The organism is Pseudomonas sediminis (assembly GCF_002741105.1).
Lineage (GTDB): Bacteria > Pseudomonadota > Gammaproteobacteria > Pseudomonadales > Pseudomonadaceae > Aquipseudomonas > Aquipseudomonas sediminis.
This window is the reverse complement of sequence record NZ_NIQU01000011.1, coordinates 1-56,871: the sequence shown is the minus strand read 5'-3', so window position 1 is coordinate 56,871 and position 56,871 is coordinate 1. Positions and strand designations below refer to the sequence as shown.

Sequence of the window (56,871 nt, the reverse complement as noted above, 5' to 3'; positions counted from 1 at the left end):
AGCCCCTGGCTGACGATGATGGCAAGGTCATCCTGCCGTCTGCCGTGCGTTACCACGCTGGAAGCATCGAGGTTGGCGAGTCAGCCAAACTGGCGGCCGCCAGCGATCCGCTCAATACCGTGCTGTCGGTCAAGCGTCTGATGGGGCGGGGTATCGCCGACGTGCATCAGCTCGGCGAGCAAATGCCTTATCGCTTCGCTGCGGGCGAGTCGCACATGCCCTTCATCGAGACGGTGCAGGGGGCGAAAAGCCCGGTCGAAGTCTCTGCAGAAATTCTAAAGACCCTGCGCTTGCGCGCTGAGCAGACCTTGGGTGGTGAGTTGGTCGGTGCGGTGATTACCGTTCCGGCTTATTTCGATGACGCTCAGCGTCAGGCCACCAAGGATGCTGCGCGCCTGGCTGGCCTGACCGTTCTGCGTCTGCTCAATGAGCCTACTGCCGCTGCAGTCGCCTATGGTCTGGATCAGAAAGCCGAGGGTGTGGTTGCTATTTATGACCTCGGCGGTGGCACTTTCGATATTTCCATCCTGCGCCTGACTGGCGGTGTGTTCGAGGTCTTGGCTACCGGCGGCGACAGTGCGCTGGGCGGTGACGACTTCGATCATGCCGTAGCCGACTGGATCATCCAGCAGGCCAGTATTTCCAGTGATCTCGATCCGTCTACCCAGCGTAGCCTGCTGCAGGCCGCCTGTGCGGCCAAAGAGGGACTGACGGATGCCGATAGCGTCGAGCTGAGCCATGGTGAGTGGCGAGGTTCGTTGTCGCGCACGCAGTTCGAGGCGCTGATCGAGCCGATGGTGGCGCGCAGTCTCAAGGCTTGTCGTCGTGCTGTGCGTGATTCCGGCGTCGAGCTGGAAGAGGTTGGTGCGGTCGTCATGGTCGGTGGCTCTACCCGCGTGCCGCGTGTACGTGAGGCCGTCGGCGAACTGTTCGGTCGGGCGCCGCTGACCAATATCGATCCGGATCAGGTGGTGGCCATTGGTGCTGCGATCCAGGCCGACGCCCTGGCGGGCAATCAGCGTGATGACGGCGAGGAGTTGCTCCTGCTGGACGTGATACCTCTGTCGCTCGGCCTGGAAACCATGGGCGGGCTGATGGAGAAGGTGATCCCGCGCAACACCACTATCCCGGTAGCGCGTGCGCAGGAGTTCACCACTTACAAGGATGGCCAGACGGCCATGATGATTCACGTGCTGCAGGGTGAGCGCGAACTGATCGCTGATTGCCGCTCCCTGGCACGTTTCGAGTTGCGTGGTATTCCGCCGATGGTGGCTGGGGCTGCGAAGATCCGTGTGACCTTCCAGGTCGATGCCGATGGCCTGCTTAGTGTCGCAGCGCGTGAGCTGAGTTCTGGGATTGAGGCGAGCATTCAGGTCAAGCCGTCTTATGGCCTAACCGATGGCGAAATTGCACGCATGCTGCAGGACTCTTTCCAGAATGCTGGAGGCGACAAGGCTGCCCGCGTGCTGCGTGAGCAACAGGTCGATGGTCAGCGCCTGATCGAGGCCGTCGAGGCGGCGCTGCAGGCCGATGGCGAGCGTTTGCTGGATGCCGAGGAGCGCGAGGTCATCGAGCTGCAGGTGCAGGAGTTACGCGATTTGCTGGCGGGCAATGATGGCCTGGCGATCGAGCGGCAGACCAAGCGGCTGTCGCAGGTCACTGATGCTTTCGCGGCTCGCCGCCTGGATTCGACGGTAAAAGCCGCGCTGGCAGGGCGCAATCTGAATGAGATCGAGGAATAATTGATGCCGCAGGTAATTTTTCTGCCTCACGAGCGATTCTGCCCGGATGGTCTGGTGGTAGAGGCTGAGCCTGGAGTTTCCATCCTCGAGCTGGCGCACGAGCACCATATCGAGATGGAAAGCGCTTGTGGCGGTGTGTGTGCCTGCACCACCTGTCACTGCATCGTGCGCGAAGGTTTCGATTCGCTGAACGAGGCGGATGAGTTGGAAGAGGATTATCTGGACAAGGCCTGGGGGCTCGAGGCTCAGTCGCGCCTGGCCTGCCAGGCTATCGTTGGTGAGGAAGATATCACCGTCGAGATTCCCAAATATTCGCTTAACCACGCAGCCGAAGCGCCGCACTGATCCAGGAAGCTTGATCATGAGTCTGAAATGGGCCGATGTACTGGATATTGCCATCGAGTTGAGCGAGCAGAAGCCGGATGTCGATCCGCGCTACGTGAACTTCGTCGATCTGCACCGTTGGGTCGTGTCCTTGCCGCAGTTCTCCGATGACCCGCAGCGCGGGGGGGAGAAGGTGCTGGAGGCGATACAGGCCGCCTGGATCGAAGAACTCGATTGAAACAGGCGCTTACGGCGCCCGCCCTACGCTTTTAACCGGAACCCGCGTATAATTCGCGGGTTTAATTTTTCGCTTTAACCCTAAAGTTTCTGGAGCTTCACATGGCTGTTCAACGTACTTTCTCCATCATCAAGCCTGACGCCGTTGCCAAGAACGTCATCGGTGAGATCACCACCCGTTTCGAAAAAGCCGGCCTGCGCGTTGTTGCTTCGAAGATGGTGCAACTGTCCGAGCGCGAAGCCGCTGGTTTCTACGCTGAGCACAGCGAGCGTGGCTTCTTCAAGGACCTGGTTGCTTTCATGACCTCCGGTCCGGTCATCGTTCAGGTTCTGGAAGGCGAAAACGCCGTTGCCAAGAACCGTGAGCTGATGGGTGCCACCAACCCGAAAGAAGCCGCTGCCGGCACCATCCGTGCTGACTTCGCCGTTTCCATCGACGAAAACGCTGTTCACGGTTCGGATTCCGAAGCCTCCGCTGCTCGCGAGATCGCTTACTTCTTCTCCGCTACCGAGCAGTGCGCGCGCATTCGCTGATTGGCGAATGATGCGAGGGTGAAGCCATGACCAATACCACCGGCAAGATCAACCTGCTGGGCCTGACCCAGCCGGAAATGGAACAGTTCTTCGAGTCCATCGGCGAGAAGCGCTTCCGTGCCGGCCAGGTAATGAAGTGGATTCACCACTTTGGCGTCGATGATTTCGCCGCCATGACCAATGTCGGCAAGGCCTTGCGCGAGAAGCTCGAGGCCTCTGCCGAGATTCGCGGCCCGGAAGTGGTCAGCGAAAATATTTCTGCCGATGGCACGCGCAAGTGGGTGGTGCGTGTGGCGTCGGGTAGCTGTGTGGAAACCGTTTATATCCCGCAGAACGGTCGCGGCACGCTTTGTGTTTCGTCCCAGGCCGGTTGTGCCCTGGATTGCAGCTTCTGCTCCACCGGCAAACAAGGCTTCAATAGTGATCTGACCAGCGCCGAGATCATCGGCCAGGTATGGATCGCCAACAAATCCTTCGGCAGCGTGCCGGCGAAGATTGATCGTGCCATCACCAACGTGGTGATGATGGGCATGGGCGAGCCGCTGCTGAACTTCGATAACGTCGTCTCTGCCATGCAGATCATGATGGACGACCTTGGTTATGGCATCTCCAAGCGCAAAGTGACGCTGTCCACCTCTGGCGTGGTGCCGATGATCGACAAGCTGGCCGAAGTCATCGACGTGTCTCTGGCGCTGTCGTTGCACGCGCCCAACGACGAACTGCGTAATCAGCTGGTACCGATCAACAAGAAGTACCCGCTGGAGATGCTTCTGGCAGCGTGCAAGCGCTACGTCTCCAAACTGGGCGAAAAGCGTGTGCTGACCATCGAGTACACCCTGCTCAAGGGCGTCAACGATCAGCCTGAGCACGCTGAGCAGATGATCGCACTTCTGGCCGATGTACCTTGCAAGATCAACCTGATTCCGTTTAATCCCTTCCCCTTCTCGGGGTACGAGCGGCCGAGCAATAACGCCATGCGCCGCTTCCAGGACCTGTTGCACAAGGCTGGTCATAACGTCACGGTACGCACGACGCGTGGTGACGATATCGATGCGGCCTGCGGCCAGTTGGTTGGCCAGGTCATGGATCGTACTCGGCGCAGCGAGCGTTACATCGCCGTGCGCCAGCTGGGCAACGAGGCGCAAGAGCCTCGTACTGCCGCCAATCGAAATTGAAGAGAGGATGCCTATGACCCTGCGCCCTGCGCTGTTATTGCTCGTTGTCAGTCTGCTTGCTGGTTGTGTGACCACGGGCGATGTCGACCCCATGCGTACGGCGAAAGGGCGTGATGAGGCACGTGATGCCTATGTTCAGCTGGGCCTCGCCTATATCCAGCAAGGCGATACCCAGCGCGCCAAGGTGCCACTGAAAAGTGCACTCGATCTGGACCCTTCCAGCGCCGACGCCAACGCCGCATTGGCTATGGCGTTCCAAATAGAAATGGAACCGAAGCTGGCCGACGAGCATTTCCGCAAAGCGCTGGCCCAGCGACCGAAGGATCCCCGTCTGCTGAACAACTATGGTGGTTTTTTGTTCGAGCAGAAGCGCTATCAGGACGCCATGAGCACTTATCTCAAAGCGACTGAGGACAATCTCTATCCGGAGCGCTCCCGAGTGTTCGAGAACCTGGGGCTGACCGCTCTGCAACTCGGTCAGCGCGAGCAAGCCAAGGAATATTTCCAGCGTTCCTTGCGCTTGAGTAGCCGTCAGCCACGTGCGTTGCTGGAGATGGCGGTGCTGTCCTATGAGGACAAAGAATATGTGCCGGCGCGTCGTTACTACGACAGCTACAGCGAAATGGCACCACAGAATGCGCGCAGCCTGTTGCTCGGCGTACGCTTGGCCAATGTATTCGAGGATCGTGACAAGGCCGCCAGCCTGGGCCTGCAGTTGCGTCGTCTGTATCCGGCCTCTCAGGAATATCAGCAATTTGTTTCGGGGCAACAATGAACGCGGCACATAGCGAAGTGGCTCAGCCGATGTCGACAAATCCAGGTGAAACCCTGCGCCAGGCCAGGGAAATCAAAGGCTGGAGCGTTGCCGAAGTGGCTGCTCAGCTCAACCTGACGCCACAACGTCTGGCCCAGATCGAAGCCGGCGCTTTCGACAAGCTGCCGGGCACCACCTTTGCGCGTGGCTATATCCGTGCCTACGCCAAGCTGCTCGAAATGGACCAGAACCGACTGGTGATGGAGTTCGATCAGTTCACCGGTACCGATGCCACCGGCAGCAGTGTGCATGCCCTTGGTCGTATCGAAGAGCCTGTGCGTTATTCGCAGAGCATCCTGCGTCTGGTGAGTTTCCTGTTGTTGCTGGCGTTGATCGGCGGCGGTTTTGTCTGGTGGCAAGATCAGGGGCGCCCAGGTGCCAGCCTGGCTGACCTGGGCCTGGAACATGTAGAAGTCGAGGGGGCCGACGGTACCACTCAGGTGCATTCTCTTGCCGAGCCGGAAGATCAGGCGGTAGTCGATGCTCAGGGCGGCGAGCAGGGCAGCCCTCTGCTGTTGCCAGTCGAGCCGGGTGAGGCACCGGAAGGGTCCTCGGTCGCAGAACAGCCTGCAGCTTCAGATGTTGCGCCGGAAAGCGCGCCAGAAACTCCGGCAACCGCCGTGGCGAATGAGCCAGCAGTTGCCAATATAACAGCGCCTGCCACGGAGCCTGCCGCCCCCGTTGCCGTTCCAGCCGGGCAGGGTGCGCTCAACGTGCAGTTCACTGCTGATTGCTGGACACAAGTGACCGATGCCGATGGCAAGGTGCTGCTCAGCGCGCTCAAACGCAGTGGAGAAAGCATCGAACTGACTGGCAAAGCACCGATGGAGCTGCGCCTGGGCTTTGCCCGTGGCGCCCAGGTCACCTACAACGGCCAAAGCGTGGACGTTGCACCGCACATGACTGGCGAAACCGCGCGCCTGAAACTGGGGTTGTAAAGCATGCATTGCGAATCGCCGATCAAGCGCCGACTATCGCGCAAGATCTGGGTTGGCTCGGTACCGGTGGGCGGCGATTCGCCGATCGCCGTGCAGAGCATGACCAATACCGACACCAACGATGTGGCTGCGACCGTGGCTCAGATCCGTCGCCTGGAAGATGCCGGTGCTGACATCGTGCGCGTCTCCGTGCCGGATATGGATGCGGCCGAAGCCTTCGGCCGGATCAAGCAGCAGGTGCGTGTTCCGCTGGTGGCCGACATCCACTTCGATTACCAGATCGCCCTTCGCGTGGCCGAGTTGGGCGTCGATTGCCTACGGATCAACCCGGGTAACATCGGTCGCGAGGATCGCGTCAGGGCGGTGGTCGAGGCTGCCCGTGACAAGGGCATTCCGATTCGCATCGGCGTTAATGCCGGTTCGCTGGAAAAGGATCTGCAGAAGAAATATGGCGAGCCGACCCCGGAAGCTCTGGTGGAGTCGGCGCTGCGTCATGTCGAACACCTCGATCGCCTGAATTTTCCCGACTTCAAGGTCAGTGTGAAGGCCTCCGACGTCTTCATGGCCGTAGAAGCCTATCGCCTGCTGGCCAAGCAGATCGAGCAGCCGCTGCACCTGGGTATCACCGAGGCGGGCGGTCTGCGTTCCGGTACGGTCAAGTCGGCAGTCGGCCTGGGCATGCTGTTGGCCGACGGTATTGGCGATACCATCCGTATCTCCCTGGCCGCCGATCCGGTGGAAGAGATCAAGGTCGGCTTCGACATCCTCAAATCCCTGCGTTTGCGTTCCCGCGGTATCAACTTCATCGCCTGTCCGAGCTGTTCGCGGCAGAACTTCGATGTGGTCAAGACCATGAACGAGCTGGAAACGCGTGTCGAGGACCTGCTGGTACCGCTGGACGTTGCCGTGATCGGCTGCGTGGTCAACGGGCCCGGCGAAGCCAAGGAGGCGCATATCGGCCTCACCGGCGGTAGCCCGAACAACCTGGTCTATATCGACGGCAAGCCCGCCTCGAAGCTGACCAACGAAAACCTGGTGGACGAGCTGGAAAAGCTCATCCGCGACAAGGCGGCCGAAAAGGTCGCCGCCGATGCGGCCGTGATCGTGCGCGGCTGATCCGTGCGTAAGGAATACACTTGAGCAAGTCCCTGCAAGCCATTCGTGGCATGAACGATATCCTGCCGGAGCAGACGCCTGCCTGGCGCTACCTGGAAAGTACCCTGGTCAGCCTGCTCGATGGCTATGGCTACAAGGAAATCCGCCTGCCTATCGTCGAGTACACCGAGCTGTTCGCTCGCGGTATCGGTGAAGGCACCGACGTGGTCGACAAGGAGATGTACACCTTCCTTGATCGCAACGAAGAATCCCTGACCCTGCGTCCCGAAGGTACTGCCGGTTGCGTGCGTGCGGTTCTCGAGCATGGGCTGTCTGGCGGCGGTCAGGTGCAGAAACTGTGGTACGCCGGCCCCATGTTCCGCTACGAGAAGCCGCAGAAAGGTCGCTATCGCCAGTTCCATCAGGTGGGCGTGGAAGCTTTCAACCTGCCGGGGCCGGACGTCGACGCCGAGCTGATCGTGCTCACCTGGCGTTTGTGGAAAAAGCTCGGCCTGGCCGACGCGGTGACCCTGCAGCTCAACAGCCTGGGCTCCAGTGAGGCGCGAGCGGCTTATCGCGACGCACTGGTAGCCTACTTGCAGGAGCGTTTCGATCAGCTGGATGAAGACAGCCAGCGTCGCCTGACCACCAACCCGCTGCGTATCCTCGACAGCAAGAACGAGGCGACCCAGGCCGCGCTGGTAGGCGCACCGACCTTGGGCGATTACCTCGATGAGGAATCGCGCCTGCACTTCGAGGGCGTCAAGGCGCGCCTGGATGCGGCCGGCATTCGCTACCAGATCAATCACAAACTGGTGCGCGGTCTGGATTACTACAATCGCACCGTGTTCGAGTGGGTCACCGACAAGCTCGGTGCCCAGGGCACTGTGTGCGCCGGTGGTCGTTATGATGGCCTGGTTTCCATGTTGGGTGGCAAGGCCACGCCAGGCGTCGGCTTCGCCATGGGGGTCGAGCGTCTGGTGCTGCTGCTGGAAACCCTGCAGTTGCTACCGGCTGACCTCAACCGCCCCGCCGATGTTTACATCTGTGCCTTCGGCGATGCTGCCGAGCTGGCGGCGCTGACACTGGTCGAGCGTCTGCGTGACGAATTGCCGGGACTGCGCCTGTTGCTCAACTCTGGTGGTGGCAGTTTCAAGAGCCAGTTCAAGAAGGCCGACAAGAGCGGCGCACGCTATGCGCTGATTCTGGGGGACGACGAATTGGCTGGGCGCGTGGTAGGTTGCAAACCGCTGCGCGACGACAGTGAACAACAAAGTGTTGCCTGGGATGCTCTGGCTGAGCATCTGGCTGCCTGCCAGCAGGCCTGAGCAGGTTCTCGATTAGGAGTACGGGGTTAGACATGCAGACCGAAGACGAACAGATCGCGCAAATGAAGGACTGGTGGGATCGCAACGGCAAGCCTTTGCTGGCCGGTGGCGTGCTGGCGCTGGTAGCTGTATTCGGCTGGCAGGGCTGGCAGAAGTACCAGGACAACCAGGCGCAAGGCGCCTCGGTGCTTTATCAGCAGTTGCTGGAAACGGCACTGGACCCAGCCGGCAAACCCGATGCCGCGAAAGTTGCCGACCTGGCCGGTAAGCTCGACAGCGAATTTGGCGGTAGCCATTACGCCCAATACGGCAACCTGTTCGTCGCCAAGGTCGCCGTCGAAGCCGACCGTCTCGACGATGCCGCTGCCGCGCTGCAGCGCGTGCTCGACAAGCCAGCCGATGCCACGCTCGGTGAGCTGGCGCGTCAACGCCTGGCCCGCGTGCTGGCGGCTCAGGACAAGACTGACGATGCGCTGAAGCTGCTCGATGCCAAGGTCGAGGACGCTTTCCTCGCCAGCCGCGAAGAACTCAAGGGCGATCTGCTGGTACAGCTGGGTCGCAGCGATGACGCGCACGCCGCCTATCAGAAGGCCAAGGATGCGCTGGCCGAAGACGCCGCTGTCGGCGGTCTGCAGATGAAGCTGGACGACCTGGCAAAAGGGGATGCGTGACGTGATGCGTTGGAAGAATGCCGCACTGCTGGCTCTGGCCGTTCTGGCCGTGGGTTGCAGCAGCAATAGCAAGAAGGAACTGCCGCCCGCCGAACTGACCAAGTTCGACGCCGAAGTCGAGCTGCGTACCGAGTGGAGCCGCTCCGTTGGTGATGGTCAGGGCGATACCTTCAACATGCTGGTGCCGGCCATCGACGGTGATGTGATCTACGCCGCTGATGTCGAAGGTCTGGTCATGGCAATGGACCGCACCAGCGGCAAGGTCATTTGGCGCAAGAAGCTTGAAATCCCGGTATCCGGCGCCATTGGCGTCGGCTACGGTCAGGTGTTGCTGGGTACGCTCAAGGGCGAAGTGATCGCGCTCGATTCCAGCGACGGTGAAGAGCAGTGGCGCTCGCGCGTGACCAGCGAAGTGCTGGCTGCCCCGGCCACCAATGGCGATATCGTCGTGGTGCAGACCCAGGACGACCGTCTGATTGCCTTCGATGCCAGCACCGGCAGCCAACGCTGGATCGTCGAGAACACCCCGGCCGTACTGACCCTGCGCGGCACCGGCGCACCGCTGGTGACCAACCGCTTGGTGGTCGCGGGCCTGTCCAGCGGTAAGGTCATTGCCGTCGATGCCCAACGTGGTCTGCCGGTATGGGAACAGCGTGTGGCCATCCCGCAGGGTCGTTCCGAACTGGAGCGTGTTGTCGACATCGACGGCGGCTTGCTGCTGTCCGGTGGCACCGTCTACGCAGTGAGCTACCAGGGTCGTGTCGCGGCCATGGATCTGGAGTCCGGTCGCGTACTCTGGCAGCGCGAGGCATCCAGCTCGGTTGGCGTCGCTCAAGGTTTCGGTAACGTCTATGTCAGCATGGCCAACGGCACCGTCGAAGGTATCGACGAGCGCAGCGCTTCGGCCCTGTGGAGCAACGATTCGATGGCGCGTCGCCAGCTCTCGGGCCCGGCAGTGTTCTCCAGCTATGTCGCCGTCGGCGACTTGGAAGGCTATCTGCACCTGCTGAGCCAGGTCGATGGTCGCTTCGTTGGCCGTACCCGCATCGACAGCGACGGCCTGCGTGCCCAGCCGTTGGTGGTGGGTGACTGGTTGTACGTCTACGGTAATAGCGGCAAGTTGGTGGCACTGACCATCAAGTAACACGCTATGCTGCCGGTACACCCGACAGCATGAAACATCCTGGCCGCTGCCCCTGCAGCGGCCTTTGCATTTTCTGAATTAACCGAGTGGAGAGCCTGATGGTTCCCGTAATTGCCCTGGTGGGCCGGCCGAATGTCGGCAAGTCCACGCTCTTCAACCGCCTGACCCGCAGCCGCGACGCTATCGTCGGCGACCTGTCCGGTCTGACCCGCGACCGCCAGTATGGCGAGGCGAAGTGGCAGGGGCGCACCTATATCGTGATCGACACTGGCGGTATTTCCGGTGACGAGGAAGGCATCGACGCGAAGATGGCCGAGCAGTCGCTGCAGGCCATCGAAGAGGCCGATGCCGTGCTGTTCCTGGTGGACGCGCGCGCTGGCATGACTGCCTCCGACCAGATGATCGGCGAGCACCTGCGCCGTCGTAACAAGCAGAGCTTCCTGGTGGTGAACAAGGTCGACAACCTCGATGTCGACCTGGCTCGCGCCGAGTTCAGCCCCATGGGCCTGGGCGAGCCACTGGCGATTGCCGGTGCTCACGGCCGCGGCATCACCCAGATGCTGGAAGTGGTGCTCGGCGCGTTCCCCAAGGACGCCGGCGAGCCGGAGGAGGGGGCCGAAGAGGAGGAAGTGCTGGAAGGCCAGGAGGCCAAGCGCATTCCCGGCCCGAGCGAGAAGGACGGCATCAAGCTGGCCATCATCGGTCGCCCCAACGTCGGCAAGTCCACCCTGGTCAACCGCATGCTCGGTGAAGAGCGGGTCATCGTCTATGACCAGGCCGGCACCACGCGCGACAGCATCTATATTCCGTTCGAGCGTGACGACGAGAAGTACACCCTGATCGACACCGCCGGTGTGCGCCGGCGCGGCAAGATCTTCGAGGCTGTGGAGAAATTCTCCGTGGTCAAGACGCTGCAGGCCATTCAGGACTCCAACGTCGTGGTGTTCGTCATGGACGCCCGCGAAGGCGTGGTCGACCACGACCTCAACCTGCTCGGCTTCGTGCTGGAAAGCGGCCGCGCCCTGGTCATCGCCCTGAACAAGTGGGATGGCATGGACCAGGGGCAGAAGGATTATGTGAAGACCGAGCTGGAGCGTCGGCTGTTCTTCGTCGACTTCGCCGATATCCACTTCATTTCCGCCCTGCACGGCACTGGCGTGGGCCATCTGTACAAGTCGGTGCAGGCCTCGTTCAAGTCGGCCATCACCCGCTGGCCGACCAGCCGCCTGACGCAGATTCTCGAAGATGCCGTCAGCGACCACGCGCCGCCTCTGGTCAACGGTCGCCGCATCAAGCTGCGCTATGCCCACCTGGGCGGTGCCAACCCGCCGCTGATCGTGATCCACGGTAACCAGGTCGACGCCGTACCGCGTGCCTACTCCCGTTATCTGGAAAACACATTCCGCCGTGTGCTCAAGCTGGTCGGTACGCCGATTCGTATCGAGTACAAGGGCGGCGAGAACCCCTACGAGGGCAACAAGAACAAGCTCACGGATCGCCAGGTGAACAAGAAGCGTCGGCTGATGAGCCACCACAAGAAGGCCGAGAAGAAGCGCAAGGACAAGCGCTAGTAAGCTTTGCGCCAGGGTGTGCGCCGGTGATCGTCCGGCGCGCACGGCATAAGCTTCCAACTCTTTTTCATAAGCACAGCAGGTGCCGCCTGCTGCGCCCTTCGGCTATCCTCGCGGCTTGCCTTGTTCTTCCAGGAAGTCGCGATGCTCGCCAGCAAACTGCCCAACGTCGGCACCACCATCTTCACGCGCATGTCCCAGCTCGCTGCCGACGTTGGCGCGATCAACCTGTCTCAGGGCTTTCCCGACTTCGATGGGCCGCAGGCACTGCGTGAGGCCGTGGCGCGCCACGTCATGGAAGGACGCAACCAGTATTCGCCAATGACCGGCTTGCCCGCGCTACGCCAGCAGGTGGCGGCCAAGCTCGCCCGCAGCTACGGCGTGCAGCGCGATGCCGATAGCGAGATCACCATCACGCCGGGGGCCACCGAGGCGATCTTCTGCGCGGTGCAGGCGCTGATTCATCCAGGGGATGAAGCCATCGTGCTCGACCCTTGCTACGACAGTTACGAGCCGTCGGTGGAGCTGGCCGGTGGGCGTTGCGTGCATGTACCGCTGGCATTGCCGGACTTCGCTGTCGATTGGCAGCGTCTGGCCGATGCGATCACGCCGCGCACCCGACTGATCTTCCTCAACTCCCCGCACAACCCGAGCGGTGCGCTGCTGACCGGTGCCGACCTGGACAAGCTGGCGGAGCTGATTCGTGGGCGCAATATTCATGTGATCAGCGACGAGGTCTACGAGCACCTGATCTATGACGGCCAGCGGCATGCCAGCGTGTTGGCCCACGACGAGCTGTATCAGCGCGCCTTCGTGGTCAGCTCCTTCGGCAAGACCTATCACGTCACCGGCTGGAAGACCGGCTACGTGGTGGCGCCACCGGCACTGACCGCCGAGCTGCGCAAGATCCACCAATACGTCAACTTTTGCGGCGTGACGCCGCTGCAGTTCGCGCTGGCTGACTTCATGGCCGCGCACCCCGAGCATGTCGAAGAACTGCCGGCCTTTTACCAGGCCAAGCGCGACCTGTTCTGCGACCTGCTGGCTGGCTCGCGCTTCACCTTCACCCGCGCGCCGGGTACCTATTTCCAGCTGGCCGACTATTCGGCCATTCGCCCTGATCTGGACGACGTGGCCATGGCCGAGTGGTTGACCCGCGAACATGGCGTGGCGGCAATTCCGGTGTCGGTGTTTTATCAGTCAGCGCCTAAGGGTATGCGCCTGGTACGTTTCTGCTTTGCCAAGCGCGAGGAAACCCTGCGCCAGGCGGCGGAGAAGCTCAGCGCGGTATGAGGGGTAGGGCGGGTGTAACCCGCCTCTGAGGTGTTGGCGGGTTTCACCCGCCTTACGGTGAGCGAGGCCTACAAATGAATAACAAACCCGATCTCGAACTGGCGCTGATCCAGACCACGTTGGCCTGGCACGATCCGGCCGCCAACCGCGAGCACTTCCAGACCTTGCTGGAACAGGCGCGTGGCGCTGATCTGGTGATCCTGCCGGAGATGTTCACCACCGGTTTTTCCATGGAGTCGGCCGAATTGGCTGAGCCTGAGGATGGACCCAGCAGCGTCTGGCTACGCGAGCAGGCGCAGCGTATCGGCGCGGTGATCTGCGGCAGTCTGATCATTCAGGCCGCTGACGGCAGCTACCGTAATCGCCTGCTTTGGGCGCGCCCGGATGGCTCTTTCGCGTATTACGACAAACGCCACCTGTTTCGCATGGCCAGTGAGCACAAGCATTACAGCGCTGGCGATCAGCGGGTGGTGTTCGACCTCAAGGGCTGGCGCGTGCGCCCGTTGATCTGCTACGACCTGCGCTTCCCCGTCTGGAGCCGTGACGCCGGCGGTACCGACCTGCTACTGTATACCGCCAACTGGCCGGGGGCGCGTCGCCAGCACTGGAACCGCCTGCTGCCGGCGCGAGCCATCGAGAACCTGTGCTATGTCGCGGCTGTGAACCGCGTCGGCGAGGACGGCAAGGGCCACGGTTATACTGGCGACTCCCAGGTGCTGGACTTTCAGGGCGAGGCGCTGCTGACGGCAGGCGAGGGTGATGGTGTGTTCCGCACTCGACTGTCGCATGATGCTCTGAGTACCTATCGCGAGTGCTTCCCGGCGCACTTGGACGCGGACGCCTTTACATTCGACTGAACAAGGAGCTACATGACATGGACGTGCAACAGAGCAATCCCTTCCAGACGCCGCAGGCCGACCTGCAGCCGAGCATCACCACTCAGTCACCGCTCTACAGCATCGCTGGCGTCGGCCTGGCGACCTTCATCGGCACGCCACTGGCAGGCGCGTGGCTGCTAGCGCATAACCTGCAATTGCTGGGGAAGGCGGATCGAGTGGCAGTGGTCTGGGGTATTTCCGTCTTCCTTCTGGTGGTGACCCTGGTCCTGGCTTTCGTCTTGCCCGAGGAGGTGCCTGCCATGCCGTTCGCCATCGCACAGTTGATGGCGATGATCATGCTGGCCAAGAACCTCATGGAGGCCGACCTCAAGCAGCACGCCAAGGCGGGTGGCGCGTACCTCTCCAACTGGCGGGCGGCAGGTATTGGCCTGATGTTCACAATTGGCCTGGCCGCACTGATGTTCGCGGTGCTGATGATTTTCGATATTTGAGTGTCAAGTTCCCGGATTTCATCCGGGTTACGCATACAAAAACGCCGGGCATTGCCCGGCGTTTTTGTGAGTGGCGCTGAAGGCTCAGGCCGCTTGCGACTCGGCCTGGCTCAGGGCGCGGTTCAAGGCGCTGAACAGGGCGCGGAAGCTTGCGGTGGTCAGGTTCTCGTCGATACCGATGCCGTGCAGGGCACGACCGCCATTGACGCGCAGTTCGATGTAGGCAGCCGCCTTGGCGTTGGTGCCGGCACCGATGGCGTGCTCGCTATAGTCCATGACTTCAACTGCGACCGGCAGCGCGGCAGCCAGCGCTTCCAGCGGGCCTTTACCGATGCCACGCCAATGGTGGTTCTCACTCCCTTCGATGACTTCCACATCCACCGCGCTGGTGCCGTTTTCTTCCTGCAGGCGATGGCCTTTCAGGGCGTAGGGGCTGCGCGCTTGCAGGTATTCGGTTTCGAGCAACTGGTGGATCTGTGCGGCGGTCATTTCCAGGCCGAGGCGATCGGTTTCACGCTGCACCACCTGGCTGAACTCGATCTGCATGCGACGTGGCAGGCTGATGCCGTATTCCTGCTCGAGCAGGAAGGTGATGCCGCCTTTGCCGGACTGGCTGTTCACACGAATCACCGCCTCGTAGTCACGGCCGATGTCGGCCGGATCGATAGGCAGGTACGGCACTTCCCACAGAGCATCGTCCTTCTGCTGGGCGAAGCCCTTGCGGATGGCGTCCTGGTGCGAGCCGGAAAACGCGGTGTGGACCAGGTCGCCGACATACGGATGGCGCGGGTGCACCGGGATCTGATTGCAGTCCTCGACCACCTTGCGCACGGTATCGATGTCGGAGAAATCCAGTTCGGGGTTCACGCCCTGGGTGTAGAGGTTCAGCGCCAGGGTCACCAGGCAGACGTTGCCGGTGCGCTCGCCGTTACCGAACAGGCAGCCTTCGACGCGGTCGGCGCCGGCCATGACGGCCAGCTCCGAGGCCGCGACGCCGGTGCCACGGTCATTGTGGGTGTGCACGCTGATCAGCACGCTGTCACGGCGGTCGATGTGACGACCGAACCACTCGATCTGGTCGGCGTAGTTGTTCGGCGTGGCGCACTCGATGGTGGCTGGCAGGTTGAGGATCAGCTTGTTCGCCGGGGTCGGCTGGAACACGCCGATCACCGCGTTGCACACCTCGACGGCGAAGTCGATTTCGGTGCTGCTGAACACTTCTGGCGAATACTCGAAGCCCCACTGGGTTTCCGGCGCGGCATCGGCCAGGCGCTTGATGGTGGTGCCAGCGGCCACGGCGATGGCTTTGACGCCGGCCTTGTCCTGGTTGAAGACGATCTTGCGGAAGCTCGGTGCGCAGGCGTTGTAGTAGTGGACGATGGCCTTCTTGGCGCCTTTGAGCGACTCGAAGGTGCGCTCGATGAGGTCGTCACGGGCCTGGGTAAGCACCTGAATAGTCACGTCGTCCGGAATGTGGCCGCCTTCGATCAGCTCGCGGACGAAGTCGAAGTCGGTCTGCGAGGCGGACGGGAAGCCCACTTCGATTTCCTTCAAACCTACTGCCAACAGACACTTGAAGAAGCGCATCTTCTTCTCGGCATCCATCGGCTCGATCAGCGACTGATTGCCGTCGCGCAGGTCGGTGGACAGCCAGATCGGCGCCTTGTCGATGATCTTGTCCGGCCAGGTGCGGTCCGGAATCTGGATCTGAGTAAACGGGCGGTACTTCTTCGACGGGTCGTTGAGCATGGTCATGAGAGGGTCCTGCGAAATGGGAGTCGAACACGAGGCCGGGCGGCCATGAAACGGGGTTTCAGGCGGGGCTTCGCAGTCGCGGGCTGACCAGTCGCAGGCATGCGAGCTGGCGGACGAGAAAGATGTTTTTCATGTGGGCACCCTATCCATAGCAGGTGGATATGGCAATGCTTGCTTAAAAAACGCCGATTTATTGCTGGATAGCTTTTGTTGGCGGATTTTATTGCTTTGAAAGTGATGTTTTCGGCGAATCGTGTTTCCAGGGGGCGTGCACAGGCTCGCCCCCGTCCCTCGATGATCCGTCTTCAGTCGGCGTAGTCGTAGGCGCCGCCTTTTTCCAGGGCACGGCGATAGGCTGGCCTGGCATGGATGCGTTGCAGGAAATCGCTCAGGCGTGGGTGGTTGTTGAGTACGCCACGGGCGGCAGCTGCTTCAAGCGGGAAACTGAGCTGAATATCGGCAGCGCTGAATGCATCGCCTGCGAACCAGTCGTGCTCGCTCAGTTGGCCCTCCAGGTAGTCGAAATGCAGTTTCAACTGCGGCGAGATGAACGCCTGACTGACCTTGTTCGCGATGCCACGGGCGATTGGCTTGATGAAGAACGGCATCGGCGCGCTGCGCAGCTTGTCGAAGACCAGCTTGAGCAGCAGTGGCGGCATCGCCGATCCTTCGGCGTAGTGCAGCCAGTAGCGGCAGCGCAAACGTTGCGCGCTGCCAGCGGCAGGCAGCAACCAATCGCCATAGCGCTCGGCCAGGTATTCGATGATGGCACCCGATTCGGCAAGGGTCAGTTCGCCATCGGTGATCAGCGGCGACTTGCCCAGAGGGTGCACCTGGCGCAACTCGGCAGGGGCGAGCATGGTCTGCGGGTCGCGCTGGTAATGCTTGACCTGATAGTCGATACCAATCTCTTCGAGCATCCAGAGAATACGTTGCGAACGCGAGTTGTTCAGGTGATGCAGGGTGATCATGGCAAGCTCCGACCTGTCTGTGGGGGGGCAAGGGTTTTGTAATACGTCGTTCCGGGACGCACCACTAGCGTTTTACTGCGCCGCCCTTGGCTGCTCGGCGATGGTGGGCCGCAATTCGCGCATGTCCGCACCGCTCGGGTGCTGGAACACGCGCAGGCCGAACTCGGGGAGGATGGCCAGCAGGTGGTCGAAGATGTCCGACTGGATACCTTCGTAGGCATTCCAGGCGATGGTATTGGTGAAACAGTAGATTTCCAGCGGCAGGCCATCGGCAGTCGGGCTGAGCTGACGAACCAGCAGGGTCATGTTCTGGTGGATGTTTGGGTTATGCCGCAGGTAGTGCTCGACGTAGGCGCGGAAGCTGCCGATGTTGGTGATACGGCGGGTGTTCACCGCCTCCTTGCCGTGTTCGGCCAGCCTGGTGTTCCAGTCCTGCAGCTCCTGATCCTTGCGGTCGAGGTATTCGTCGAGGAGCATGAAGCGGCGTAGCCGTGCGATTTCTTCGTCGCTGAGGAAGTGAACGCTGGTCTGATCCAGGAACAGCGCACGCTTGATCCGACGTCCGCCGGATTCCTGCATGCCACGCCAGTTCTTGAACGGGTCGGTGATGAAGCGCTTGGTCGGGATGGTGGTGATGGTCTTGTCCCAGTTCTGCACCTTGACCGTGTGCAGGGCGATGTCGATCACATCGCCGTCGGCGTTGAGCTGCGGCATTTCCACCCAGTCGCCGACGCGCACGATGTCGCTGGAGGAGATCTGCACGCTGGCCACCAGCGATAGCAGAGTGTCCTGGAAGATCAACATCAGCACCGCAGCCATGGCCCCGAGACCGGACAGCAGAATCAGCGGAGAGCGGTCGATCAGGGCAGCCACCATCAGGATCGCGGCGATGGCGAAGATGGCAATCTTGATTACCTGCAGATAGCCCTTGATCGGCTTGAGGTGCGCATTCGGGCGGCGCTGGTAGAGGGTGTTGAGAATATCCAGCAGGGCGCCGATGGCCATGGCGATGGTCAGCACCACGAAGGCGCCGCAGACGTTGCGCGTCACTTCTACTACGGCAGCGGGCATGCCGGGTACCAAGACCACGCCGCTGGACAGCACCAGCGCCGGCACGATGTTGGACAGGCGCTTGATGATACCGCTTTCCTTGATCTGGCCATGGCGGCCCAGGGCGGTCGCCCCGACCAGCCGGTAGATGACGCGGACCAGAATACGTTTGACCACCCAGTTCGACAGCCAGGCGGCGACGATCAGGACGAGGGTAGCGGTGAGGGTGAGCAGTTCCGGCTGAGTGTTCAGCCAGTCCATCCAGGTAGTGAGCTCATTCGGCATTTCCGGCTCCGAAGCAGGCAGGAGGAAAGGCCGACGCTACACGGCCGGCCATCTGAGCCGCCGTACCCTAGCAAAAATGTGTCGTTAACCCAAACGGCAGGTGTTGCACGCTGCGTCGGTTCAGGGCTTGAACGCACCAATGAAGATCGCCGGATCAACCCGCGCATCGTTGAGGCTGACGTTCCAATGCAGATGCGGGCCGGTAGCGCGTCCGGTGGCGCCGACCTTGCCCACATGGCCGCCTCGGGAGATTTCGTCGCCTAGCTTCACGTCGATCTCGGACAGGTGGCAAAACATGCTGATCAGCCCCTGGCCGTGGTCGAGAAATACCGTCTTGCCATTGAAGAAATAATCGCCGATGAGGATCACCTTGCCGGCAGCGGGAGCCTTGATCGGCGTGCCGCGGTCGGCGGCGAAGTCCAGGCCCGAATGCGGGTTGCGCTCCTCGCCGTTGAAGAAGCGACGCAGGCCGAACGGGCTGGACAGCGGGCCGTTGACCGGTTTGTCGAACATCAGGTTGCTCGGCTGGCGCGCGCTGAACTGCTGGTAGGCACGGGTCTGCTCGGCCAGCTCGCGCTCGATGCGTTTCAGGTTGGCGGCGTTGGGGGTGACCTGCTGCTGGTTCTTGATGGTGATGCGCTGCTCGGCGTAGTGCTTGGCGCCGACCTGGAAAGTCAAGCGGCCACCGCCCTCGACCTCGACCTGTTGAGTCCCTGGCTTGACGCTGAGCGGGATGCCGACAACGGCGATCCAGCGTTGGCCATCTTCGTGAACGGTCAGCACCTGCTTACCCTGATAGCGCACTTTGGGTGCCTGCGCCGGGTTGCCCAGATCGACCACCGCCACACCGCCCGGCACCGACTTGTTCAGCAGGCGGGTGATAAAACCCTCGGCGTGGGCGGGCAGGGTAAGACACAGAGCCAGGACGAACAGACACAGCTTGTGTAGGAGCGGGCTCTGCCCGCGAAGCTTCCGGGTCGTGAATGTTCGCGAGAAGAGCTCGCTCCTACGCAGAGATGCTGGCATTGACTCAATCCAGTAGCGACAAGGTCGCCGGTTGTATGTGGTTATCTTCGACGCGCACGTCCAGTTCGCCTTCGCTCAGGCGCGCCTTGAGGCGCTGGCCGGGCTGGGTCTGCGCGGCGCTGCGCATGGCCTGACCGCGTTCGTCGAGGAGGATGCTGTAGCCTCGACTGAGGGTGGCCAGGGGGCTGACGATCTGCAGTTGCGCGGCCAGTGCGCCCAGTTGCTGGCGCTGGCTGCGTAGCTGGCCTTGCATGGCGCGTGGCAGGCGCGTAGCCAGGCCATCCAGACGCTGTCGCAACAGTGCCAGGTTGCGGCCCGGATGCTGGGCGGCGAGGCGCGCGTCGAGACGGGCCAGGCGTTCGCGCTGATTGGCCAGTTGCTGGTTGAAGGCGCGGCGCAGGCGCATGTCCAGGTCATCCAGGCGCTGGGCCTGTTGGCGCAGGCGCTCGCCGGGGTGACGCAGGCGTTTGCTCACGCCTTCCAGACGCAGGCGTTCGCGGGCCAGACGGCCCTGCATCTGCAGCACCAAGCGTCGTTGCAGATTGTGCAGGCGCTGCACCAGCTCACTGCTGTCCGGGGCCAGTAGTTCGGCGGCGGCCGAAGGCGTCGGCGCGCGCACGTCAGCGACGAAGTCGGCGATGGAAACGTCCGTCTCGTGGCCCACGGCGCTGACGATGGGCGTGACGCACGCAGCCACGGCGCGGGCCACGGCTTCTTCGTTGAAGCACCAGAGGTCTTCCAGCGAGCCGCCGCCACGGGCGAGGATCAGCGCATCGAAACCCTGCGCGTCGGCGCGTTGCAGGGCGCGCACGATCTGTGCGGTGGCCTCGCGCCCCTGTACGGCAGTGGGGATCAGGTTCAGCTCCACCTGCGGCGCGCGGCGGCGAAAGACGCTGATGATGTCGCGGATTACTGCGCCGGTCGGCGAGGTGACGATGCCGATGCGCTTGGGGTGGGCGGGCAGGGCGGTCTTGCGTTCGGTGGCGAACAGGCCTTCGGTGCCGAGCTTTTCCTTCAGCGCCTCGAAGGCCAGGCGCAGCGCGCCGTCGCCGGCCGGCTCGACGGCGTCGAGAATCAGCTGGTAGTCACCGCGCCCCTCGAACAGCGAGACCTTGCCGCGTACCTTCACCGCCAATCCGTCGCGCAGCGCCTGGCGTACACGCGCAGCGTTCTGCCGGAACAGCGCGCAGCGCACCTGCGCCTGGCTGTCTTTGAGGGTGAAGTAGATGTGGCCGGAGGCTGGACGGGCGAGGTTGGAGATTTCCCCCTCGACCCAGATGCCGGCGAACACGTCCTCCAGCAGCAGGCGGGCGCGATTGTTGAGCTGGCTGACACTGAGCACCTCGCGGTCGAGGTTCAGGCGAGCAAAGGGATCATTGATCATGGGGCGGCATGATAAGCCGAGAGGCCCGCAGGTGCGACCTTCATCAGGTGTCCTGCAGCAGACGCTCGAGCAACCAGGCTGCGACCGGGCCGAGTTCGCGCTGGCGTGACCAGATTGCGTCCACCGTCACCCGCCGTGGCCAACCACTGCAGGGCAGCTCATGCAGGCCACCGAAGCCGTAGGCATCGACCAGTTGTCGTGGCAGTTCGGCCCAGCCGAAGCCCAGGCGAGCCATTTCCAGCAGCATCAGGTAGTCCGGTGCGGCCCAGCAGCGTCCGCCGCTGCCGGGTAGATCGTCGCTGTTGGCATCGTCATGGGCGATGCTGCTCAGGCGCAGAAGGCGCCAGCGGGACAAATCGTCATGCCGCACTTCGGCCTGTTTGCTCAGCGGGTGATCCTTGGCCACGAACAGGCCGAACTCGCTGCTCATTTCCAGGCGGGCATGGGCGATATGTGGCGGGTAGCTGGGTAATGCGGCGATCAGACCCAGTTGAGCGCGGCCCTGGGTGACCAGATCGAGCACATCGGCTTGTTCGGCGATCAGGCTTTCGAACTGCAAGTCGGGGAAGCGCTGATCCAGCTCCTGCAGACGAACTTCGTACTGTTTCGGCTGGTAGGCGTCGGACAGGGCCAGGGTCAGGCGCGCTTCCTGGCCTCTGGCCAAACCGGCCGCGTGTCGCGCCAGGCGGTCGCTGGCGCACAGGACTTCTTCGGCGTGGGCCAGCAGGCTGGCCCCGGCTTCGGTCAGTTGCAATGTGCGTGGGCCGCGCTCGAACAGCGCCACGCCCAGGTCGATTTCCAGGCGCGCGACGGCCTCGCTGATGGTCGACTGGCTCTTGCCCAGGCGCCGCGCCGCAGCGCTGAGCGAGCCGCAGTTGGCGGCCTGAGCGAAGGCTTGCAGCGATTCAGGTGAAATATTCATATCGGTTTTGCCGATGGCAGCTGCCTTTGGATTGGCTGATATTCCGATGATCATAGCGCTCGTCGTCACTTATCACGAGGTTCGCTTCATGACTCAGCCCCTGCCGCGCTCTCTGCGTGAGCGCATCGGTCACGCCCTGGCCTTCGAAGGTATTGCCGTGCTTATCTGTGCGCCTGCCATGGCCTGGGCAATGGACAAACCGCTACTGCACCTGGGTGTGCTGACTCTAATGTTCTCCACCGTGGCGATGTTGTGGAACATGCTGTTCAACTACCTCTTTGACCGGGCACAGAGTCGCCTGGGTTTCGAGCGCGGGCTGTGGGCGCGGGTCAGCCATGCGCTGCTGTTCGAGGTGGGCTTGATCGTCGTGCTGGTACCGCTGGCGGCTTGGTGGTTGTCGATCGGTCTGCTCGAGGCGCTGCTCTTGGACATCGTGCTGATCCTGTTTTTCCTGCCGTACACCATGGCGTTCAACTGGATCTACGACCTGCTGCGTGCTCGCTGGGTGGCCCGTCGTGAAGCGCAGCAGGCTGCTGTGATCTGTCGCGGGGCTTGATTTGCCGGCGGTAGCGCCTAAGCTGCCGCCCTTTCCTTGCCAGCCGTTCGAACACCATGACCGCGCAACTGATCCTCGTCCCGCAGATATCCACGCTTCCCGCTCACGAGCAAAAGGCCCAGGCCATGCTGCGCTGGCTGGTCAAACGGGAAATCGTCGAGGCATTGCCTACCACCTGCGGCCAGGGTGGTAACGGTATGGCCTACGCTATCGGGCCAGGCGCTCGGCGTATCGCCCTGCGTCCCGATTTGCTGCCTTATGGCCAGGCACACAACGGTTTGGAGATCATCACCCACCGCTGCATCTATGTACCGACGCGCAGCTTTCTCGAAGAGGCGGGCTGCGCCGAATGCCGCAGGGAAGTGGGCGTGCCGCTGTTCGACAGCCTGGAGGTGTGGTGGCCAGGGGAGACCGACAACTTCACCTGCCCGGAATGCGGGCATGAAGATGACATCAACGGTTTCCTGTTCCTGCAGCCGTGCGGCTTTTCCAACCTCGGCTTCATCTTCAACGGCTGGGCTGAAGCCGGCCTGCGCCCGGCGTTCGTCGAAGAGTTCGGCGAACGCCTGGGCTTTGCGGTGAGGCAGGTGCGGGTGGACGATCCGGCTTGAGCGCGGCTCGCTCTCTCGCTTGTGGGAGGGGCTTTAGCCGCGATGTTCTCGAATCCCTTCGCGGCTGAAGCCGCTCCTACAAAGGCTTTTTAGAACTCAACACTGGCCGACAGGCGCAGCTCGCGCGGCTCGCCTACGGCAACGCGTAGATTGCCGCCGCTGGAGGAGTAGTAGCGCTCGTTGAACAGGTTACGTACGTTCAGTTGCAGGCGCGTCTTCTCTCCAAGCAATTGGCTGTCCCAAGTGACGAAGGCATCGGCTACCGTGTAGCTATCCAGCCAGAATGTGTTGGCGTTGTCGCCGGCACGCTCACCGACGTAACGGGCGCCGCCACCCAGTCGCCACTGACCCAATTCTTGGGGCAGATGCAGATGATGGACGAGGTAGAGACTGCCGACATTGCGCGCGGCGTTGACAAGTTCGTTGCCTTCGTTGGCCGGGTCATCGAGGATTTCCGTATCGGTGTAGGCGTAGCTGCCGAGCAGCTCCCAGCGCTCGCTCAGGCGGCCGGTGATATCCAGTTCCACGCCGCGGGAACCGACCTTGCCTGCTGCTTCCGATACGGAGTTGTTGGTGACCACGACGTTTTCCTTCTCGATATCGAACAGCGCCAGGCTGGCGCCGATGCCTTGAGGCAGATCGAGTTTCACCCCCAGCTCGTAGCTGCGGCCTTCTTCGGGATCGAATGCTTGGCCAGTATTGGTATCCGAGGCATTGGGCACGAAAGAGCGGCTGTAGTTGCCATAGAACGCCACCTGGTCGCTCAGCTGGAATACCAGGCCGCCGAAGGGCAGGAAGGTGGTATCGGTACGGTCGGTGGTGCGGGTATAGGTTGCGCCGCGGCCTTGTTCCACGAGTTGCTCGAAACGCTGGTAGCGACCGCCAAGCACCACGATCCACTGGTCGTTTAGATGCCAGTTGTCCTTCGCGTAGATCGAGCGTGAGTGCAGCTCGTCGCTGCGATCACTTTGCGCCGGATTAAGTAACGAAGGCGCCGCGAGATTGCCGTATATCGGGTTGTAGATGTTGAAGCCACCCACTGCTGGGCCGCGCCAGGTATCGCCACGGAAATTGTCGACGCGCTCTGTATCTGCGCCTATCAGCAGATCATGTCGTTGGCTAAAAAGGCTGGCGTTGCCGATCCAGTCCCAGGCCAGATATTGGGTTTGGTTGTCATGCTCACTACCGTCAGAACGGCGGCTGAGCGCGCCTGTAGTGGCATTCAGCGCGTTGGGGCGAGCTTCGGCATAGTCGTAGCGCTCGTTGTTCCAGCCATAGGTGAGGCGGGTCGACCAGTCGTCGCTGAGCTGATATTCGGCGGTGGCGGTGAGCAGTTCATCGATGCCTTCGGCCTTCGACCAGCTTTCACCGAAGCGGTCGTTATAGGACACCTTGGCCGGTTTGTCTTTGATGATCACCGTGCCACGATCCACCGGAGTGCTGTATTCCTTGTATTCGTAGGCGATGTTCAGGCGTAGGCGTTCGCCTTCCCAGCTAAACGAGGGGGCGATCAAACTGTGTTCTTCTTCGCCGAAGTTGCGCCAGTAGTCTTCGTGCTGGCGCTCGGCAACCAGTCGAAAGGCCAGGCCGCTGTCGGCAATGGGGCCGGTAACGTCGACTGCCAGGCTGCCACCGCCGAAGCTGGAGCTGTCCGCGCTCAGTTGCGTGCCCCATTGGTACTGCGGCTTCTTGCTGATGACGTTGATCAGGCCGCCCGGCTCCAGCGCGCCATATAACAGCGAGGCCGGCCCTTTGAGCACTTCCACGCGTTCAGTGGTGGCGCTGAAGTTGCGCGACAGGCTGGATCGAATGCCGTCGCGCAGGATGGAGCCATCGGCGTTGCTACCAAAACCGCGTTTGACGAAGCCATCCTGCGTGCCAGCCAGGGTGTTGCTCTGGGTCATGCCACTGACGAACTTCATTGCATCGTCCAGCGATCTGACCTGAAAGTCCTCGATGGTCTGTGGCGTTACCACCTGTACCGACTGGGCTTCATCCTTGAGTGCCACTGAAGATTTGCTCGCCGTACTGGCGCGCTTGGCCTGGTAACCATTCTCGTCAGCCACGGGCGCCGCGACGACTTCCTGGCTGGGCAGCTCCAGCTCCTGGGCCAGCAGGTGGCCCACTGGAAGCAGGCAAAAAGTGAGAAGGGCGGCGCCTTGGCCACTCAAGGAAAAGCGGTTGAATTTCATTTGGCACTCAAGTGCAGGGGTTTTTGAGAATCATTATTTTATGTGTTTCGAGGTATGGCTGCCTAGAGACACACTTTGCATTGAGTGAAATGAGCTCGCTGGGTATAATGCCGCGCTTCTTATTTTCCCGCTCGGGAGCCCTCCATGCTGCGCATCAGCCAAGAAGCACTCACTTTCGACGACGTCCTGCTCATCCCCGGTTATTCCGAGGTGCTGCCCAAGGACGTCAGCCTGAAGACCCGCCTGACCCGCGGCATCGAACTGAACATCCCGCTGCTGTCCGCTGCCATGGACACCGTCACCGAAGCGCGCCTGGCCATCGCCATGGCTCAGGAAGGCGGCATCGGCATCATCCACAAGAACATGACCATCGAGCAGCAGGCTGCCGAAGTGCGCAAGGTCAAGAAGTTCGAGGCTGGCGTGGTCAAGGATCCGATCACCATCGAGGCCGATGCCACCGTGCGCGACCTCTTCGAGCTGACCCGTCTGCATAACATTTCCGGTGTTCCGGTGCTGTCCAACGGCGATCTGGTGGGCATCGTCACCTCCCGTGATGTGCGCTTCGAGAATCGCCTGGACGCCCTGGTGCGTGACGTGATGACGCCGAAAGAGCGCCTGGTCACGGTCAAGGAAGGCGCCGACAAGGAAACCGTACGTGAGCTGTTGCACAAGCACCGCATCGAGAAGGTACTGATCGTCGACGACGCCTTCACCCTCAAGGGCATGATGACCGTCAAGGACATCGAGAAAGCCAAGGCTTACCCGCTGGCGAGCAAGGACGATCAAGGTCGTCTGCGCGTTGGTGCTGCCGTCGGCACCGGTGCCGACACCGGTGACCGCGTGGCTGCTCTGGTCAATGCAGGCGTCGACGTGATCATCGTCGACACCGCACACGGCCACTCCAAAGGCGTGATCGACCGCGTACGCTGGGTCAAGGAGAACTTCCCGGAAGTCCAGGTGATCGGTGGCAACATCGCCACTGGCGCCGCTGCCAAGGCGCTGGTCGAAGCTGGCGCTGATGGCGTCAAGGTCGGTATCGGCCCGGGCTCGATCTGCACCACGCGTATCGTTGCCGGCGTCGGTGTGCCGCAGATCAGCGCCGTGGCCAACGTTGCTGCCGCGCTGGCTGGTACCGGTGTGCCGCTGATCGCCGATGGTGGTATCCGCTTCTCCGGCGACCTGTCCAAGGCCATCGTCGCTGGCGCTTCCGCCGTGATGATCGGCTCCATGCTGGCCGGTACCGAAGAAGCCCCGGGCGAAGTCGAACTGTTCCAGGGCCGCTCCTACAAGGCTTACCGTGGCATGGGTTCGCTGGGCGCCATGGCGCAGGCGCAAGGGTCGAGCGACCGTTACTTCCAGGACTCCTCGGCCGGTGCCGAGAAGCTGGTGCCGGAAGGTATCGAAGGCCGCGTTCCCTACAAGGGCGCGATGAGTGCCATCGTTCACCAACTGATGGGCGGCCTGCGTGCCTCCATGGGCTACACCGGTTGCGCCACCGTCGAGGAAATGCGCACCAAGCCCGAGTTCGTGCGCATCACCGGTGCCGGCATGGCTGAGTCGCACGTCCACGACGTGCAGATCACCAAAGAGGCGCCCAACTATCGGGTTGGCTAAAAAATCGATTTGACGCTGCTGCGCTTGCGCATGCGGCGTTGGAGAAAAACTCGACACTGGCTCGCCAGTGAACGTCCGAAAGGACGGCCCGGAGGGCGAACGAAGTGAGTAAATGCGTGCTTCAGCAAACTCCGCTTTCTCGTTTCTCTCCGCCTTGCCTGCTCGTCGCTCGCGACGCGGCAAATCGATTTTTGCAATGTATGAATAACGGGGCTGTTCGATCAGCCCCGTGTCATTTGTGAACACCTACGAGAGACGGCCATGGCCCACGACATTCACGCCCACCGCATCCTCATTCTGGACTTCGGTTCCCAGTACACCCAGTTGATCGCCCGCCGCGTTCGCGAGATCGGCGTCTATTGCGAACTGCACCCCTGGGATATGAGCGACGAGGACATTCGTGCCTTCGCCCCGCGCGGCATCATCCTCGCTGGTGGCCCGGAGTCGGTGCACGAAGCCAATAGCCCGCGCGCACCGCAAGCGGTGTTCGACCTGAATGTGCCGGTGCTGGGCATCTGCTACGGCATGCAGACCATGGCTGAGCAGCTCGGTGGCAAGGTGGAAGGTTCCGACCTGCGTGAATTCGGCTACGCCCGTGTCGACGTGGTCGGCAAGAGCCAGCTGCTGGCCGGCATCGAAGACCATGTCGACGCCGACGGCGTGCTGGGCCTCGACGTGTGGATGAGTCACGGCGACAAGGTTACCCGCCTGCCGGAAGGCTTCCACATCCTCGCCAGCACCCCGAGCTGCCCGATCGCCGCCATGTGCGACGACACTCGCCACTACTACGGCGTGCAGTTCCACCCGGAAGTGACCCATACCAAGCAGGGCGGTCGCATCCTCTCGCGCTTCGTGCTGGAAATCAGCGGCTGTGAAGCCCTGTGGACCCCGGCCAACATCGTCGAAGACGCCATCGCTGCCGTGCGTGCTCAGGTTGGCGATGCCAACGTGCTGCTGGGCCTGTCTGGCGGTGTGGACAGCTCGGTGGTCGCAGCGCTGCTGCACAAGGCCATCGGCGATCAGCTGACCTGTGTGTTCGTCGATAACGGCCTGCTGCGCCTGCACGAAGGTGATCAGGTGATGGCCATGTTCGCCGAGAACATGGGCGTCAAGGTGATCCGCGCCAATGCCGAAGAGCAGTTCCTCGGCAACCTAGCCGGCGAAGCCGACCCGGAGAAGAAGCGCAAGATCATCGGCCGCACCTTCATCGACGTGTTCGATGCCGAGGCCAGCAAGCTGGATAACATCCAGTTCCTCGCCCAGGGCACCATCTACCCGGACGTGATCGAGTCGGCTGGCGCCAAGAGCGGCAAGGCCCACGTGATCAAGTCGCACCACAACGTCGGTGGTCTGCCGGAGGAGATGAACCTCAAGCTGGTCGAGCCGCTGCGTGAACTGTTCAAGGACGAAGTGCGCAAGATCGGCCTGGAACTCGGCCTGCCCTACGACATGGTCTACCGCCACCCATTCCCGGGCCCAGGCCTGGGCGTGCGCATCCTCGGCGAAGTGAAGAAGGAATACGCCGACCTGCTGCGCCGCGCCGACCACATCTTTATCGAAGAACTGCGCAAGGCCGACTGGTACCACAAGACCAGCCAGGCATTTGTTGTATTCCAGCCGGTGAAATCGGTTGGCGTCGTTGGTGACGGCCGTCGCTACGCTTGGGTCGTCGCCCTGCGCGCCGTGGAAACCGTCGACTTCATGACCGCTCGCTGGGCGCACCTGCCCTACGAGCTGCTGGAGACCGTCAGCGGCCGTATCATCAACGAAATCGAAGGCATTTCCCGCGTTACTTACGACGTATCGAGCAAGCCGCCAGCGACGATTGAGTGGGAGTGATCCCGAAGTGCTGTATGAAGAAACCGGCTTAGGCCGGTTTTTTCATGCCTGCAGATTGGTGCTGCGGCAACCCGACTCTGCTAGTGGGGTCGTTTTCCATTCGTTGAAAATGAGAAGATACCGCAATTGAGTATGCCCGCAGATTGCCGAGGTTGAAGATGTCGTTTACCCGCAGACAAGTGCTTACCGGCCTGGCTGGCCTGGGTGTGGCCGGCCTGGGCGCAGGTGGTGTGCGTTATTGGCTGGGGCGCCCGGAGAACGTGGCGAGCCATGACTACGAGCTGATCGCCGCGCCGCTTGATCTTGAGCTGGTGCCGGGGCACAAGACGCCGGCCTGGGGCTATGGCGGTCAGGCCCCGGGGTTGGAGTTGCGTTGCCGCCAGGGCGAGCGTTTGCGAGTGCGCTTCATCAACAAGCTCGATGTGCAGAGCACTATCCATTGGCATGGCATTCGTCTGCCGCTGGAGATGGACGGCGTGCCCTACGTTTCCCAAGCACCGGTTCTGCCGGGTGAATACTTCGACTATGACTTCATCTGCCACGACGCTGGCAGCTTCTGGTACCACCCGCACACCGCCAGTGCCGAGCAACTCGGGCGCGGCCTTGTCGGCCCGCTGATCGTCGAGGAGCGCGAGCCGACGGGGTTCCGCCATGAACGTACGCTGAGCCTGAAAACCTGGCATATCGACGAGCAGGGCGCGTTCACCGAGTTTCTGGTACCACGCCAGGCCGCACGCGAGGGCACGCGTGGGCGCCTGACCACTATCAACGGCAAGCCCAACCCGACACTGGAGTTGCCGGCGGGGCAGGTGGTGCGCCTGCGTCTGATCAACGTCGACAGCACCATCACCTATCGCCTAAATCTGCCGGGCGGCGAGGCGCGCATCTATGCGCTGGACGGCAATCCGGTGCAGCCGCGCCCTTTGGGCAAGGAATACTGGCTCGGCCCCGGCATGCGCCTTGACCTGGCACTCAAGGTGTCGGCTGCTGGAGAGGCGTTATCTCTACGCAACGGGCCGCTGCGCCTGGCGACCGTGAAGGGCGTCGCCAGCACCGAAACTGCCGGAGATTGGCCGCCGCCACTGCCGGCCAACCCGATTGCCGAGCCGGATCTGGCGCGCGCCGAGACGCTGCGTTTCAACTTCGAGTGGGCGGCTATGCTGTCGGGGGATGTCGAGCGTGGCGGCAGCTACAAGTACTGGCAGATCAACGGCCAGGCCTGGGACATCAACGACAAGACCTGTGCGGACCGTCCGATTGCCACGCTGAAGAAGGACGGCCACTACGTTTTCGTGCTGCGTAACATGGCGCAGTACCAGCACCCGATCCATTTGCACGGCATGACCTTCAAGGTACTGGGCTCGGACCGGCGCAAGATCATTCCCTACTTCACCGACACCTATCTGCTGGGCAAGAACGAGACAGCGCGCATCGCCTTCGTGGCCGATAATCCCGGTGTGTGGATGTTCCACTGCCATGTCATCGACCATATGGAAACGGGGCTGATGGCGGCCATCGAAGTGGTGTAGGGTAGGCGCCGTTTTTCAGGCCGCCCAAGGTGGCGGGTTGCCCTACGGATTGATGCAATGAAACGACCGCAGATCATCGACCGCTCGCGTGACGAGCATTTCATGCGCCTGGCGCTGGCGCAGGCGTGCCTGGGTGCCGAGCAGGGTGAAGTGCCGGTTGGCGCCGTGCTGGTGCAGGATGGCGAAGTGGTCGGGCAGGGCTTCAATTGCCCGATTCTGCGGCATGACCCCAGTGCCCATGCCGAGATGGTGGCGATCCGCGCGGCGGCGGAAAGTGTGCAGAACTATCGGCTGCCAGGCAGCACCCTGTATGTCACGCTGGAGCCCTGCAGCATGTGCGCCGGCTTGATCGTGCATGCACGCATCGCCCGCGTGGTGTTCGCTGCCAGCGAACCGCGCGCGGGGGCGGCGATCAGCCAGGGGCAGTTCTTCGATCAGGGCTTTCTCAATCACCGCGTACAGGTGGAGGGCGGCTTGTTGGCCGATGAGAGTGGGGCGCTGCTGAAAGCATTTTTCAAGGCTCGGCGCGGCTGATCAGTCGCCGTTTCACAGGTGCGGCGCGTCGTCGTCCCGCTTGCTCTTGTCGATGCGGCGCATGGTGGATGCCACTCTCGGAGATTTGCGTGCTTTGAAGTTGTGGCAGGGATACCCAGATGAGGCTGTCTTAGCGTGCGCCGCCCGCGATGCTCTTAATTGGGGCGAGGCGGTTGGATACGCCGTAGGACGAGATATCGGTTGGCACTAAGCTGATCGCGCTCGGTGGAACAGGTAGTAGAGCGCCAGTCCGGGAGCAAGGAACAGTAGCCACAGCAGTCCTCCGAGAGCGAGCAAGAGACTGACCAAGAGAGTTTTCATCGTTATATCCAGGCCAGCTGGAAGAGGGCTCTAGCTGGAGTAAGCCTTATCGGCGGCCGTCAGGGCCATTTCTCTCGGCTGCTATGGCTTTGTGGTATCACACTTGCTTAAGCTTTAGAGTGCTGGGGGGGCAGGGCTTCTGCTGATGCGTTTCGTGCTCCAAGTTCAGAAACCTTTGGTGCACTGCTGAGAGCTTACTAGGCGGTTATCAACGCGCTTACTCGAAGTGTGATCTGTCCCGCTCAATACGCAAGCGAAGCTCAAGTCGCAGTTTGGCAATCAGAAACTGCGCTGCCAGGCTTCCGTTATTACTGTGCTCTGAGCGTGGCTGGCAGGATGGTCCGGCGCCAGTTTAAGAGCCACATTGCACTCAGCTCTCGCTGTGATCGAGGTATTGGGCGGGTGATTGATTAGAAGGTAGGATTTTTGTGGCGCTTGATTTCAACACCATACTTCTGATGATGGCGGTCATTTCATGCCTGTCAGCTATCGCGCTTTATTTACTTTATCGTTTGTTACCGGAAACTCCCGGCCTCAAGCACGCGGCTATTGCTGGCGCCTGTCAGGCGGTCACCCCTATGGTTCTCCTGGCCCGTGGCATCATCGACCCGATGATATCGATTCTGCTGTCAAATGCGGCCTATCTTCTCGCAGGCGCGTTCTACTATCAGGCAGTACGGCAGCTCTGCGATCTCGCCATGGAATGGCGTTGGCCAATGGCCATCATACTTGTGTTCTACCCGCTGATTATTATTTTTCTAGATGGTGAGGATCTGAGTAAGCGCGTTTTCATCAGCTCAATAGCGATAGGCTGCCTTACTTTTATGAGCAGCTGGGTGTTATGGAAAGGTCAAATACAGTTATCTCGGCGCGGTCTGGCAATCGTTTTTGCGACGGCTACCCTACTTTGCGTGATCAGGATTTTCTTCATTCTGGATCAGCCGAGCATGAGTCAGTCAGACTTTAAGAGTGCTTACTTGATCTTCATGCTGGGAATAGTTACCAGTATTGGTGTAATGGTCGGTATTGTTGTAATTGTCTTTGATCGCCTGCGTGAGCAATTAAAGTTTCAGTTGCAGGAGGTTACGGCGGCCCATGATGTCGCGCGTATTGCCTTGCGTGAGCAGAAAGACTTCATGGCCATGCTGTCTCATGAGTTCAAAACCCCATTGAGTATCATCAAGGCCAATGCCGATGCGGTGGCGATGATCGATAACCCTCCAGCCCCCTTCATTAGAGAAAGTTTGGAGCGAATACAGCAAACTTCCTTGCGCCTTAGCGATCTGGTTGATGGCTGCCTGAGTGATGAGCGGATCTCGACTGTTATCGAAGAGAATGAATTGTTCATGACGTCGCTCGATCTGGTCGAACTATTGAGGGGCTTGAGTCAGGAGTACGGTGTTCGATTTGTCGATGCGCATGCTCCTCCAGCGCTGCACATACAGGGAGATCGCTACCTTGTGTCGATTTTGTTTTCAAATCTGATCAGTAACGCCCGAAAGTTTGCACGCAAACACGAAAATACCGAGGTTCGGCTGCTATCCCCGCCGCAGAATAGTACCGCCCCGATAACCGTGGAAGTATTTGACGACGGCCAGGGTGTTGCGGAACAGGAACGCAAACGAATATTTGATAAATACTATCGCGCATCATCGGAAACACAGCCGCAGGGATCAGGGCTGGGGCTTTTCTTTGTCAAACGGATTGTTGAACTGCACGGTGGTGCGGTGAGTGTCGAGTGTCGGCAGGGAACTGTTTTTTCCGTGGCATTACCTGTTGAGGGGGCGGCTAGATGCAGCAGTTGCGCGTATTGATCGTTGACGATGAGGCACACTTCCGTGCACCCATACGCGCCGTGCTGGAGAGTATCGGGATGGAGGTCATGGAGGCCGGTTCGGCAACGCAGATGGATGCCATCATGAGCCGTTTCGAGGTCGATATGCTGCTGCTGGATGTCAATCTGCCCGGCGAGGGCGGTTTGCAAATCGCCAGTCGCCTCAAGCAAACAAGGCGTATCGAGATCATCATGATGTCAGCCTTGGGTGATGTTGAACATCGCGTCAACGGCTTGTCCTCGGGGGCCGATTACTATTTGCCCAAGCCGGTCGATATCAGGGAGCTGCTAGCAGTGATGCAACGCTGTAAGCGACACAGCAGCGTTGAGAAAACAGTATCAACTCCTTGGCAGTTTCAGGCAGCCAAGTGGCTGCTGATCACGCCAGACGGTGAGGCGCATGAGTTGTCTAAATCCGAGCGAGACATATTGGGCCGACTGATCTCTCTGGCTGGAAAGCCAGTCACCCGGCAGCAACTGTATGCTGCCATGGGTGTCCCTAACTACCCGCCGGAAAGCAGAAGCCTGGATATCCATATCACCCGCATTCGCCGACGTTTTACGACCGGTAATTATGCCATTCCGATCAAGACCGTACGCAATGTCGGTTATCTGTTTTCCGAAGCGGTGCGTGTGCATCATTGAGGTTTATCGGGGCTTTAATAATTTGAGCGCTGTCGTGCGCTTAGGCCTGCTTTAGGGATGTAAACCGGTTTCTTATGAACTCCTAAAAACAGTCCTTTCCTGAAGGCGCTGTTGATTGAGCATTGCTGGTCTTCGGCATTACTGCCGCCATCCAGTAGCTACGTCATGTTGTTCTATGAGTCGACGCCGAATTTTGCTGTGGCCATGCTTATTACTGATGGTTTATTGGATGTACTTGGTTGCTTTGTTGTGCGCGTGATTCTTCGTGATGCATGAAGTTTGGTGGGCTTGAAATTATTTAACTTTCAATTTTTGTCTTATGCATAGGGTTGATCAGCCAAGTTCCTGTCATGTTACACGGTGAAACATAAGCTTTTCTCGCGTTGTGCTAGTGTCGCGTTTTCGTTGTTTCTCAGGGGGCGCTTGTTTCGTCTGCGCAGACTTTCTGCGCCCTGAGAAAAGCGATGCGTGCTAGCTCAATTTGATAAAAGCAAAAGGTTTTCGCAATGAACAGGATGTATAAGATTGTCTGGAGTGCTGCTCGCCAGGTATGGGTAGTGGTGGGGGAGTTAGCCAAAGGCAAAAGAAAAAGTGCCTCATCTCAATCAACCATCGCCCTTGCAGGACATGTTTCATCTCGTTGCGATGTCACGCCTTTTAAAAAGTGGAGCTGGCGCTATAGCGCTTTACATGCTGCCGTGATCTCGATGGTAGCCCTGGGGAGCGCGGTGTCGATGTCCGCCTATGCGCAGGATCCTGCTGCTGGCGGCCAGGGCGGTGGGCGTGACAATTTTGGTGGTGGCTCAGGCGGAGCGTCGAGCCTAACGGGCGCCGGTGGAGATGGCAGCCAAGGGGAGGTGGGCTTTACCACTACTGGCGGTGGCGGTGGCGGTGGCGCCGGGATCGATGCGGCTGGCGCCGGCGGTGCGGGCGCTGAAAGCGGTAGTGTGGACGATGGCGCTGGCGGGGCCGGCGGCGCCGGAGGGGCTTCGGATGGCGCCGACGGCGAAGATGGAGGTGACGGCGGCGACGACAACTCCCGGGCGGGTGGTGGTGGTGGCGGCGGTGCGGGTGCTACGGGCGGTGTGGGTATTCTCAATGATCTTCCATCGAACGTAACGGGCGGGGCGGGCGGAAACGGTGGAAACGGTGGCTCGTTGACCGCCAGCACAGGCCTTTCCAGCGGCGGCGGTGGTGGCGGCGGCGTGGGCGGCTACGGCTTTGTGTCCACGGACAGCGATCCAGCCACATTGTCCGGGTTCACTGTGCAGGGCGGTGATGGCGGCGCTGGCGGCAATGGCGGTCGCGGCGGCAGTAACTCGCAAGCCGGTCACGATGGTGGCGGCGGTGGCGGCGGCGGGCTTGGCCTCCTCATCCAGGGGGCAGGGGTGGAACTCGTCGTTGATTCCTCGGTAGCCGGAGGGGCCGGAGGCAATGGCGGTCGCGGGGGCGATGCGGCGGCCGGTTACCGCTTGGGCCGTGGCGGCGACGGCGGCAATGGTGGTGACGGCTTGATATTCACGCAGGATGCAGCAGCCCGCATCGAGGGCAGCGTCACTGGCGGCAGCGGCGGCAACGGCGGTGCCAGCGGTGATTCGGGTGGGACCCCGTCCTCAAGCGGCAGCGCGGGCGACGGCGGCACTGGCGGCTCTGGCGTGGTTCTCGAGGCCGGCGGCAGTGTTCAGATTTCCGGCACTGTCAGCGGCGGTGCCGGTGGTGATGGTGGCGAGAACATCAACAACACGAACGCTAGTGCGGGTGGCGCGGGCGGTGCCGGTTTGCTTGCGCTTAATGGCGGAACCATCGAAGTCACCGCTACTGGCAGTGTCACCGGTGGCGATGGTGGCGACGGCGGCACCTCCTTGGGTGATGATGGCATCGGTGGCGCCGGCGGCGTTGGCATCCAGGGTTCTAACCTGACGGTTACTGTTGCTGGCAGCGTTTGGGGCGGCGTCGGCGCCGATGGAACCGAGGCCAACGCCATCGAATTCACCGGTGGCACCAACCAACTGATCGTGCTCGCCGGCTCCCGGGGCGGCGCGGTTGTCGCGAACGGGGAACACGATACGTTGACGATCGGTGTGACTGGCGAGTTTGACGTCTCGCGATTCGACAGCGTCAGCGGCAACTTCAGGGGCTTTGAGGCCTTTGAGAAGATCGGTGCCGGTACCATGGCGCTCGTCGGTTCGACCGCGGAGACGACGCCATGGACGGTATTGGCGGGGACGCTTTCGATCGATAGCGGCAGTGCGCTGGGTACATCGGACAGTCTGCTGACCCTCAATGGAGGGGCGCTTGCCGTTACCGCTGATACCACGGTGGAGAATAATGTGGTGATCGGTGCTGACAACGGCACGATTTCCGTCGCCAATGGTGTGGCGGCCACGGCAAGTGGGGCGCTTTCCGGAACTGGCGCCTTCACCAAGGACGGCGCTGGCACGCTCACTCTCAGCGGAGCCAACAGCTACACCGGCGGCACGACCGTTTCGGCGGGCACATTGATCGGTGACACGACAACTCTGCAGGGCGACATTGTGAACAATGCCGCGCTGACGTTCGATCAGGGTATGAATGGCACTTATGCTGGGGCCCTCTCGGGTGTGGGCGTGTTGACCAAGGATGGCGATGGTGAACTGGTCCTGAGCGGAAACAGCTCTACCTATGCAGGAACAACCATTCTCAGTGGCGGTCTGCTGAGCGTGAACAATGCGCTCGGCGGCACCGTGAACGTGACGGGCGGCAGGCTCGGTGGTTCGGGCTCGCTGGGCGCTCTCAACGTCGCTTCTGGCGGTACGGTGGCGGCGGGTAACTCCATCGGCACGCTGAATGTGAACAGCGACTTCAGCCTGGGTGCGGGCTCGACGTTGGAGGTGGAGCTGAATGACGGTGGCAATGTCGCCGGTGTCAACAATGACCTGGTGAATGTGACAGGTACCGCCACCATCGAGGATGGTGCCATCGTTCACGTGATGCCGGTCGCTGGCAGCGGCTCCAACTACGCCGCCGGTACTACCTACACCATCCTTGAGGCCGGAACCCTCGACGTTCAAGGCACACAGAGGTTGAACATCGACTTCGACTACGCCTACCTGAGCTTTGTGCTGGGGCAGGTTGGTAATGCCCTCACCCTGACCAGTAGCCTGGATAACGCCCTCGGGCAGACCTTTGCCCTGGCTGGCATGAGCCGCAACCAGCGCTCGACGGCGACGGGAGTCTTTACCCAGGGAGCGGGTAAGGCGGTCTTCGATCAGGTGCTCAACATGAGCGAGCGTCAAGCGTTTGCCGCGATGGATGCCCTGTCGGGCGAAGTGCACGCCAGTGCTCGAACCGTTCTGCTCGACAGTGCCAGCCAGGTACGCAGCGCCGTGCGGCAGCGCACGCGCAGCACCGAGCGCAGCGAAGGGCAGGGCGTATGGTTCGAGCTGCTCGGTGGTCGCATGAATCTGGATGGCAACGGCAATGCGGCAGCGCTGGACAGCGACGAGCAAGGGCTGTTGCTCGGCATCGATAAGCGTCTGAGCAATGGCTGGCGCATCGGCCTGTTCGGCGGTGCCAGCTACAGCGATTTCGACGTCAATGACCGTACCTCCAGCGGCGAAAGCGACAACTACCACCTTGGGGTCTACGCCGGTCAGAACTGGGATCAGCTCAGCCTGAATCTGGGCTTGGGGTACACCCGATCCCAACTGGAGACCAAGCGAGGCGAGGTGCTCGGTCAGACGCTGCGCGACGACTACGACACCGACAGCCTGCAGGTGTTTGCCGAGCTGGGCTACCTTATCGAACGTGAAGGCTACTGGCTGCAACCCTTCGCCAATATCGCCTGGGTCAACCTGCGCAACGAGGCGAGCGAGGAGCGCGGTGGCAGCGCTGCACTGCGCATCAAGGCCCACGACACCGCTACCGGCTCCAGCACCCTGGGGCTGCGCAGCGGAACGGATATCAGCCTGGGTGGCACCACCGCCAACCTGTACGGCTCGCTGGGCTGGAAGCATGGGTTTGCTGACCTTGAGCCGGACAGTCGCCATGCCTTTGTCGAGGGGGGCAGCAGCTTTACCATTCATGGCGCTCCCTTGGCCCGCAATGCGGCGGAGGTGGCAGTTGGTGCGGCGCTCCAGGTCACGCCTGACTCGACACTGAGCGTGAGTTATCAGGGGGAGTTCGCCAGCAACGCCAGGGATCAGGGCGTGCGGCTGAACTGGGGGATGCGTTTCTGATGGTTCACTTGGAAAGAGGCTGACAGGCAACACTTCAACTCTGTATCGATGTGCTTTTCAGGTGGCCAACTGAGGCGGGGCAAAGGCCCCGCCTCAGCGTTTACGGCCGGCCTGATCTGGAACTGGGCGATTCAGGCTTTCAGGCACTTGCGGACGGTTCCTGTGGCCGGTTGTTAGATGTGTCTGGTAAGTTTCCATGCCAAGCACGCGTGGTCAGTGTTACGACTGGGTTTAGCGTCTTGTTCCGTAACGATGCAGGCGCCGCTCTGGCCTCATCGTGCATGCACGTATCGCCCGTGTGCTGTTCGGCGCCGGTGAGCCGAGTGCGGGGATGGCTGTCAGCCAGGGATGCTTCTTCGATCAGGGCTTTCTCAATCATCGCGTGCGGGTTGAAGGCAGCTTGCTGGACGAGGAGAGTGGGGCGCTGCTGAAAGCATTTTTCAAGGCTCGGCGCGACTGAGCGTCGTAACTGGGAATGAGCATGAACAAACGGATGTTGAGTCTGCTGGCGGTTCTAGCTGCGCCAGCGTTCGCGGAGCAGTCAGAGGTGTATCTGGTCGCCAGTGTGCAACTGGGCGGTTCCAATCTGGCGCAGAGCATTTTTCTGCACGAGCCGCAGATCACCACGCTTGAAGAGTGCCAGGAGGCTGTGCGGGTCGGTCAGCGTGATCGCGACTGGCAGCGCTATCACCACATCTTCATGCGTGATCGCTTTCAGGGCTTTACCGGGCATCTGGACTATCGCTGCGTGTTCACCACTCAGCGCTTCAGCGCCTGGAACGACCGCGCGCGTTACAACCATCCCTATCTGATCAGCATCGACGAGCAGGCCAATCTGCAGGTCGAACGCATGCCAAGTCAGGCGCAGTGCGCCACGCGTCTTAAAGGTCTGTCACAGGCGCGGCAGGCGATCAGCCGCTGTGCGGTGGGAAATCAGAGTTTGCTCTGACCGCTTAGAGCGGCGGGGTTTCTTCTTCGGGCTTGCGTTTGTCGATGCCTGGCACATGGAGGCCGCTCTCGGCAACTTGCGTACCTTCCAGTTGCGGCTGGGTCACCCAGGTGAGGATGTCGTAGTAGCGGCGGATGTTACGTACGAAGTGCACCGGCTCACCACCACGGGCGTAGCCGTAGCGGGTCTTGCTGTACCACTGCTTCTGCGCCAGGCGCGGCAGGATCTTCTGCACATCGGCCCACTTGTTCGGGTCCAGGCCTTCGGCTTCGGTCAGCTTGCGTGCATCTTCCAGGTGACCGCCGCCAACGTTATAGGCGGCCAGTGCGAACCAAGTGCGATCCGGCTCGACGATGCCTTCCGGCAGTTGCTGGTGCACCTGAATGAAATAACGGGCACCGCCGTCGATGCTCTGTTTGGGGTCGAGGCGGTTGGACACGCCGACCGACTGGGCAGTGCGCTGAGTGAGCATCATCAGGCCGCGTACGCCGGTCTTGGACGTGGCATTGGGCTGCCACAGCGACTCCTGGTAGCCCATGGCCGCCAGCAGGCGCCAGTCGATCTGATGGCTGTGGGCGGCCTGGCGGAACATCTTCTCGTAACGCGGCAAGCGTTTCTGCAGGTGCTGGGCGAAGGTGTAGGCACCGACATAGCCGAGCACGTCGACGTGACCGTAGTAACGTTCCTTCAGGCGCTGCAGGGTGCCGTTGGCTTCGGAACGCTTGAGGAAGGCATCGATCTCCAGCAACAGACTGTCATCGTCGCCGGCCGCCACTGCCCAGCGCATGGTGTTGGTGTCGCCGAGGTCGAAGGCAACGCGCACGTTGGGGAAGTACACCTGGTTCATCGCCAGTTCGTTGGAGTCCACCAGGGTCAGATCGATCTGGCCCTCATCGACCATACGCAGCAGGTCAACCACCTCCACTGCGTCGGATACCTCGAACTCCAGCTCCGGCTGTTCCAGCTTGAGGGCCGCCAGCTGTTCGGCGTGACTGCTGCCGGCCAGCACCAGAATGCGTTTGCCGACCAGGTCTTCGGGTTTGGTCGGGCGACTCTCGCCCTGGCGATAGATGACCTGCGGCGTGACTTCCAGATAAGGGATGGAGAAGCGTGCCTGACGCTGGCGCTGCGGTGTGTCCACCAGGCCGGCGGCAGCCATGACCGGTCCGTTGGCGCGGTCCAGGCTGGCGAACAGGCTGTCGAGGTTGTCGGCGGTTTCGATCTTCAGTTCGAGGCCGAGGTCGGTGGCGAAGCGCTTGGCCAGCTCATATTCGAAACCGGTGGCGCCGTTGCGATCCTGGAAGTAGGTAGCGGGGCTGTTACGAGTGACCACGCGCAGCTCACCCTCCGCCTTTGCCTGCTCAAGTACGCTGGGCTTGGGTTCTTCGCCGCAGCCAGCAAGCATCAGGAGGGTTCCAATCGCCAACAGCCCTTTGGCGCAACGCATGCGTATCGCAGGTCGTGCAAACATCGGCGCAGTATACGCAAAGCGCAGGCGGCGCCATATATCGACAGCGCTTCGCTTCTCTGCTAGTGCGCGTTCGTCCTTTAAGCGCCTGGCTACAGGTGCCGCAGGCCAACGCTTTAGGGTAGAATGCCCGGCCTCCAGCACACCCCTTCCCAGAGGCTGTTCCGACGATGTTGATTCTGCGCGGCGCTCCCGCCCTTTCCGCTTTCCGCCATGGCAAATTGCTTGAGCAACTGACCAGCAAGGTGCCGGCCGTGACCGGGCTGTACGCCGAGTTCGCGCATTTCGCCGACGTCACCGGCGTGCTCAACGCCGATGAGGAACAAGTGCTGGCCCGGCTGCTCAAGTACGGCCCGAGCGTGCCGGTGCAGGAGCCCAGCGGCAAACTGTTCCTGACCATTCCGCGTTTCGGCACCATTTCGCCCTGGTCGAGCAAGGCCAGCGATATCGCCCGTAACTGCGGCCTGGCCAAGGTCCAGCGTCTGGAGCGTGGTATCGCCTATTACGTCAGCGGCGAGCTGAGCGAGGCCGACAGTGCTGGTGTCGCCGCGCTGTTGCACGACCGCATGACCCAGCTGGTGCTGGGTGCGCTGGAAGACGCCAGCGCGCTGTTCAGTCATGCCCAGCCCAAGCCGCTGACCGCCGTGGACGTACTCGGCGGTGGCCGCGCCGCGCTGGAGCAGGCCAACCAGGATCTGGGCCTGGCCCTGGCTGAGGACGAAATCGACTACCTGGTGAAGAGCTTCAATGACCTGGGGCGCAACCCGCACGACATCGAACTGATGATGTTCGCCCAGGCCAACTCCGAGCATTGCCGCCACAAGATCTTCAATGCCAGCTGGGACATCGACGGCGAGAGCCAGGACAAGTCGCTGTTCGGCATGATCAAGAACACCTACCAGATGCACAACGAAGGCGTGCTGTCCGCCTACAAGGACAACGCCTCGGTCATCGTCGGCCACACCGCCGGGCGTTTCTTCCCCAATCCTGAGACCCGCCAGTACGGTGCGGTGCAGGAGCCGGTGCACATTCTGATGAAGGTGGAAACGCACAACCACCCGACCGCCATCGCCCCGTTCCCCGGCGCCTCCACCGGCTCCGGCGGTGAGATTCGCGACGAAGGCGCGACCGGTCGTGGCGCCAAGCCCAAGGCCGGCCTGACCGGTTTCTCGGTCTCCAACCTGAACATCCCCGATTTCCTCCAGCCCTGGGAAAAGCCCTACGGCAAGCCCGAGCGCATCGTCAGCGCGCTGGACATCATGATCGAAGGCCCGCTGGGCGGCGCCGCGTTCAACAACGAGTTCGGTCGCCCGGCGCTCAACGGCTACTTCCGCACCTTCGAACAGGCTGTCAGCAGCCCGCGCGGTGAGGAAGTACGTGGCTACCACAAGCCGATCATGCTCGCTGGCGGTCTGGGCAACATCCGCGAGAACCACGTACAGAAGGGCGAGATTTCCGTCGGCGCCAAGCTGATCGTGCTCGGCGGCCCGGCCATGCTCATCGGCCTCGGCGGCGGTGCCGCTTCGTCGATGGCTACCGGTGCCAGCTCGGCGGACCTGGACTTCGCCTCGGTGCAGCGCGAGAACCCGGAAATGGAACGCCGCTGCCAGGAGGTCATCGACCGCTGCTGGCAACTGGGCGAGGCCAACCCGATCAAGTTCATCCACGACGTTGGCGCTGGTGGTATCTCCAACGCTCTGCCGGAGCTGATCAACGACGGTGGTCGTGGCGGCCGCTTCGAGCTGCGCAACGTGCCTAACGACGAGCCGGGCATGGCCCCGCACGAAATCTGGTGCAATGAGTCGCAAGAGCGTTACGTGCTGAGCGTGGACGCTGCCGACTTCGAGCGTTTCCAGGCTATCTGCGAGCGCGAGCGCTGCCCGTTCGCCGTGGTCGGCGAGGCCACCGCCGAGCCGCACCTGACCGTGACCGACAGCCACTTCAGCAACACCCCGGTGGACATGCCGCTGGAAGTGCTGCTGGGCAAGCCGCCGCGCATGCACCGCAGCGTCAGCCGCGAAGCCGAGCAGGGCGATGACTTCAGCGCTGCCAGCGTGAATATCGAAGAAGCGCTGGGTCGCGTGCTGCATCACCCGGCCGTGGCCAGCAAGAGCTTTTTGATCACCATCGGCGACCGCACCATTACCGGTCTGGTGGCGCGTGATCAGATGGTCGGCCCGTGGCAGGTACCGGTGGCCGATTGCGCCGTGACCGCCACCAGCTTCGACGTCTACACCGGTGAAGCCATGGCCATGGGCGAGCGCACGCCGCTGGCGCTGCTCGACGCGCCGGCCTCCGGGCGTATGGCGGTAGGTGAGACCGTTACCAACCTGGCGGCGGCACGCATCGAGAAAATGTCCGACATCAAACTGTCGGCCAACTGGATGGCCGCTGCCGGCCACCCAGGCGAAGACGCCCGCCTGTACGACACCGTCAAGGCTGTCGGTATGGAACTGTGCCCGGCACTGGGCATCACCATTCCGGTGGGCAAGGACTCCATGTCCATGAAAACCCGCTGGCAGGACGAGGGCGTCGATAAGAGCGTGACCTCGCCGCTGTCGCTGGTGATCACCGGTTTCGCTCCAGTGCAGGACATCCGCCAGACCCTGACTCCGCAACTGCGCATGGACAAGGGTGAGACCGATCTGATTCTGATCGACCTCGGTCGCGGTCAGAACCGCATGGGCGCCTCGATCCTGGCCCAGGTCTATTCGCAGATCGGCCAGCAGGTGCCGGACCTCGACGACGCCGAAGACCTCAAGGCCTTCTTCGCCGTGATCCAGGGCCTCAACGCCGACGGTCACCTGCTGGCGTACCACGACCGCTCCGACGGCGGTCTGCTGACCACCGTGCTGGAAATGGCCTTCGCCGGTCATTGCGGTCTGTCGCTGAATCTCGACGCGCTGGCTGACGACAGCTCCGAGCTGCCGGCCGTGCTGTTCAACGAAGAGCTGGGGGCGGTGATCCAGGTGCGCCAGGACGCCACGCCAGAAGTGCTGGCGCAGTTCAGCGCTGCCGGTCTGGACGACTGCGTGGCCGTGATCGGTCAGGCCGTGAACAACAGCGACGTCAGCATCAGCTTCAATGGCGAGCCGGTATTCGCCGGTGATCGTCGCCTGCTGCAGCGTCAGTGGGCCGAGACCAGCTATCGCATCCAGCGTCTGCGTGACAACGCCCAGGGCGCTGATCAGGAGTTCGACCTGCTGCTGGAAGAAGACAACCCCGGCCTGTCGGTCAAGCTTGGCTTTGACGTCAACCAGGACATTGCTGCGCCCTACATCAAGAAGGGTGTGCGTCCGCAAGTGGCGATCCTGCGCGAGCAGGGCGTCAACGGTCAGGTGGAAATGGCCGCCGCGTTCGACCGAGCCGGCTTCTCCGCCATCGACGTGCACATGAGCGATATCCTCGCCGGCCGCGTCAGCCTGGAAGAATTCAAGGGCCTGGTGGCCTGCGGCGGTTTCTCCTACGGCGACGTACTCGGCGCTGGTGAGGGCTGGGCCAAGTCGGTGCTGTTCAATGCGCGTGCTCGCGATGCTTTCCAGGGCTTCTTCGAGCGTCGCGACAGTTTCACCCTTGGTGTGTGCAACGGCTGCCAGATGATGAGCAACCTGCACGAGCTGATCCCGGGTACCGAGTTCTGGCCGCACTTCGTGCGCAACCGCTCCGAGCAGTTCGAAGCGCGCGTGGCCATGGTGCAGATTCAGGAGTCGGCGTCGATCTTCCTGCAGGGCATGGCTGGTTCGCGCATGCCGATCGCCATCGCCCATGGTGAAGGCCACGCCGAGTTCGAAAGCGAGGAGGCGCTGCTGGAGGCCGATCTGTCCGGCACCGTGGCCCTGCGCTTCGTCGACAACCACGGCAAGGTCACCGAGACCTACCCGGCCAACCCCAACGGTTCGCCGCGTGGCATCACCGGCCTGACCAGTCGCGACGGCCGTGTGACCATCATGATGCCGCACCCGGAGCGGGTGTTCCGTGCCGTGCAGAACTCCTGGCGCCCTGACGAGTGGCAGGAAGACGGCGGCTGGATGCGCATGTTCCGCAACGCCCGCGTCTGGGTGGACTAAAAGCGGCTGCGCAGCGGCCTTCTGCTGACCCTCTCCCGCTCGCGGGAGAGGGGAGCAGGGCCCGGTAGCCCGGATGCAATCCGGGAAGCCGTTGCTAAACCCTCTGCTCGGATTCCATCCGAACTACACAGGCCCAGCCATGGCCGATGATTCTCTGCCCATCCTTCCCGAAGTCCGCCTGGTCAAAGCCGGCGAAACTCATCATCTATGCCGCTGTGGGCACTCGCCCGAGATGCCTGACTGCCCACCCGACTGCGCCCAATCCCTGATCCTGCAACCCGAGCGCGAGCAGCGTCTGTTGTTGTGTCGCTGTAGCCGATCCGCAAGCCTGCCCTACTGCGATGGTAGCCACAGCCCTCCGGCCAGCGGTCTGGCCGACAGATGGCGGCGCTTTTTCGGCGCTCGTTGAGAACGCCATACCCGCCGCCTGAGTCGAAAGCAGCGAATCGTTTTAATGCTGCGTGTGGATTTGTGCGGGCGATCTCAAGACAACTCCATGGCGAAATGACATCATATTGGCGTCATGGCTTGTCTGTTGTTCGGTTGCCCATCTGCGGAGAACTTGATGTACAAACTGTGTTTCTACGTGCCGGAAACCCATCTGGAACCGGTAAAAAAGGCGGTGTTCGCAGCCGGCGGCGGGCGCATTGGTCTTTACGACAGCTGCTGCTGGCAGGTGCTGGGCCAAGGTCAGTTCCGCGCCCTGGATGGCAGCCAGCCGTTCATCGGTCAGGTCGGCAGCGTCGAGCAGGTTGCCGAGTGGAAAGTGGAAATGGTCGTTGCCGACGAGCTGATCCACGACGCCGTCAAGGCGTTGAAGAAAACCCATCCCTACGAAACGCCGGCCTTCGACGTCTGGCGCTTGTCCGACCTGCAGTTTTGAGTCGATATGAAAAAGGCGCCGATGGCGCCTTTTTCAATGCAGGGTTCAGGGCCTGATTTCGATCAGCGTGCCGTCCTTGACCAGGCTCCAGACCTCGCGCATGTCGTCGTTCTTCATGGCGATGCAGCCTTCTGTCCAGTCGAGGGTGTGGAAGAACCACTCCGGGTATTCCTCATCCAGCGGCGTGCCGTGGATCATGATCATGCTACCCGGCAGCACCCCGGCGTCATTGGCCTTGGCCAGGTCGCGAGCGTTGGGGTAGGAAATGTGCAGCGACAATTGGTACTTGTCGCTCGGCTTGCGCCAGTCGATCCAGTAGAAGCCTTCCGGCGTGCGCAGGTCGCCTTCGCGTTGCTTGGCGCCATTGGGCTGTTTGCCCAGGGAAATACGGTACGACTTGATGGTCTCGCCGCGCTGCTGCAGGTGCAGTTTGCGCTCGGATTTGAGTACCAGCACCTTGTCCACGGTGCGGCTGCTGGTCGCTGGCGTGGTGCTGGCCAGGACGTTGAAGCTGAGGGTCAGGCAAAGCAGGGGCAACAACCAGCGCATCGGGAACGTCCGCAAGGGTCAACGGGGTGTGTAGTGGGCACGCAGCGCTTCGAGTGGCTCATTGCGTACCGGAAAGAGATTCTGCCGACGGTCGGCGAAGAAGCATTCTAAGGTACGGCCTATGGTCGGGAAAGCCAGCTCTGACCAAGGGATTTCGCTCTCTGCAAACAATCGCACCTCCAGGCTTTCCTCGCCGACGGCAAAATCCAGGTCGACCAGTTCGGCGCGAAACAGCATGTACACCTGGCTGATGTGCGGCAGATCGAAGAGGGTATAGAGGCTCAGGTCGCGTACGCGGGCGCAGGCTTCTTCGAGGGTCTCACGGGCGGCGGCCTGTTCGGTGGTCTCGCCGTTTTCCATGAAGCCGGCCGGTAACGTCCAGTAGCCGCGGCGCGGCTCGATGGCGCGGCGGCACAGCAGCACCTGGTCGCCCCACACAGGCAGGCAGCCGGCAACGATACGCGGGTTTTCGTAATGCACGGTGGCGCAGTGGCCGCAGACATGGCGCATGCGGTTGTCGCCCGCGGGGATCATGCGGGTGACCGGGTTGCCGCACTGGCTGCAGAATTTCATGCCCGCTCCTCTTTGTCTGGCGCTATCTTGGCCGGCTGAGAGGTGGCCGGCAAGCCCGCTGTTGCGGCCGGCCTGTCCTGTCGCCGGGGTTGGGCGGCCGCGTGCTTTCATGCCATGATGCCTGGCAAAACAAGACTCCGAGTATGCCCATGCTGGACGAGTTGCTCCATCGTGTGCGCGGTTACAGTCCGCGCCCTCTGGAGACCGAGCGCAGCTTCCCCGAGGCGGCGGTGCTGGTCCCGATTACCCGCAGTGACGAACCTGAGCTGGTGCTGACCCTGCGCGCCAGTGGTTTGTCGACCCACAGTGGCGAGGTCGCCTTTCCCGGTGGCCGGCGCGACCCGGAAGACCGCGATCTGGTGGACACCGCGCTGCGTGAGGCCGAGGAGGAGATCGGCTTGCCGCCGGGGCTGGTTGAGATCGTTGGACCGCTCAGCGGCCTGGTGTCGCGCCACGGCATTCAGGTCACGCCCTACGTCGGCCTGGTGCCGGATTACGTCGAGTACAAGGCCAACGACGCCGAGATCGCCTCGGTATTCTCGGTGCCGCTGGAGTTCTTCCGCAGCGACCCGCGCGAAGTCACCCACCGTATCGACTACCTCGGGCAGAGCTGGTACGTGCCGTCCTACACCTATGGCGAATACCGCATCTGGGGCTTGACCGCGATCATGGTGGTGGAGTTGGTCAACCTGATCTTCGACGATGCGCAGATCGCTCTGCACCAGCCCCCCGAACACTTCATACACCTGCGCTGATAGCGCCGAGGACTGACGAGCATGAAATACCGTCTGGGAAGCTCCCGTGTCGACGCCCACCCCGAGAGCTGGGTCGCACCAAGCGCCGACCTGATCGGCAAGGTTCGCCTGGAAGCCGGTGCCAGTGTCTGGTTCGGCGCCGTGTTGCGCGGCGACAACGAACTGATCCATATCGGCGAGAACAGCAACGTGCAGGACGGCAGCGTCATGCACACCGACATGGGCTTTCCGCTGACGCTGGGCAAGGGCGTCACCGTCGGCCATAACGTGATGATGCATGGCTGCAGCGTGGATGATTACAGCCTGATCGGCATCAACTCGGTGATCCTCAACGGCGCGAAGATCGGCAAGTACTGCATCATCGGCGCCAACAGCCTGATTCCCGAAGGCAAGGTGATTCCCGACGGCAGCCTGGTCATGGGCAGCCCGGGCAAGGTGGTGCGCGAGCTCACCGAGCCGCAGAAGAAGATGCTGGAGGCCAGCGCTGCGCATTACGTTCATAATGCGCAGCGCTATTCCCGTGAGCTGGTGCCTGATGACGACGAGTGATGTAGAAAAACCGGTGCGCTCACCCTGTGTGCATGTGTGCGCGCTGGATGAGCAGGATATCTGCATCGGCTGTCAGCGTACCGCCGCCGAAATCACCCGCTGGGGCCGCATGGAAAATGCCGAGCGCCGCGAGGTACTGCAACGCTGCCTGGAGCGCGCCCGCGCTTCCGGTCTTTTACTGACTCCGTCCTGATTCACTGTTCGAGGAACACTCATGCCCCGTATTGGAACCCCTCTGTCGTCTTCTGCGACCCGTGTACTGCTGTGTGGCTGCGGCGAACTCGGCAAGGAAGTTGTGATCGAGCTGCAGCGCCTGGGCTGTGAAGTCATCGGTGTCGATCGTTATGCCAATGCGCCGGCCATGCAGGTGGCGCACCGCAGCCACGTCATCGACATGCTCGATGGTGCAGCCCTGCGTGCAGTGATCGAAAAGGAACAGCCGCACTACATCGTGCCCGAGATCGAGGCGATCGCCACTGCCACGCTGGTCGAGCTGGAAACCGAAGGCTTCAACGTGGTGCCGACCGCGCGTGCCGCACAGCTGACCATGAACCGCGAAGGAATTCGTCGTCTGGCGGCCGAGGAGCTGGGCCTGCCGACCTCGCCGTATCACTTCTCCGACACCTTCGAGGACTACACCGCCGCTGTGAAATCCGTCGGCTACCCCTGCGTGGTCAAGCCGATCATGAGCTCTTCCGGCAAAGGCCAGAGCGTCTTGAAAAGCGACGCCGACCTGCAGCGCGCCTGGGACTATGCCCAGGAAGGTGGCCGTGCCGGCAAGGGGCGGGTGATCGTCGAGGGTTTCATCGACTTCGACTACGAAATCACCCTGCTTACCGTGCGTCATGTCGGTGGCACCAGCTTCTGCGCGCCGATTGGCCATCGCCAGGAGAACGGTGACTATCAGGAATCCTGGCAGCCGCAACCGATGAGCCCGAAGGCGCTGGCCGAATCCGAGCGCGTGGCGCTGGCGGTGACCGAGGCGCTCGGTGGTCGTGGCCTGTTCGGTGTCGAACTGTTCGTCAAGGGCGATCAGGTGTGGTTCAGCGAAGTTTCGCCGCGCCCGCACGACACCGGCCTGGTGACGCTGATTTCCCAGGAATTGTCCGAGTTTGCTCTGCATGCCCGCGCCATTCTCGGTCTGCCGATTCCGGCAATCCGCCAGATGGGCCCGTCGGCGTCGGCAGTTATTCTGGTGGAGGGCAATTCGCAGCAGGCCAGTTTCGCCAACCTTGGCGCTGCGCTGAGCGAGGAAGACACGGCGCTGCGCCTGTTTGGCAAGCCTGAAGTCAAAGGCCAGCGCCGCATGGGCGTGGCGCTGGCGCGTGACGAATCCATCGAGGCTGCACGTGCCAAGGCACTGCGCAGCGCGCAAGCGGTTCGCGTCCAGCTGTGAGTCGGCATGCGCTGTGGTGGCTGGCGACTGTGCCACTGCTGCCATTGGCGCTGCCTCTAGCCCTGAACACCCGGCGCACGGCCTTGCGCCTGCCGGTTGCGCAGGGCGAACCGAGCGGCGTCGCCGCTGCGCATTTGCCGGGTGAGCCGTTACGCCTGCTGTTGATCGGTGAGTCGACCGTGGCAGGCGTTGGGGTCACCCGCTTCGATCAATCCCTGGCAAGTTGCCTGGCCGCCGCCCTGGCTGAGCGTCTGGGGCGGCCAGTGCGCTGGCGCGCCTGTGGCGAAAATGGCATCACCGCGCCTGAGGCCCATGAACGCCTGTTGCCGCAGGCATTGGCGGAGCCCGCGGACCTGGCGCTGCTGGTGTTCGGCGTCAATGACACCACCCACCTCACACCGAGCAAGCGTTGGCTGCAGTCACTAGCCGGGATGGCCGCTGCGCTGGGCGAGAAGGGCTGTCACGTGGCATTCAGCGGCGTACCGCCGTTGCAGCATTTCAGCGCCTTGCCCTGGTTGCTGCGGCAGTTGATGGGCTGGCGGGCTCGCTTGTTGGATGCTGAGCTGCAGGGCCTGGCGCAACGCCTTGGCGCATTGCATTGCCGGCTGGACCTGCCGTTCGAGGCGCATTACCTGGCTGAGGATGGCTATCACCCGTCGGCACTGGGCTACCGGCGCTGGGCCGATGGCCTGGCCGAGCGTCTCACTCCGTCGCTGCAGCGTCCGGCTTGACCTTTTTTACCTGCCACACGCGGACGCTCTTCACTCGGTTGTCCGCCGCCTGCAGGATCTCCAGGCGATAGGGGCCGATCTTCAGGCAGACGCTGCTGTCAGGGATGGTCTCCAGGGCTTCGGTGATCAGGCCATTGAGGGTCTTGGGACCATCGCTGGGCAGATGCCAGCCGAGGGTCTTGTTCACTTCGCGAATGTAGGCGGCGCCGTCGATGACCAGCGTGCCGTCTTCTTGCGGATGAATGTCGGGGCTGCGCAGGCTGTCCTGGTTGCTGAAGTCGCCGACGATCTCTTCGAGGATATCTTCCAGGGTGACGATGCCGATCACCTCGCCATACTCGTCGACGACGATGCCGATGCGCCGCTTCTGCTTCTGGAAGTTGATCAGCTGGGTCGCCAGCGGCGTGTTTTCCGGGATGAAATAAGGCTCGTTGCAGGCTGCCAGCAAGCTGTCCTTGGTCAGCTGGTTGTGGCTGAGCAGACGGGCTATCTGGCGCATGTGTACCACGCCTTCAACCTGGTTGATGTCGCCACGAAACACCGGCAGGCGCGTATGCGAGGTGCTGCGCAACTGGCCGATGATGACTTCCAGGTCGTCGTCGAGATCGATGCCGGTCACTTCGTTGCGCGGAATCATGATGTCATCCACCGTGACCCGTTCCAGATCGAGGATGCCCAGCAGCATGCTCTGGCGATTCATCGGCAACTCCGAGCCGGACTCACGCACCACGCTGCGCAGCTCCTCGGTAGACAGACTGTCGCTGGCGCGCTGTGACGGATCGACGCCGAACAGACGCAGCAGGCCACTGCTGATCACGCTGGTCAGCCAAACCACCGGGTAGAGCACGCGCAGCAGCAGGCTGAGCACGCGACTGGCAGGGAAAGCCACCAGTTCCGGGCGCAGGGCGGCCAGAGTCTTGGGCGTGATCTCGCCGAAGATCAGCACGATGATGGTCAGGCCTGCGGTGGCGATGGCGATACCGGCCTCACCCCACATGTCCACCGCCAGCACCGTGGCGATGGAGGCGGCGAGGATGTTGACCACGTTGTTGCCGACCAGAATGGTGCCGAGCAGGCGATCCGGACGGTCAAGCAGGCGGGTGACGCGCTTGGCGCCGCTGTGTCCTTCTTTGGCCAGGTGCTTGAGCCGATAGCGATTGAGGCTGAGCATGCCGGTCTCGGAGCTGGAGAAGAACGCCGAGCAGAGGATGAGGAAAATCAGCAGGCCGAGCAGGTAGCTCGAATGTATGTCGTCCACGACGTCTGCCTCAGATGTGCAGGATGAATTCGCGTACCAGCTTGCTGCCGAAGTAGGCCAGCATCAGCAGGCAGAACCCGGCGAGGGTCCAGCGAATGGCCTTGTGGCCGCGCCAGCCAAGCTGGTGGCGACCCCACAGCAGAACGGCGAAAACCACCCAGGCGAAGCAGGAAAGAATGGTCTTGTGCGCCAGGTGCTGGGCGAACAGATCATCGATGTACAGCGCGCCGGACAGCAGCGATAGCGACAGCAGTAGCCAGCCCGCGAAGAGAAAGCCGAACAGCAGGCTCTCCATGGTTTGCAGGGGTGGAAAGTTACGGATCAGCCCGGACGGGTGCTTGTGCTTGAGCTGATGGTCCTGCAACAGCAGCAGGATCGACTGGAACACGGCGATGGTGAGCATGCCGTAAGCCATGATCGAGAACAGGATGTGGGCGAGGATGCCGGGGTGCTCGTCGATCGGATTGATGGTGCCGCTGGGCATGAATTCGGCCGCCAGCACGGTCAGCGTGCCGAGCGGGAACAGCAATAGCAGCAGGTTTTCCACCGGAATGCGCAAGCAGGCCAGCAGAATCAGGCCGATGACCGCCCAGGCGATCAGGCTGGCTGCGTTGAAGAAGTCCAGGTTGAGGCCGTGTACGTCATACAGCTGGTAGAACAGGCTGATGCCGTGCAGGCACAAGGCGAGCACGCCTAGCGACGCCAGCAGGCGTTTGTCGGGGATGCTGCGCTGCGTCAGACGCAGGCCTTGGTAAGCGGCGGCGCCGGCATAGAGGAGGGCGGCGGCGAGACTGGGCAACAGAGGGTGCATAAATCCGTGTAAGGCGAGCCCGAAAGGCGCTGAGTGTGGCACAGATGGGCGTCGGCACGAAAGACTGCCGGCGGTGTCGGCAGCTCGGCGACTTCGCTATAATCCGCCGCCTGTCGCACACCCGGCGCGCCGGGTCGCACCTATCAAAGGAACGCGCATGTTCGAAAATCTTACCGATCGCCTGTCCCAGACGCTGCGTAACGTCACGGGCAAGGCCAAGCTGACCGAAGACAACATCAAGGATACGCTGCGCGAAGTGCGCATGGCCCTGCTCGAGGCCGACGTGGCTCTGCCGGTGGTCAAGGACTTCGTCGGCAAGGTCAAGGATCGCGCCGTTGGTACTGAAGTCTCCAAGAGCCTGACCCCGGGACAGGCTTTCGTGAAGATCGTCCGCGCCGAGCTGGAAGAGCTGATGGGCGCGGCCAACGAAGATCTGGCACTCAACGCAGCCCCGCCTGCCGTGGTGCTGATGGCAGGTCTGCAGGGGGCGGGTAAGACCACCACCGCCGGCAAGCTGGCCAAGTTCCTCAAAGAGCGCAAGAAGAAGTCTGTGCTGCTGGTGTCGGCCGACGTCTACCGTCCGGCGGCAATCAAGCAGTTGGAAACCCTGGCGGGCGACCTCGGGGTGACTTTCTTCCCCTCCGATGCCAGCCAGAAGCCGGTGGATATCGCCAACGCAGCGATCCGCGAAGCCAAGCTGAAGTTTATCGACGTGGTCATCCTCGATACCGCCGGTCGTCTGGCCGTGGATAGCGAAATGATGGCCGAGATCCAGGCGCTGCATGCGGCGGTCAAACCGGTCGAAACGCTGTTCGTGGTCGATGCCATGACCGGCCAGGACGCCGCCAACACGGCTAAGGCCTTTGGCGAGGCGCTGCCGCTGACCGGTGTGGTGCTGACCAAGGTCGACGGTGACGCCCGTGGTGGCGCTGCCTTGTCCGTGCGTCATATCACCGGCAAGCCGATCAAGTTCATCGGTATGGGCGAGAAGAGCGACGCACTCGAGCCCTTCCATCCGGATCGTATCGCCTCGCGCATCCTCGGCATGGGTGATGTGCTCAGCCTGATCGAACAGGCCGAGCAGACCCTTGATCGCGAGAAAGCCGAGAAACTCTCCAAGAAGCTGAAGAAGGGCAAGGGCTTCGATCTCGAAGACTTCCGTGACCAGCTGCTGCAGATGAAGAACATGGGCGGCCTCGGCGGCCTGATGGACAAGCTGCCGTCCATTGGTGGCGTTAATCTGTCGCAGATGGGCAATGCTCAAGGTGCGGCGGAAAAGCAGTTCAAGCAGATGGAAGCGATCATCAACTCGATGACGCCTGCTGAGCGCCGCGACCCGGACATCATCAGTGGCTCGCGCAAGCGCCGTATCGCTCTGGGCTCCGGTACCCAGGTGCAGGACATCGGCCGCTTGATCAAGCAGCATAAGCAAATGCAGAAGATGATGAAGAAATTCACCGCCAAGGGCGGTATGGCCAAGATGATGCGCGGCATGGGTGGCATGCTTCCGGGTGGCGGCGGAATGCCAAAATTCTGAGGCCTGTAAGCCGGTCGATGGCCGTCCGGAAAAAGAGATTTGCAAACCGCCGCATAATCCTTAAAATATGCGGCCTTTCGGGCCTAGGCCCATTTTTAATGTGTGCCTCAAGTTAGCACCGACTATAGGAACGATGTTCACATGGTAACCATCCGTCTTGCTCGTGGCGGCTCCAAAAAGCGCCCCTTCTATCACCTGACCGTGACCAACAGCCGCAATGCGCGCGATGGTCGTTTCGTTGAGCGTATCGGTTTCTTCAACCCGATCGCTGCCGGTGGCGAAGTGCGTCTTTCCGTCGACCAAGAGCGTGCGACCTACTGGCTGGGCCAGGGCGCTCAGCCGTCTGAGCGTGTTGCTCAGCTGCTCAAGGAAGCTGCCAAGGCTGCTGCCTAAGCATCTTTATGAGTACGACGCCGGCCGTCGCCGAGGATTTGATCGTTCTCGGCAAGATTGTTTCGGTGCACGGCGTCAAGGGTGAAGTGAAGGTGTACTCCTTTACCGATCCCATCGATAACGTGCTCGATTACCGCAACTGGACGCTCAAGCGTGACGGTGAGGTAAAGAAAGTGGAACTGGTCAGCGGCCGCCTTCAGGGCAAGGTGCTGGTAGCCAAGTTGAAAGGTCTGGATGATCGCGAAGTTGCGCGTACCTACGCCGGTTTCGAGATCTGCGTGCCGCGCAGCGAGCTGCCAGAGCTGGAAGATGGTGAGTTCTACTGGTACCAGTTACAGGGCTTGAAGGTCATTGATCAGGCAGAGCAACTGCTCGGCGTGGTCGACCACTTGTTCGAGACCGGTGCCAACGATGTGATGGTGGTCAAGCCCTGCGCGGGCAGTCTGGATGATCGCGAGCGTCTGTTGCCCTACACGGGGCAGTGCGTGCTTTCGATTGACCTGGCAGCTGGCGAGATGCGGGTCGACTGGGATGCGGATTTCTAAGGCTCATGCGCGTAGAAGTCATCACCCTGTTCCCGGAAATGTTTGCCGCCATCGGCGAGTACGGCATCACCAGTCGAGCGGTCAAGCAGGAGCTGCTAAAGCTCAATTGCTGGAACCCGCGAGACTACACGACTGATCGTCACCATACGGTGGATGACCGCCCTTTCGGCGGTGGTCCGGGAATGGTGATGAAAATCAAGCCTCTCGAGGATGCCTTGGCCAGTGCCAAGCAAGCCGCGGGAGAGACGGCGAAGGTGATCTACCTATCGCCGCAGGGCCGTAGCCTGAATCAGGCGGCGGTCCGCGAGCTGGCGCAGGAGGATGCACTGATCCTGATCGCCGGTCGTTATGAAGGCATCGACGAGCGTTTCATTGAGGCGCATGTCGATGAGGAATGGTCGATTGGCGACTACGTCCTGTCCGGCGGTGAGCTGCCGGCCATGGTGCTGATCGACGCGGTGACGCGCCTTTTGCCTGGTGCATTGGGTCATGCCGATTCGGCCGAGGAGGACTCCTTTACGGATGGCCTGCTCGACTGCCCGCACTACACCCGCCCGGAGGTGTATGCGGATAAACGTGTTCCCGAAGTGTTGCTTAGTGGCAACCACGAACACATCCGGCGCTGGCGTTTGCAGCAGTCCCTTGGTCGGACCTGGGAACGTCGCGCTGATCTTCTGGATAGCCGCTCGCTTTCTGGAGAAGAGAAGAAGCTGCTGGAGGAATACATCCGCCAGCGGGACGATAGTTAACGTATCGATGATGGGCCGGGAGGCTTGTCTTAGGAGCGCAGCATGACCAACAAGATTATCCAGATGCTCGAAGCTGAGCAGATGAACAAAGAAATCCCGACTTTCGCCCCGGGCGACACCGTAGTCGTACAAGTGAAAGTAAAGGAAGGCGACCGTCAGCGTCTGCAGGCCTTCGAAGGCGTCGTTATCGCCAAGCGTAACCGCGGCCTGAACAGCGCCTTCACCGTGCGCAAGATCTCCAGCGGTGTTGGTGTTGAGCGTACCTTCCAGACCTACAGCCCGCTGGTTGACAGCCTGGCAGTTAAGCGTCGCGGTGACGTGCGCAAAGCCAAGCTGTACTACCTCCGCGATCTGTCCGGTAAAGCCGCACGCATCAAGGAAAAGCTGTCCTAAGTTCGGACGCTTCTCTGACAAAAGCAGCCTAAGGGCTGCTTTTGTCGTTTCTGGCTTGCAGTAATCATGAGTGGCAGTGAGATGACCCCGAGAGAGCAAGAGATCCAGCGACGCATCGCGCTGTCGGAAACCCGCGTGACCAAGGCGGTGTTTCCGCCGACCACCAATCATCACAACACCCTCTTCGGCGGCACCGCGCTGGCCTGGATGGACGAAGTGTCGTTCATCGCTGCTACGCGGTTCTGCCGTCTGCCGTTGGTCACCGTTTCCAGCGATCGCATCGATTTCAAACACGCGATACCGGCCGGCTCCATCGTCGAGTTGGTTGGGCGGGTGATCAAGGTGGGCAATACCAGCCTCAAGGTGGAAGTCGAGGTGTTCGTCGAGGGGCTGTATCAGGAAGGGCGCGAGCGGGCGATCAGCGGCAGTTTCAGCTTCGTCGCCGTCGATGATCAGCAGAAGCCGGTGCCGGTACTGCCGGGATTCTCTAGCTAGCCTTTTGCCGGCCTTGGGCGAGGGCCGCTGATCGTCAGCCTGGTCTGCTGGTGCGTCGGGTGTTGGCTGTGGAACACTTGCCTGCCCTGTAATTGAAGGTCAATCGATGCCTGCGCTGACTCACCCTCTGATCGAGCGCTTTCTCGAAGCGTTATGGTTGGAAAAAGGGCTTTCCGCCCATACTCAGGCCGCCTATCGCAGTGATCTGGAGCACTTCAATGGCTGGCTCGATGGGCGTGGCCTGGCGCTGCAGCATATCGGTCGCGACGCCATTCTCGATCACCTGGCCTGGCGTCTCGAGCAGGGCTATCAGGCGCGCTCCACGGCGCGCTTTCTCTCCGGTGTGCGCGGCTTCTACCGTTTTTTGCTGCGTGAAACGCTGATCAGTGAAGACCCGACGCTGCAGATCGAGTTGCCGCAGATCGGCCGGCCGCTGCCCAAGTCATTGTCCGAAGCGGATGTCGAGGCGCTGTTGCAGGCGCCGGACCTGGATGACCCCATCGGTCTTCGCGATCGCGCCATGCTCGAAGTGCTCTATGCCTGCGGTTTGCGTGTCAGTGAGCTGATTGGCCTGACGCGGGAGCAGGTCAATCTGCGCCAGGGGGTATTGCGGGTGTTCGGTAAGGGCAGCAAGGAGCGCCTGGTGCCGCTGGGTGAAGAGGCCATCGCCTGGATCGAGCGCTACATGCGCGAAGCACGCCCGCTGTTGTTGAGTGGTAAACCCAGCGATGTGCTGTTTCCCAGTCTGCGCGGCGAGCAGATGACCCGGCAGACCTTCTGGCACCGCATCAAGCACCAGGCGCAGGTTGCGGGTATCAGCAAGGCGTTGTCACCGCACACGCTGCGCCACGCTTTCGCCACGCATTTGCTCAATCACGGTGCTGACCTGCGTGTGGTGCAAATGCTGCTGGGGCATAGCGACCTGTCTACCACGCAGATCTATACCCATATCGCGCGTGCCCGCCTGCAGGAGTTGCATGCGCAGCATCATCCGCGCGGTTGAGTATTCATGAAAGAGACCCCGTCACCGTTGCCGGTGGCGGGGTTTGTTTTTTCAGTTGTCTCGCCTGGCGAGCAGGTCGTGATCATCAGCTCTGACTGGTGCAGGCGCTGGAGAGCTGTTCGTAGTCGAGCACTTCTACGTCACCCGCGCTGTTGCGGTAGGTCATCGTTGCCGTGACCACTTCGCACAGCGAGCTGTTAGGCACGTCGATGGAAATCACCTTGGCGATATCCAGGTTCTGGCCGTAGCGGTAGGGCGTGGCCTCGGCGCTGTGGGCGAGGGTGGT

General features: G+C 61.7%; 53 protein-coding genes and 1 pseudogene (1 of these 54 only partly in view). 41 read left to right on the top strand and 13 right to left on the bottom strand.

The window, feature by feature from the left end; translation table 11 throughout:
• The 15 genes from hscA to CDO35_RS21090 form a co-directional block, all read left to right on the top strand.
• On the top strand, positions 1-1,742 hold the 3' portion of the coding sequence (gene hscA, locus CDO35_RS21160; protein ID WP_099526565.1) for a Fe-S protein assembly chaperone HscA. The gene continues 124 nt to the left of window position 1, outside the view; 1,742 of the gene's 1,866 nt are visible here — the last part of the coding sequence; its start codon lies beyond the left edge, outside the window; its stop codon occupies positions 1,740-1,742.
• Between the two features lie 3 nt (positions 1,743-1,745).
• A complete protein-coding gene (fdx, locus tag CDO35_RS21155) occupies positions 1,746-2,087 on the top strand; it encodes an ISC system 2Fe-2S type ferredoxin (protein ID WP_090336096.1) in 342 nt (113 codons plus the stop codon).
• 16 nt (positions 2,088-2,103) lie between these two features.
• A complete protein-coding gene (gene iscX, locus CDO35_RS21150; RefSeq protein ID WP_037001993.1) occupies positions 2,104-2,304 on the top strand; it encodes a Fe-S cluster assembly protein IscX in 201 nt (66 codons plus the stop codon).
• Positions 2,305-2,405: 101 nt separating this feature from the next.
• Entirely contained in the window at positions 2,406-2,837 is a 432-nt protein-coding gene (gene ndk / locus CDO35_RS21145) for a nucleoside-diphosphate kinase (protein WP_003459696.1), read from the top strand.
• 26 nt (positions 2,838-2,863) lie between these two features.
• Positions 2,864-4,012 carry a dual-specificity RNA methyltransferase RlmN gene (rlmN, locus tag CDO35_RS21140; protein ID WP_099526564.1) on the top strand — a complete coding sequence of 383 codons (1,149 nt, stop codon included), beginning with the start codon at positions 2,864-2,866 and terminating at the stop codon, positions 4,010-4,012.
• 13 nt (positions 4,013-4,025) lie between these two features.
• The gene (pilW, locus tag CDO35_RS21135) at positions 4,026-4,787 is read left to right on the top strand and encodes a type IV pilus biogenesis/stability protein PilW (RefSeq protein WP_099526563.1); all 762 of its coding nucleotides are present in this window, start codon (positions 4,026-4,028) and stop codon (positions 4,785-4,787) included.
• The gene (locus CDO35_RS21130) at positions 4,784-5,764 is read left to right on the top strand and encodes a RodZ domain-containing protein (protein ID WP_099526562.1); all 981 of its coding nucleotides are present in this window, start codon (positions 4,784-4,786) and stop codon (positions 5,762-5,764) included. Before pilW ends, CDO35_RS21130 begins: the two co-directional genes overlap by 4 nt.
• A gap of 3 nt (positions 5,765-5,767) precedes the next feature.
• Positions 5,768-6,880, top strand: a complete 1,113-nt coding sequence (ispG, locus tag CDO35_RS21125) for a flavodoxin-dependent (E)-4-hydroxy-3-methylbut-2-enyl-diphosphate synthase (protein WP_099526561.1) — start codon at positions 5,768-5,770, stop codon at positions 6,878-6,880.
• Positions 6,881-6,900: 20 nt separating this feature from the next.
• Positions 6,901-8,187, top strand: a complete 1,287-nt coding sequence (hisS, locus tag CDO35_RS21120) for a histidine--tRNA ligase (RefSeq protein ID WP_099526560.1) — start codon at positions 6,901-6,903, stop codon at positions 8,185-8,187.
• A 32-nt stretch (positions 8,188-8,219) separates the two neighbouring features.
• Complete coding sequence (locus CDO35_RS21115; RefSeq protein WP_099526559.1) at positions 8,220-8,858, top strand: tetratricopeptide repeat protein; 639 nt, start codon at positions 8,220-8,222, stop codon at positions 8,856-8,858.
• A complete protein-coding gene (gene bamB / locus CDO35_RS21110) occupies positions 8,851-10,002 on the top strand; it encodes an outer membrane protein assembly factor BamB (protein WP_099526558.1) in 1,152 nt (383 codons plus the stop codon). Before CDO35_RS21115 ends, bamB begins: the two co-directional genes overlap by 8 nt.
• A 98-nt stretch (positions 10,003-10,100) precedes the next feature.
• Positions 10,101-11,573 carry a ribosome biogenesis GTPase Der gene (gene der / locus CDO35_RS21105; RefSeq protein WP_090336109.1) on the top strand — a complete coding sequence of 491 codons (1,473 nt, stop codon included), beginning with the start codon at positions 10,101-10,103 and terminating at the stop codon, positions 11,571-11,573.
• Between the two features lie 144 nt (positions 11,574-11,717).
• Complete coding sequence (locus CDO35_RS21100) at positions 11,718-12,866, top strand: pyridoxal phosphate-dependent aminotransferase (RefSeq protein ID WP_099526557.1); 1,149 nt, start codon at positions 11,718-11,720, stop codon at positions 12,864-12,866.
• Positions 12,867-12,940: 74 nt separating this feature from the next.
• Entirely contained in the window at positions 12,941-13,723 is a 783-nt protein-coding gene (locus tag CDO35_RS21095; RefSeq protein ID WP_099526556.1) for an amidohydrolase, read from the top strand.
• Positions 13,724-13,740: 17 nt separating this feature from the next.
• Entirely contained in the window at positions 13,741-14,196 is a 456-nt protein-coding gene (locus tag CDO35_RS21090; RefSeq protein ID WP_099526555.1) for a hypothetical protein, read from the top strand.
• Positions 14,197-14,280: 84 nt separating this feature from the next.
• On the opposite strand, the gene leuA is transcribed toward CDO35_RS21090, so the two are convergent.
• From leuA to CDO35_RS21060, 6 genes are all read right to left on the bottom strand, one after another.
• Complete coding sequence (gene leuA, locus CDO35_RS21085) at positions 14,281-15,951, bottom strand: 2-isopropylmalate synthase (RefSeq protein ID WP_099526554.1); 1,671 nt, start codon at positions 15,949-15,951, stop codon at positions 14,281-14,283.
• A gap of 305 nt (positions 15,952-16,256) precedes the next feature.
• Positions 16,257-16,922, bottom strand: a complete 666-nt coding sequence (locus CDO35_RS21080; protein ID WP_099526553.1) for a glutathione S-transferase family protein — start codon at positions 16,920-16,922, stop codon at positions 16,257-16,259.
• A 72-nt stretch (positions 16,923-16,994) separates the two neighbouring features.
• Entirely contained in the window at positions 16,995-18,257 is a 1,263-nt protein-coding gene (locus CDO35_RS21075; protein ID WP_099526552.1) for a mechanosensitive ion channel family protein, read from the bottom strand.
• Positions 18,258-18,377: 120 nt separating this feature from the next.
• On the bottom strand, positions 18,378-19,283 hold the full coding sequence (locus tag CDO35_RS21070) for a peptidoglycan DD-metalloendopeptidase family protein (protein ID WP_243699115.1): 906 nt from the start codon (positions 19,281-19,283) through the stop codon (positions 18,378-18,380).
• 4 nt (positions 19,284-19,287) lie between these two features.
• Positions 19,288-20,667 carry an exodeoxyribonuclease VII large subunit gene (xseA, locus tag CDO35_RS21065; RefSeq protein ID WP_099526551.1) on the bottom strand — a complete coding sequence of 460 codons (1,380 nt, stop codon included), beginning with the start codon at positions 20,665-20,667 and terminating at the stop codon, positions 19,288-19,290.
• Positions 20,668-20,710: 43 nt separating this feature from the next.
• Positions 20,711-21,643 carry a LysR family transcriptional regulator gene (locus CDO35_RS21060; protein WP_099526550.1) on the bottom strand — a complete coding sequence of 311 codons (933 nt, stop codon included), beginning with the start codon at positions 21,641-21,643 and terminating at the stop codon, positions 20,711-20,713.
• Positions 21,644-21,677: 34 nt separating this feature from the next.
• Here CDO35_RS21060 and CDO35_RS21055 point away from each other — a divergent pair, with 34 nt between their 5' ends.
• A complete protein-coding gene (locus CDO35_RS21055) occupies positions 21,678-22,145 on the top strand; it encodes a multidrug/biocide efflux PACE transporter (RefSeq protein WP_099526549.1) in 468 nt (155 codons plus the stop codon).
• A 56-nt stretch (positions 22,146-22,201) separates the two neighbouring features.
• Positions 22,202-22,756: a sugar ABC transporter ATPase gene (locus tag CDO35_RS21050; protein WP_099526548.1), complete on the top strand. Its 555-nt coding sequence runs from the start codon at positions 22,202-22,204 to the stop codon at positions 22,754-22,756.
• An 89-nt stretch (positions 22,757-22,845) separates the two neighbouring features.
• On the opposite strand, the gene CDO35_RS21045 is transcribed toward CDO35_RS21050, so the two are convergent.
• Entirely contained in the window at positions 22,846-24,948 is a 2,103-nt protein-coding gene (locus tag CDO35_RS21045) for a TonB-dependent siderophore receptor (protein WP_099526547.1), read from the bottom strand.
• Between the two features lie 144 nt (positions 24,949-25,092).
• Here CDO35_RS21045 and guaB point away from each other — a divergent pair, with 144 nt between their 5' ends.
• From guaB to CDO35_RS21000, 9 genes and pseudogenes are all read left to right on the top strand, one after another.
• Positions 25,093-26,562, top strand: a complete 1,470-nt coding sequence (gene guaB, locus CDO35_RS21040; RefSeq protein WP_099526546.1) for an IMP dehydrogenase — start codon at positions 25,093-25,095, stop codon at positions 26,560-26,562.
• A gap of 261 nt (positions 26,563-26,823) precedes the next feature.
• Positions 26,824-28,401, top strand: a complete 1,578-nt coding sequence (gene guaA / locus CDO35_RS21035) for a glutamine-hydrolyzing GMP synthase (RefSeq protein WP_099526545.1) — start codon at positions 26,824-26,826, stop codon at positions 28,399-28,401.
• A gap of 158 nt (positions 28,402-28,559) precedes the next feature.
• Positions 28,560-29,930: a multicopper oxidase family protein gene (locus tag CDO35_RS21030; RefSeq protein ID WP_099526544.1), complete on the top strand. Its 1,371-nt coding sequence runs from the start codon at positions 28,560-28,562 to the stop codon at positions 29,928-29,930.
• Between the two features lie 57 nt (positions 29,931-29,987).
• A complete protein-coding gene (tadA, locus tag CDO35_RS21025) occupies positions 29,988-30,464 on the top strand; it encodes a tRNA adenosine(34) deaminase TadA (protein ID WP_099526543.1) in 477 nt (158 codons plus the stop codon).
• A 749-nt stretch (positions 30,465-31,213) separates the two neighbouring features.
• Positions 31,214-32,599: a sensor histidine kinase gene (locus CDO35_RS21020; RefSeq protein WP_099526542.1), complete on the top strand. Its 1,386-nt coding sequence runs from the start codon at positions 31,214-31,216 to the stop codon at positions 32,597-32,599.
• Positions 32,578-33,264, top strand: coding sequence for a response regulator transcription factor (locus CDO35_RS21015; RefSeq protein ID WP_099526541.1), 687 nt, complete (start codon positions 32,578-32,580; stop codon positions 33,262-33,264). The genes CDO35_RS21020 and CDO35_RS21015 overlap by 22 nt, the downstream gene beginning before the upstream one ends.
• 506 nt (positions 33,265-33,770) lie before the next feature.
• Positions 33,771-37,481, top strand: coding sequence for an autotransporter domain-containing protein (locus CDO35_RS23125; RefSeq protein ID WP_099526540.1), 3,711 nt, complete (start codon positions 33,771-33,773; stop codon positions 37,479-37,481).
• Between the two features lie 253 nt (positions 37,482-37,734).
• Positions 37,735-37,941 (top strand): annotated as a pseudogene (locus CDO35_RS21005) (tRNA-specific adenosine deaminase); the annotation flags it as partial.
• A gap of 33 nt (positions 37,942-37,974) precedes the next feature.
• On the top strand, positions 37,975-38,430 hold the full coding sequence (locus tag CDO35_RS21000) for a hypothetical protein (RefSeq protein WP_099526539.1): 456 nt from the start codon (positions 37,975-37,977) through the stop codon (positions 38,428-38,430).
• Between the two features lie 4 nt (positions 38,431-38,434).
• Here CDO35_RS21000 and mltF read toward each other — a convergent pair whose 3' ends face one another.
• Positions 38,435-39,901: a membrane-bound lytic murein transglycosylase MltF gene (gene mltF, locus CDO35_RS20995; protein WP_099526538.1), complete on the bottom strand. Its 1,467-nt coding sequence runs from the start codon at positions 39,899-39,901 to the stop codon at positions 38,435-38,437.
• Between the two features lie 167 nt (positions 39,902-40,068).
• Between mltF and purL the strand changes: the two genes are divergently transcribed.
• The 3 genes from purL (at position 40,069) to CDO35_RS20980 (ending at position 44,848) form a co-directional block, all read left to right on the top strand.
• Positions 40,069-43,965 carry a phosphoribosylformylglycinamidine synthase gene (purL, locus tag CDO35_RS20990; protein WP_099526537.1) on the top strand — a complete coding sequence of 1,299 codons (3,897 nt, stop codon included), beginning with the start codon at positions 40,069-40,071 and terminating at the stop codon, positions 43,963-43,965.
• A gap of 73 nt (positions 43,966-44,038) precedes the next feature.
• Positions 44,039-44,374: a CDGSH iron-sulfur domain-containing protein gene (locus CDO35_RS23355; protein WP_099526536.1), complete on the top strand. Its 336-nt coding sequence runs from the start codon at positions 44,039-44,041 to the stop codon at positions 44,372-44,374.
• A gap of 156 nt (positions 44,375-44,530) precedes the next feature.
• Complete coding sequence (locus tag CDO35_RS20980; RefSeq protein WP_099526535.1) at positions 44,531-44,848, top strand: YqfO family protein; 318 nt, start codon at positions 44,531-44,533, stop codon at positions 44,846-44,848.
• Between the two features lie 45 nt (positions 44,849-44,893).
• On the opposite strand, the gene CDO35_RS20975 is transcribed toward CDO35_RS20980, so the two are convergent.
• Both CDO35_RS20975 and CDO35_RS20970 read right to left on the bottom strand, forming a co-directional pair.
• Positions 44,894-45,397, bottom strand: coding sequence for a L,D-transpeptidase family protein (locus CDO35_RS20975; RefSeq protein ID WP_099526534.1), 504 nt, complete (start codon positions 45,395-45,397; stop codon positions 44,894-44,896).
• An 18-nt stretch (positions 45,398-45,415) separates the two neighbouring features.
• Positions 45,416-45,970: an NUDIX hydrolase gene (locus tag CDO35_RS20970; protein WP_099526533.1), complete on the bottom strand. Its 555-nt coding sequence runs from the start codon at positions 45,968-45,970 to the stop codon at positions 45,416-45,418.
• A 149-nt stretch (positions 45,971-46,119) separates the two neighbouring features.
• On the opposite strand from CDO35_RS20970, the gene CDO35_RS20965 reads away from it, so the two are divergent.
• The 5 genes from CDO35_RS20965 to CDO35_RS20945 are packed head-to-tail and all read left to right on the top strand — an operon-like array spanning position 46,120 to position 49,401.
• Positions 46,120-46,725 carry a CoA pyrophosphatase gene (locus CDO35_RS20965; protein WP_099526532.1) on the top strand — a complete coding sequence of 202 codons (606 nt, stop codon included), beginning with the start codon at positions 46,120-46,122 and terminating at the stop codon, positions 46,723-46,725.
• A gap of 21 nt (positions 46,726-46,746) precedes the next feature.
• Positions 46,747-47,274, top strand: a complete 528-nt coding sequence (locus CDO35_RS20960) for a gamma carbonic anhydrase family protein (RefSeq protein WP_003462726.1) — start codon at positions 46,747-46,749, stop codon at positions 47,272-47,274.
• Positions 47,261-47,467 carry a DUF1289 domain-containing protein gene (locus tag CDO35_RS20955; RefSeq protein WP_099526531.1) on the top strand — a complete coding sequence of 69 codons (207 nt, stop codon included), beginning with the start codon at positions 47,261-47,263 and terminating at the stop codon, positions 47,465-47,467. Before CDO35_RS20960 ends, CDO35_RS20955 begins: the two co-directional genes overlap by 14 nt.
• A 21-nt stretch (positions 47,468-47,488) precedes the next feature.
• Positions 47,489-48,670, top strand: a complete 1,182-nt coding sequence (purT, locus tag CDO35_RS20950) for a formate-dependent phosphoribosylglycinamide formyltransferase (protein WP_099526530.1) — start codon at positions 47,489-47,491, stop codon at positions 48,668-48,670.
• Entirely contained in the window at positions 48,667-49,401 is a 735-nt protein-coding gene (locus CDO35_RS20945; protein ID WP_099526529.1) for an SGNH/GDSL hydrolase family protein, read from the top strand. Before purT ends, CDO35_RS20945 begins: the two co-directional genes overlap by 4 nt.
• On the opposite strand, the gene CDO35_RS20940 is transcribed toward CDO35_RS20945, so the two are convergent.
• Both CDO35_RS20940 and CDO35_RS20935 read right to left on the bottom strand, forming a co-directional pair.
• A complete protein-coding gene (locus CDO35_RS20940; protein WP_099526528.1) occupies positions 49,373-50,659 on the bottom strand; it encodes an HlyC/CorC family transporter in 1,287 nt (428 codons plus the stop codon). The two genes, CDO35_RS20945 and CDO35_RS20940, sit on opposite strands and share 29 nt — an antisense overlap.
• A gap of 10 nt (positions 50,660-50,669) precedes the next feature.
• Positions 50,670-51,470, bottom strand: coding sequence for a cytochrome C assembly family protein (locus tag CDO35_RS20935; RefSeq protein ID WP_061241176.1), 801 nt, complete (start codon positions 51,468-51,470; stop codon positions 50,670-50,672).
• Positions 51,471-51,627: 157 nt separating this feature from the next.
• Between CDO35_RS20935 and ffh the strand changes: the two genes are divergently transcribed.
• The 7 genes from ffh to xerD all read left to right on the top strand — a co-directional run bounded on the left by ffh (position 51,628) and on the right by xerD (position 56,585).
• Entirely contained in the window at positions 51,628-53,007 is a 1,380-nt protein-coding gene (gene ffh, locus CDO35_RS20930) for a signal recognition particle protein (protein WP_099526527.1), read from the top strand.
• Positions 53,008-53,148: 141 nt separating this feature from the next.
• Positions 53,149-53,400 (top strand): 30S ribosomal protein S16, encoded by a 252-nt coding sequence (gene rpsP / locus CDO35_RS20925; protein ID WP_003246162.1) that lies wholly within the window; start codon positions 53,149-53,151, stop codon positions 53,398-53,400.
• A gap of 8 nt (positions 53,401-53,408) precedes the next feature.
• Positions 53,409-53,945 carry a ribosome maturation factor RimM gene (gene rimM / locus CDO35_RS20920; RefSeq protein ID WP_099526526.1) on the top strand — a complete coding sequence of 179 codons (537 nt, stop codon included), beginning with the start codon at positions 53,409-53,411 and terminating at the stop codon, positions 53,943-53,945.
• A 5-nt stretch (positions 53,946-53,950) separates the two neighbouring features.
• Positions 53,951-54,694 carry a tRNA (guanosine(37)-N1)-methyltransferase TrmD gene (gene trmD / locus CDO35_RS20915; RefSeq protein ID WP_092377102.1) on the top strand — a complete coding sequence of 248 codons (744 nt, stop codon included), beginning with the start codon at positions 53,951-53,953 and terminating at the stop codon, positions 54,692-54,694.
• Between the two features lie 42 nt (positions 54,695-54,736).
• Positions 54,737-55,087 carry a 50S ribosomal protein L19 gene (gene rplS, locus CDO35_RS20910; protein WP_045734872.1) on the top strand — a complete coding sequence of 117 codons (351 nt, stop codon included), beginning with the start codon at positions 54,737-54,739 and terminating at the stop codon, positions 55,085-55,087.
• Positions 55,088-55,168: 81 nt separating this feature from the next.
• Positions 55,169-55,582, top strand: a complete 414-nt coding sequence (locus CDO35_RS20905) for an acyl-CoA thioesterase (protein WP_092377099.1) — start codon at positions 55,169-55,171, stop codon at positions 55,580-55,582.
• A gap of 106 nt (positions 55,583-55,688) precedes the next feature.
• Complete coding sequence (xerD, locus tag CDO35_RS20900; protein WP_099526525.1) at positions 55,689-56,585, top strand: site-specific tyrosine recombinase XerD; 897 nt, start codon at positions 55,689-55,691, stop codon at positions 56,583-56,585.
• An 85-nt stretch (positions 56,586-56,670) separates the two neighbouring features.
• Here xerD and CDO35_RS20895 read toward each other — a convergent pair.
• Positions 56,671-56,871: DUF2790 domain-containing protein (locus CDO35_RS20895; protein ID WP_099526524.1), on the bottom strand; the 201-nt coding region annotated here is incomplete at its 5' end.

Bases quoted from the DNA above. Each gene is read 5' to 3' on its own strand.
- fdx (WP_090336096.1), top strand. From the start codon at position 1,746: ATGCCGCAGGTAATTTTTCTGCCTCACGAGCGATTCTGCCCGGATGGT.
- iscX (WP_037001993.1), top strand. From the start codon at position 2,104: ATGAGTCTGAAATGGGCCGATGTACTGGATATTGCCATCGAGTTGAGC.
- ndk (WP_003459696.1), top strand. From the start codon at position 2,406: ATGGCTGTTCAACGTACTTTCTCCATCATCAAGCCTGACGCCGTTGCC.
- rlmN (WP_099526564.1), top strand. From the start codon at position 2,864: ATGACCAATACCACCGGCAAGATCAACCTGCTGGGCCTGACCCAGCCG.
- pilW (WP_099526563.1), top strand. From the start codon at position 4,026: ATGACCCTGCGCCCTGCGCTGTTATTGCTCGTTGTCAGTCTGCTTGCT.
- CDO35_RS21130 (WP_099526562.1), top strand. From the start codon at position 4,784: ATGAACGCGGCACATAGCGAAGTGGCTCAGCCGATGTCGACAAATCCA.
- ispG (WP_099526561.1), top strand. From the start codon at position 5,768: ATGCATTGCGAATCGCCGATCAAGCGCCGACTATCGCGCAAGATCTGG.
- CDO35_RS21115 (WP_099526559.1), top strand. From the start codon at position 8,220: ATGCAGACCGAAGACGAACAGATCGCGCAAATGAAGGACTGGTGGGAT.
- bamB (WP_099526558.1), top strand. From the start codon at position 8,851: ATGCGTGACGTGATGCGTTGGAAGAATGCCGCACTGCTGGCTCTGGCC.
- der (WP_090336109.1), top strand. From the start codon at position 10,101: ATGGTTCCCGTAATTGCCCTGGTGGGCCGGCCGAATGTCGGCAAGTCC.
- CDO35_RS21100 (WP_099526557.1), top strand. From the start codon at position 11,718: ATGCTCGCCAGCAAACTGCCCAACGTCGGCACCACCATCTTCACGCGC.
- CDO35_RS21095 (WP_099526556.1), top strand. From the start codon at position 12,941: ATGAATAACAAACCCGATCTCGAACTGGCGCTGATCCAGACCACGTTG.
- CDO35_RS21090 (WP_099526555.1), top strand. From the start codon at position 13,741: ATGGACGTGCAACAGAGCAATCCCTTCCAGACGCCGCAGGCCGACCTG.
- leuA (WP_099526554.1), bottom strand. From the start codon at position 15,951: ATGACCATGCTCAACGACCCGTCGAAGAAGTACCGCCCGTTTACTCAG.
- CDO35_RS21080 (WP_099526553.1), bottom strand. From the start codon at position 16,922: ATGATCACCCTGCATCACCTGAACAACTCGCGTTCGCAACGTATTCTC.
- CDO35_RS21075 (WP_099526552.1), bottom strand. From the start codon at position 18,257: ATGCCGAATGAGCTCACTACCTGGATGGACTGGCTGAACACTCAGCCG.
- CDO35_RS21070 (WP_243699115.1), bottom strand. From the start codon at position 19,283: ATGCCAGCATCTCTGCGTAGGAGCGAGCTCTTCTCGCGAACATTCACG.
- xseA (WP_099526551.1), bottom strand. From the start codon at position 20,667: ATGATCAATGATCCCTTTGCTCGCCTGAACCTCGACCGCGAGGTGCTC.
- CDO35_RS21060 (WP_099526550.1), bottom strand. From the start codon at position 21,643: ATGATCATCGGAATATCAGCCAATCCAAAGGCAGCTGCCATCGGCAAA.
- CDO35_RS21055 (WP_099526549.1), top strand. From the start codon at position 21,678: ATGACTCAGCCCCTGCCGCGCTCTCTGCGTGAGCGCATCGGTCACGCC.
- CDO35_RS21050 (WP_099526548.1), top strand. From the start codon at position 22,202: ATGACCGCGCAACTGATCCTCGTCCCGCAGATATCCACGCTTCCCGCT.
- CDO35_RS21045 (WP_099526547.1), bottom strand. From the start codon at position 24,948: ATGAAATTCAACCGCTTTTCCTTGAGTGGCCAAGGCGCCGCCCTTCTC.
- guaB (WP_099526546.1), top strand. From the start codon at position 25,093: ATGCTGCGCATCAGCCAAGAAGCACTCACTTTCGACGACGTCCTGCTC.
- guaA (WP_099526545.1), top strand. From the start codon at position 26,824: ATGGCCCACGACATTCACGCCCACCGCATCCTCATTCTGGACTTCGGT.
- CDO35_RS21030 (WP_099526544.1), top strand. From the start codon at position 28,560: ATGTCGTTTACCCGCAGACAAGTGCTTACCGGCCTGGCTGGCCTGGGT.
- tadA (WP_099526543.1), top strand. From the start codon at position 29,988: ATGAAACGACCGCAGATCATCGACCGCTCGCGTGACGAGCATTTCATG.
- CDO35_RS21015 (WP_099526541.1), top strand. From the start codon at position 32,578: ATGCAGCAGTTGCGCGTATTGATCGTTGACGATGAGGCACACTTCCGT.
- CDO35_RS23125 (WP_099526540.1), top strand. From the start codon at position 33,771: ATGAACAGGATGTATAAGATTGTCTGGAGTGCTGCTCGCCAGGTATGG.
- CDO35_RS21000 (WP_099526539.1), top strand. From the start codon at position 37,975: ATGTTGAGTCTGCTGGCGGTTCTAGCTGCGCCAGCGTTCGCGGAGCAG.
- mltF (WP_099526538.1), bottom strand. From the start codon at position 39,901: ATGTTTGCACGACCTGCGATACGCATGCGTTGCGCCAAAGGGCTGTTG.
- purL (WP_099526537.1), top strand. From the start codon at position 40,069: ATGTTGATTCTGCGCGGCGCTCCCGCCCTTTCCGCTTTCCGCCATGGC.
- CDO35_RS23355 (WP_099526536.1), top strand. From the start codon at position 44,039: ATGCAATCCGGGAAGCCGTTGCTAAACCCTCTGCTCGGATTCCATCCG.
- CDO35_RS20980 (WP_099526535.1), top strand. From the start codon at position 44,531: ATGTACAAACTGTGTTTCTACGTGCCGGAAACCCATCTGGAACCGGTA.
- CDO35_RS20975 (WP_099526534.1), bottom strand. From the start codon at position 45,397: ATGCGCTGGTTGTTGCCCCTGCTTTGCCTGACCCTCAGCTTCAACGTC.
- CDO35_RS20970 (WP_099526533.1), bottom strand. From the start codon at position 45,970: ATGAAATTCTGCAGCCAGTGCGGCAACCCGGTCACCCGCATGATCCCC.
- CDO35_RS20965 (WP_099526532.1), top strand. From the start codon at position 46,120: ATGCTGGACGAGTTGCTCCATCGTGTGCGCGGTTACAGTCCGCGCCCT.
- CDO35_RS20960 (WP_003462726.1), top strand. From the start codon at position 46,747: ATGAAATACCGTCTGGGAAGCTCCCGTGTCGACGCCCACCCCGAGAGC.
- CDO35_RS20955 (WP_099526531.1), top strand. From the start codon at position 47,261: ATGACGACGAGTGATGTAGAAAAACCGGTGCGCTCACCCTGTGTGCAT.
- purT (WP_099526530.1), top strand. From the start codon at position 47,489: ATGCCCCGTATTGGAACCCCTCTGTCGTCTTCTGCGACCCGTGTACTG.
- CDO35_RS20935 (WP_061241176.1), bottom strand. From the start codon at position 51,470: ATGCACCCTCTGTTGCCCAGTCTCGCCGCCGCCCTCCTCTATGCCGGC.
- ffh (WP_099526527.1), top strand. From the start codon at position 51,628: ATGTTCGAAAATCTTACCGATCGCCTGTCCCAGACGCTGCGTAACGTC.
- rpsP (WP_003246162.1), top strand. From the start codon at position 53,149: ATGGTAACCATCCGTCTTGCTCGTGGCGGCTCCAAAAAGCGCCCCTTC.
- rimM (WP_099526526.1), top strand. From the start codon at position 53,409: ATGAGTACGACGCCGGCCGTCGCCGAGGATTTGATCGTTCTCGGCAAG.
- trmD (WP_092377102.1), top strand. From the start codon at position 53,951: ATGCGCGTAGAAGTCATCACCCTGTTCCCGGAAATGTTTGCCGCCATC.
- rplS (WP_045734872.1), top strand. From the start codon at position 54,737: ATGACCAACAAGATTATCCAGATGCTCGAAGCTGAGCAGATGAACAAA.
- CDO35_RS20905 (WP_092377099.1), top strand. From the start codon at position 55,169: ATGACCCCGAGAGAGCAAGAGATCCAGCGACGCATCGCGCTGTCGGAA.
- xerD (WP_099526525.1), top strand. From the start codon at position 55,689: ATGCCTGCGCTGACTCACCCTCTGATCGAGCGCTTTCTCGAAGCGTTA.